The sequence below is a fragment of the Oerskovia rustica genome (assembly GCF_014836555.1).
Classification (GTDB): Bacteria; Actinomycetota; Actinomycetes; order Actinomycetales; family Cellulomonadaceae; genus Oerskovia; species Oerskovia rustica.
In genome coordinates, this window is sequence record NZ_JACSQQ010000002.1 from 63476 (window position 1) to 116977 (window position 53502).

Genomic DNA, 53502 nt, shown 5'->3' on the forward strand with positions numbered 1-53502 from the left:
CGGGGGGGGGGGGCGGGGGCGGGCCCCCCCCCGCGCCCCGGGCCCGGGCCCCGCCCACCGGGTTCAGCGCGAGTCCGCGTCCCGGGTGGTAGAACAGTCAGGTGACGGACACCGCCGACTTCCCGCCCGACGACTTCTCCCGCGAGATCCCCCAGCCCGCCGGGTGGCTGAGCGCGGAGGACCTCGCGGCCGCACGCTCCCACCTCCCCCTCGTCTACGTCGACGCGATCCCGGTCCGGGTCGACGACTCGGGCGACGTGGTCGCCGTCGGGCTGCTGCTGCGCGTGACGCCCGAGGGGCAGATGACCCGGGCGCTCGTGTCGGGGCGCGTGATGTACCACGAGCGGATCCGCGACGCGCTGCTGCGGCACATCGAGAAGGACCTGGGTCCCGTGGCCCTGCCCCACGTCCCGGCGTCCCCGCAGCCCTTCACGGTCGCCGAGTACCTGCCCACGCCCGGCATCACCGGGTACCACGACCCTCGCCAGCACGCGGTCTCGCTCGCGTACGTCGTCCCCGTCTCGGGCGACTGCCAGCCGCAGCAGCAGGCGCTCGAGCTCGCGTGGCTCACGCCCGAGCAGGCGTGCAGCGACCAGGTGCAGCTCGAGATGCACGGCGGGCAGGGCACGCTCCTGCGGCAGGCCATGGCATACGTCGGCCGCCTCTCGTGACCTCGGCTCCCGTGACGGCGTCGTCGGGCCGAGGCGTGGGCGACCGCCTGCGCGGACCGGCCGCGGCCCGCTGGTGGCACGGCGTCGTCGCAGCCATGGCGCTCGTCGGCGTCGTCTGGGAGCTCTTCGGCACGCTCGGGCGCGGACCGCTCCCGGGCGACACGTCGACGGATCTCGTCGTCCACTTCTTCAGCTACTTCACGATCCTGTCGAACCTCCTGGTCGGGGTCACGTGCGCGCTGCTGCTCGTGGACCCGCTGCGGGACGGACGCGTGTTCCGCGTTGCGCGGCTCGACGCGCTGCTGTGCATCGCCGTGACCGGCATCGTCTACAACACCGTCCTCGCCGGCCTCCAGGAGCTGAGCGTCGCCGGGATGTTCACGAACCTGCTGATGCACCAGGCCGGACCGCTGCTCGCGGTCGTGGGGTGGCTCGTCGTGGGGCCGCGGCCACGCATCGACACCGCGACGATCTGGTGGTCGGTCCTCGCGCCGCTCGCGTGGATCGTCTACGTCTTCGTGCAGGGCGCGTTCTCGCAGTGGTACCCGTACCCGTTCATGGACGTCACCGAGATCGGGTACCCGCAGGCGCTGCTCAACACGGGCGTCGTGGCCGTGGTGTTCCTGCTGCTCGCGGCAGGGCTCGGCTGGGTCGACCGGCGCTTGAGGCCTGCGCCCGCCGCCGTGGGGCGCTGACCGAGGGGCCGGCCAGCCCTGGCCGTTGCCGCCCACGGGCGTCTCGCGCGTCCTGCCCGCGTCGTCCTGCCGCAGCGGTAGCGTGACGCCATGTCGAAGACGTCCAAGAAGTCGAGCACGACGAAGAAGTCGAAGAAGTCGAGGAAGCAGGAGCGCCGCTCGCTGTCCCGCGAGGTCTACGAGGCCGAGCTGTTCCGGCTGCAGGCCGAGCTCGTCAGGCTCCAGCAGTGGACCCAGGCCACCGGGGCGCGCGTCGTCGTGATCTTCGAGGGGCGCGACGCGGCCGGCAAGGGCGGCGTGATCAAGCGCATCACGCAGTACCTGAGCCCCCGCGTCGTGCGCATCGCCGCCCTGCCGACGCCGACCGAGCGCGAACGCTCGGAGTGGTACTACCAGCGCTACATCGCCCACCTGCCCGCGGCAGGCGAGATCGTGCTGTTCGACCGGTCCTGGTACAACCGCGCGGGCGTCGAGAAGGTCATGGGCTTCTGCACCCCCGCGGAGTACGACCGCTTCATGCAGCAGACCCCCGTCTTCGAGCAGATGCTCATCGACGACGGGATCATCCTGCGCAAGTACTGGTTCTCGGTCTCGGACGGCGAACAGCTCAAGCGCTTCCGGTCACGGCTCTCGGACCCGGTGCGCCAGTGGAAGCTGAGCCCCATGGACCTCGAGTCGATCCACCGCTGGGAGGACTACTCGCGTGCCAAGGACGAGATGATGGCGCACACCGACGTGCCCGAGAGCCCGTGGTTCGTGGTCGAGTCGGACTCCAAGAAGAACGCCCGGCTCAACATGATCTCGCACCTGCTCTCGACGATCCCCTACGTCGACGTGCCGCACGACAAGGTCGTCCTGCCCGAGCGCCCGCCGGCGTCGGGCGACTACGTGCGTCCCCCGCGCGAGCTCGCGAACTACGTCCCGGACCACGTCGCCCAGCTCCTGGGCGACCCCGAGAACGGGTTCTGAGGCCGCCGCCGGCTAGAGCTCGAGCGTCGGCCAGTCGGCGAAGTCCTCGCGCATCCTGCGGTCGTGCGTCGCGACGACCACGGCCGCAGGCGTGACGCGCAGCGCCTGGGTCAGCTCGTCGACCAGGTCGATCGAGAGGTGGTTCGTCGGCTCGTCGAGCAGCAGGACGTGCGGCACCGCGAGCAGCGCGCGGGCCAGGTCGAACCGGCGACGCTGCCCCGCGGACAGCTCGCGCAGCGGCCGGTCGAGGTCCTCCTCCGTCAGGAGCCCGAGGAACGCGACCGGCACCAGGTAGTCCGGGTCGAGCGTGCCCGCCGAGAGCAGGTCGAGCGCCTCCTGCGCGTACTCCTCGAAGCCCGTGCGCTCCTCGGCGCCCGGCGGCAGCGCGGGGCCCTCCTGCGCGACGATCCCGACCCGCACACCGTCGGCGACCGTCCTGGTTCCCCGGTCCAGGCCGACCGTGCCCGCGAGCGCCGCGAGCAGGGTCGACTTGCCCGAGCCGTTCGGTCCGGTGATCAGCAGCCGACCCGACGGCGGGATCGCGATGCGCGTCCCGGGCAGGTCGAGCCGGGCGCCCGTGGGCACGGTGGCGGGTGCCGCGGGGGTGCCGCCGTCGGGCAGGCCTGCGGGGGTGGCGCCCTCCTCGTGCGGCGTGGCGTCCACGCGCGGGCTGCGCACCTCGAGCAGCGGGGTGTCGGGCGACCAGCCTGGCGACATGGCCAGCAGGTCCGGGAAGCGCAGCTCGAGCGGCGGGACCGGGACCTCGACGGCCTCGGCCTCGAGCTTCTGCACGAGGCGGTCCGCCGCCTTGACGTGGATGCGCGCGTGCGTCGCGCGCCGGTGCTTCTGGCTGCCCTTGGCGGGACGCCACTCGTCGGACAGCCCCTCGTAGGAGGCGTCGAGCCGCTCGGCGAGCTTCTCGGCGCGCTTGCGCTCGGCGCGGTAGCGCTGGCGCCACCGGTGCAGGGCCTGGTTCTTGGCGAAGCGGTACGCGAGGTAGCCCGGCTGCCCGTACAGCACGGGCCTGCCGTCCATCGCGGGGTCGAGGTCGAGGATCTCGGTCGCGACGTCGTCGAGCAGCTGGCGGTCGTGCGTGACCATGACGATCCCGCCTCCCCAGGCCACGATCTCGCCCGTGAGGAAGTCGATGCCGCTCGTGTCGAGGTGGTTGGTCGGCTCGTCGAGCAGGAGCAGGTCGCTGCGCTCGGCCAGGCGGCACGCGAGGCGCACGCGGTAGCGCTCGCCCACGGAGAGCGTCGAGAGCTCACGCCGTGGGTCGCGGCAGGCCCCCAGCCGGGACAGCGCGACCTCGACGCGACGGTCCGCGTCCCACACGGCCAGGTGCTCGGCGCGGGCCAGGACGTCGGACAGCTCGGCGAGGTTGCCGTGCTCGTGGTCGAAGTCGCGTGTCACGGCGTCGAGCTCGGCCCCCACCGCGCGCACGGTCGCGAGGCTGTCGCGGACCAGGTCCCCGACCGTCTGGCCGGGCTGCGGGACGAGCTCCTGCTCGACGACCGCGAGCGAGCCCTGACGGCGCACCTCGCCCCCGCTCGGGGCCAGCGTCCCGGCGAGGACCCCCAGGAGCGTCGACTTGCCCGTACCGTTCTCCCCCACGACGCCGAGCCGCGTACCGGCGCCGACGCGTAGCGAGACGCCCGAGAGGACGGGGCGTCCGGGGTAGGAGAAGGAGAGGTCGTCGACAGCCAGGTGCACGGGTCAACCCTAGAGGGAGCAGGAGGGCGGGCGCTCCCTTCCCTCCTGCCTGCCCACGTCCCGCCCCGTGGACGCGGACCGTGCACCACCCGGCGGGCAGCCGTGCTCGGGCCACCCTCGGGTAGCGTCGTGGCCATGACCTCGACGCCCACCGCCTCCACCACGCCCCGCTCGACCGTCCGGACGGGCGTCGTCGCCCTGGCCGTCGTGCTCGACGTCGTCGCGGTCCTCGCGTTCGCGGCCGGCGGTCGGGCGACGCACTCCGCGGACAGCCCGCTGGCCGCGGTCCTGACGATCGCGTGGCCGTTCCTCGTGGGGCTGGCCGCCGGATGGGTCCTGCTGCGCGCCTGGCGCCGCCCCCTCGCGGCCTGGTCGACCGGGCTGGTGCTGTGGGTCACGACGTGGGTCGTGGGCATGGCGCTGCGCTGGGCCACGGGCGAGGGGCTCGCGACCGCGTTCCTCGTGGTGTCGGCGGCGTTCCTGCTCGCGACGCTCGTGGGCTGGCGGCTCGTCGCGAGCCTGGTGCTCAGGGTCCGCGGGCGCCGGTAGGCGACCACTTCGCGGACGTGCCGGAGCGGGCGTGACCGTGCGGTCACGTCCGCTCCGACATGTCGGTCAGCGGGACGGTTGGACCTGCGGCTCGTCGACGCTCGTCCCGGTCAGCACCGCGACGACCAGCGGCGCGAGCGCACGGAAGGCCTGGCCACGGTGGCTGATCGCGTTCTTCTCCTCGGCCGAGAGCTCGGCGGCGGACCGGGTCTCGCCGTCGGGCAGGAGGATCGGGTCGTAGCCGAACCCGCCCTCGCCACGCGGGGCGGTCAGGAGCGTGCCGCGCATCTCGCCCGTGCGCACCCACTCTCCCCCGTCCGGGGTCACGAGCGCGGCCGCGCACACGAAGCCCGCCGCGCGGTGCTCCGCCGGGACGTCGCCGAGCTGCGCGAGCAGCAGGTCGAGGTTCGCCCGGTCGTCACCGTGCCGGCCGGACCAGCGCGCGGAGAAGATCCCCGGCGCACCGCCCAGGACGTCGACCGCGAGACCCGAGTCGTCGGCCACGGCCGGCAGGCCGGTCGCCGCAGCGAGCGCGCGGGCCTTGATGAGCGCGTTCTCGGCGAACGTCACGCCGTCCTCGACGGGCTCCGGGGCCCCGACCTCGCGCGCCGAGACCACGGCCTGCGCAGGCAGGTCCAGGCCGGGCTGCGCGGCCAGGATCGCCCGGAGCTCGCCCAGCTTGCCCACGTTGTGGGTCGCCAGGACGAGCCGGGCCCCCGCGGGGACGCTCACGCCGGATGCGGCGCTCACCGCGACGCCTCGTCGAGCGCGAGCTGCTGGATGATCGCGAGCTCGGACGTGCCGCGCAGGGCGAGGTCCAGGAGCACGTCGAGCTCGGTGCGGTTGAACGGCGCATGCTCGGCCGTGCCCTGCACCTCGACGAAGTCGCCCGATCCCGTGACCACGACGTTCATGTCCGTGTCCGCGCGCACGTCCTCGACGTAGGGCAGGTCGAGCATGGGGGTGCCGTCGATGATGCCGACGCTCACCGCGGAGACCGAGTCCGTGAGGACCTTCTTGCCGCCCTTGATCGCCCCGTGCTTCTTGCCCCAGGTCACCGCGTCCGCGAGCGCGACGTACGCGCCCGTGATCGCCGCGGTGCGCGTGCCCCCGTCGGCCTGCAGGACGTCGCAGTCGAGCACGATCGTGTTCTCACCGAGCGCCGAGACGTCGATGACCGCGCGCAGCGAGCGCCCGATGAGGCGCGAGATCTCGTGCGTGCGCCCGCCGATGCGCCCCTTGACGGACTCGCGGTCGCTGCGGGTGCTGGTCGCACGCGGCAGCATCGAGTACTCGGCCGTGACCCAGCCCTGCCCCGAGCCCTTGCGCCAGCGCGGCACGCCCTCGGTGAACGAGGCCGCGCACAGCACGCGCGTGCGCCCGAACTCGACGAGCACGCTGCCCTCGGCGGCGTCGAGCCAGTTCCGGGTGATCGTGACGGGGCGGAGCTCGTCGGGCGTGCGACCGTCCGCGCGGACGGTCTGGGAGGTGGAGGCTGAAGTCATGGAGCCAGCCTATCCGGGCCTCAGAGCGTGAAGACCCGACCCGTCGCCGCGAGGTCGACCGGCCCGGCGTAGACCGCCGTGGCCTCGTCGCGCGCGGCCTGCTTGTCGTTCCAGGCCGGCAGGTGCGTGAGGACCAGCCGCTGGGCGCCGGCCGCCGTCGCGACCTCGCCCGCACGCCTGCCCGTCAGGTGGATGCCGCGGTCGACCGCGTCGTCCCGCCCCTCCTGGAACGCGGCCTCGGCCAGCAGGAGATCGGCGCCACGTGCGAGCTCGACGACGGCGTCGCACGCGTCGGTGTCCCCCGTGTAGGCGAGCGTGACCCGCTCGCCCGGGACCAGGCTCGAGGGCCCCGTGACCCGCACGCCGTAGGCCTCGACGGGGTGGTAGACCCGGAACGGCTCGATCTCCAGCGGCCCCACCGTGACGACCTGCCCCGGCTCCCAGGCCCGGAACGCGAACTGCGACTCCATCGACTCCCCCGCCTCGAGGCCGTAGGCCGCCCCGATGCGCTCGGCCGTGTTCGACGGCCCCCAGACGGGCAGCGCCCCCTCGCCGTCCGCGTCACCGGGGGGCGCGGGAGACGCCGTGGCCGCAGCGGCCGCACGGTCCGGGTGGTACTTGAGGTAGACGTACAGCCCGCACACGTCGACGAAGTGGTCGGGGTGCAGGTGGGACAGCCCGATCGCGTCGAGCCGGCGCGGGTCGACGAACCGCTGCAGGGCGCCCAGCGCGCCGTTGCCCATGTCGAGCAGAAGGTTCCACTCGCGCCCGTCCGGTGAGACGTCGTCGGGCACCTGGACGAGGTACGAGGAGGCCGGGGACTCAGGACCCGCGAACGAACCCGAGGAGCCGATGACGACCAGGCGCATCAGACGGCCTCCACGAGCGAGACCTCGGGCCCGAGGAAGCGGCGCGCGAGCTGGTCGAACGGCTCGGCGCTGCCCGTCGCCCGGAACCGGTGCTGCGGGGCGCCCGCCTCGCGCGAGCGCTCCAGCCCGTGCGCGACGAGCGTGCGGTACACGTCCTTCGCGGTCTCCTCGGCGCTCGAGACGAGCGTGACCTCCTCGCCCATGACGTAGGAGATCGCGCCGGTCAGGAGCGGGTAGTGCGTGCACCCCAGGACCAGGGTGTCGACACCTGCCGCACGGATCGGGGCCAGGTACTCGTGCGCGATCTCGAGGACCTCGGGCCCGGACGTCACGCCCGCCTCGACGAGGCGGACGAACTCCGGGCACGCCTGCGACGTGAGCCGCAGCCCAGGGGCCACCGCGAACGCGTCGTCGTACGCACGGGACTCGACGGTCGCGCGCGTCCCGATCACCCCGATGTTGCCCGTGCGCGTCGCGGCGACCGCGCGGCGGGCCGCGGGCAGGATCACCTCGATGACCGGGAGCCCGTAGCGCGCCGTGTACCGCTCCCGGGCGTCGCGCAGGACCGCGGAGGACGCCGTGTTGCACGCGATGACGAGCATCTTCACGCCCTCGTCGACCAGCTGGTCCATGATCGAGAGCGCCATGGCCCGGACCGCGGCGAGCGGCTTGGGCCCGTAGGGGCTGTTCGCCGTGTCACCGATGTACAGCAGCGACTCGTTCGGCAGCTGGTCGAGGATCGAGCGGGCGACCGTGAGGCCCCCGACTCCCGAGTCGAAGATGCCGATGGGTGCGTCGTTCACGGTGACGAGCCTAGTGCCGGGTCGCAGGAAAGGGCGTTCGCGCTGCCCGCACAGGCCTGTGGGACCGACCACAAGCATGCGTCACGGCACGACGAAGGGCGCCGCACGAGTGTGCGACGCCCTCGGTCCCGGCCCCGGGTCGCTGCCGTCAGGCAGCGGCCCGGGTCGCCTAGACCTTCGCCTTGCCCCGTCCGATCAGCCCCACCACGAGGCTGACGACGAGCACGATGATGCCGAGCCAGATCAGGAACTTCGCCGCTTCGACCGCCACACCGAACACGAGCAGCACGACTCCGACGAGCAGGATGATGAGCCACGTAGGCATGTTGTCCCTCTATTCTCTCGGCCGGGACGCGGACGCCCCGGTTCAACCAGGACAATCGTGGCACCACTTCACCCCCCTCGCATCTTGACACAAATCTCGCGAGCGGCTTATAAGCGTGATAGACGGCCGTGCCCGCGGGCAGGAGTCAGCGGGGCGCGCGACGCACCTCGGCGAGCATCAGCTCGACCAACGACTCCTGCAACCATCCCGAGAGCAGGAACACGCTCGCCAGGAAGCGCCGCGCGGCGTCCGGGGCCTCCTCCGGAGGCTCGATCCCCGACTCCTCACGCGCCAGCAGCTCGTCGTGCAGGTCCTCGACCTGGTCGTCGGTGCGCAGGTCCAGGCGCTCCGCGAGGACGACCCGGATGTCGGTGAGTGCTCCCGCGACGCGACGGGCGTCGTCGGGCCGGACGATCAGCGGCGTCAACGCCTCGGCGTCCTGCGGGACGCCCGCGAGCAGCAGGTCCGCGAGGAGCAGGAGCCGCTGGGCCTTCTCCGCCACGAGGTCGCCCTGGGTGAAGCGGCGGAACTCCGCCGACACCTCACCGTCCTCGCGCGACGCGTCCGGCAGCAGGCGACGCACCGCCGGGTCCGTAGGGGCCCGCACCTCCTCGGGAGGCGCCGCCAACGGCGCGACCCCCTCGATCCGGGACGCCTCAGGATCCTCCGGGGGAACCGTGCCGGTCTGCTCCTGCAGGAGCTCCACGACGTCGCCCACGACGTGGGCGAGCACGAGGCGCTCCGAGGCGCTCAGCTCCGCGACGTACCCACGCCGCGCCCGCCGGAAGGGCCGCACTACTCCCCGCTCCGCTGCATCGTGGCCCAGAGCCCGAACTCGTGCATCGCCTGCACGTCCACCTCGATCTTCTCCCTGCCGCCCGACGAGACGACCGCACGCCCCTCCTGGTGCACCTGGAGCATGAGCGTCCTCGCCTTCTGCTGCGTGTACCCGAAGTAGCTCTCGAAGACGTACGTCACATAGCTCATGAGGTTCACCGGGTCGTTCCAGACGAGCGTCACCCAGGTGTCGGCGAGGGACAGCCCCTCCCGCGTGTCGATCTCCTCGTCGAGGCGGGGCCCCGCGGTCGCCGTTCCAGTCACTCCCCCACTCTATGTGGTGGGTGAAGTCCGGCGGCGCCATGTCCACGACCAGGTGGGAGGGTCCACGGCCTGGTGGGAGGCCCGCGCCGCCCGGCAGGGCGCCGCGCCTGTCCATCGGCGCCCGACGCGCGCCACGGCGCCGCCGTCTGCCCTAGGTTGGGCACATGAGTCCCGCAGACCACCCGGGCACGGACGCCCCGGCCGCCCGCACCTCCCCGTTCGCACCGTCCGCGCAGACGTCGCTGCTCACGGACCGCTACGAGCTCACCATGCTGCAGGCAGCGCTGGCGGACGGCACCGCCGACCGGCACTGCCTGTTCGAGGTCTTCACGCGCCGGCTGCCCGCCGGCCGGCGCTACGGCGTCCTCGCGGGCACCGGCCGCGTCCTGGAGTCGCTCGCGACGTTCCGCTTCACGGACCTCGAGCTCGCCTGGCTCCAGGAGGCGCGCGTCGTCGACGACCGCACGCTCGACTACCTCGCCGGCTACCGCTTCACCGGCTCGATCACCGGGTACGCGGAGGGCGACGTGTTCTTCCCCCAGTCCCCCGTGATGGTCGTCGAGGGCACGTTCGCCGAGGCCGTCCTGCTCGAGACACTCGTCCTGTCGATCCTCAACTACGACTCCGCGGTCGCGTCCGCGGCGTCGCGCATGACGAGCGCCGCCGTCGACCGCCCCTGCCTCGAGATGGGCTCGCGCCGGGCGAGCGAGCTGGCCGCGGTCGCCGCGGCCCGCGCGGCCGCGGTCGCGGGCTTCGCCGGGACGTCGAACCTCGAGGCCGGGCGCCGGTACGGGATCGAGACGATCGGCACCGCCGCGCACGCGTTCACGCTCCTGCACGACGACGAACGCTCCGCCTTCGCGGCACAGGTCGCCTCTCTCGGGGTCGGCACGACGCTCCTCGTCGACACCTACGACGTCCGCCAGGGCGTCAAGAACGCCATCGCCGCGGCAGGCACGGGGCTCGGCGCGGTCCGCCTCGACTCGGGCGACCTCGGCATCCAGGCGGTCGAGGTGCGCAAGCAGCTCGACGGGCTCGGCGCGACCGGCACCCGCATCACCGTCACGTCCGACCTCGACGAGTACGCGATCGCCGCCCTGGCCGCGGCCCCCGTCGACGCCTACGGCGTGGGCACCTCGCTCGTGACCGGCTCGGGAGCCCCGACGTGCGGCATGGTCTACAAGCTCGTCGCCCGCTCCGACGCCGACGGCGTCCTGCAGCCGGTCGCCAAGGCCTCGACGCTCAAGACGAGCACGGGAGGACGAAAGGCGGCGGCACGCCAGTACGGCGAGGACGGCAGGGCCGTCGCGGAGGTCCTCGTCACGGGGCCCGACGACGTCGTCGCCGCCTGGGAGCCCGGTGACGACGAGAACCTGCGCCCGCTGCATGTGCCCCTCGTGGGCGACGGCGCCGTCGACTCGCGCTGGATCGGTGCCTACGGGGTCCACAACGCCGCGCGACGGCACGCCGAGGCCCGGGCCGAGCTGCCCCGCGGTGCGCGACGCCTCTCCGCGGGCGACCCTGCGCTGCCGAGCGTGACCCGCCGGCTGGGATGACCCCCCAGGGCACCGCGGTGCCCGCGAGGACGACAGAGGACCTGCACGCTCGACGCGCGTGCAGGCCCTCTCGTACGGGAACGGACCCCGCGTGCCGAGGTCCCCCTACTTCTTGCCGACGAACCAGCCTCGGAGCACCGCGACCCGCGCATCGAGCTGGTCGACGGTCGCGAGCGGCACCTCGGGCCCACCGCAACGGCGACGCAGCTCGGTGTGCACCGTGCCGTGCGGCTGCCCGCTGCGACGCGCCCACGCGCCGACGAGCTGCGAGAGCTCCTTGCGCAGCTCAGCGGCGCGACGGTGGTCGAGCTCGCTGCGCTCGACCTCGGCCGCCCGGGACTTCTTGGACCGGGCGGACATCTGGTCGGCCTGACGCTGGCGCAGCAGGCTCGTCACCTGGTCCGCGTCGAGCAGGCCGGGCAGCCCGAGGAAGTCCTGCTCCTCGTCCGAGCCGACGTCCGCCTCCGTCCCGAACTCGCCACCGTCGAAGAGCACGCGGTCGAACGACGCCTGTGCCTCGAGCGCCTGGAAGGACCCCTGCATGCCGTCCGCGAGATCGTCGGACGCCTTGTCCTCCCGGTTGGCAGCGGCCATGAGCGCGTCCTCGGGGTTGTACATGTCCCCCTGCTCCTCGGCCGTGAGCGGCCGGTCGAGCGCGTGGTCACGCTCGAGCTCCAGGCCGTTCGCCAATGCGAGCAGGTGCGGCACGCTCGGCAGGAACACCGACGCCGTCTCGCCGCGCCTGCGAGCACGCACGAAGCGGCCCACGGCCTGGGCGAAGAAGAGCGGGGTCGCGGTCGACGTCGCGTAGACGCCCACGGCGAGCCGCGGCACGTCGACGCCCTCGGAGACCATCCGGACGGCGACCATCCACCGACCGTCACCGTCCGAGAACTCGTCGATGCGTCCGCTCGCGCCGTCGTCGTCGGACAGGACGACCGTCGGCGACCTGCCCGTGATGCGGGCCAGGTGACCCGCATAGGCACGAGCGTCGGTCTGGTCGGTCGCGATGACCAGGCCTCCCGCGTCGGGGATCGCCCGGCGGACCTCGGTCAGACGCTTGTCGGCCGCCGCGAGCACCGACGGGATCCACTCGCCGTCCGGATCGAGAGCGGTGCGCCAGGCCTGGCCCGTCATGTCCTTGGTGAGCGCCTCGCCGAGCCGGGCGCTGACCTCGTCGCCCGACTTGGTGCGCCAGCGCATCTGCCCCGAGTACGACAGGAAGATCACGGGGCGCACGACGTGGTCGCGCAGCGCGTCGCCGTAGCCGTAGGTGTAGTCCGCGGCCGACCGGCGGATGCCGTCGGCGCCGCGCTCGTACGTCACGAACGGGATCGCCGCCGTGTCCGAGCGGAACGGCGTACCGGTCAGGGCGAGGCGACGGGTCGCGGGCTCGAACGCGTCCCGGACGGCCTCTCCCCACGACAGGGCATCGCCACCGTGATGGACCTCGTCGAGGATGACCAGGGTCCGCTCGGCCTCGGTCCGCGCGGTGTGCAGCGCAGGCTTGGCGGCCACCTGGGCGTACGTGAGCGCGACCCCGTCATAGCTGGACCCGTGGCGGCCCTGGCTGTTGCGGAAGTTCGGGTCGATGCGCACACCCACGCGAGCGGCGGCATCTGCCCACTGGTGCTTGAGGTGCTCGGTCGGCGCGACGACCGTCACACGACGGACGACCCCCTGCTCGAGGAGCTCGGTCGCGACGCGGAGCGCGAACGTCGTCTTGCCCGCGCCAGGGGTCGCGACCGCGAGGAAGTCACGCGGCGAGCGGGTGCGATAGAGCTCGAGCGCCTCGGCCTGCCACGCACGCAGCTTGGACGCCGTGCCCCACGGGGCACGACGAGGAAAGGCCGGCGACAGGTGCGACGCCGCGGCCGAGGACGCCCCCAGCGGAGCCGACGGGGGAAGGTTGGAGGACGGGCGAGCGGACGAGTTCGAGAGAGGCTGCCCGCTCACTTGCCGGAATCACCCTCGCCGTCCTGCGGGGCGCGAAGGCCGTCGTAGATCTCCTTGCACGTGGGGCACACGGGGAACTTGTTGGGGTCCCGTCCGGGAACCCAGACCTTGCCGCAGAGCGCGATCACGGGCTTGCCGGACAACGCCGACTGCATGATCTTCTCCTTGCGCACGTAGTGCGCGAAACGCTCGTGATCCCCGGGCTCGACCTCCGCCGTGGTCTCCGTGCGCTCGAGGACGCTCGTCGACGTCCCGCTGCTCGGGTCGCTGTCCGGGACGATCGGTTCCGGTCCGGACGGGCTGCCTGCCGCAGGTCCGTTGGTGGGGAGGGTCAGGGGTTCGATCATGATCTCGAGTCTACGTCGGGGAAGGAGAAACCCGTCGGCTCCGACCAGGGGCGTGATCGGAACCGACGGGCGACTGTGGGTCAGGCCTGCGCGGCCTGCCGAGGTGGGGTCGGTCAGAGACCCTGCCACTCCGGCTTCGAGAGGAACGTCTGGCGGTAGTAGTCGCCGAGCTGCAGACGCGATGCCGCGGCGTCGTCCACCAGGACGGTCGCGTGCGGGTGCATCTGCATGACCGTCGCGGGCCACATCGCGGACACAGGGCCCTCGACGAGCTGGTGGACGGCTTCCGCCTTTCCCTTGCCCGAGGCGAGGAGCACGAGGTGCTTGGCCGACATGATGGTCGCCAGGCCCTGCGTGAGGCAGTGCTGCGGCACCTGCGCGAGGTCGTCGCCGAAGAAGCGAGCGTTGTCCTCACGGGTCTGCGCGGTCAGCGTCTTGATGCGCGTCCGTGAGGCGAGGGACGACCCCGGCTCGTTGAACGCGATGTGCCCGTCCGTGCCGATCCCCAGGATCTGCAGGTCGACACCGCCTGCGTCGACGATCTTGCGCTCGTAGTCGGCGCACGCCGCGACCAGGTCCTCGGCGTTCCCGTCAGGACCCTGCACGGCGTCCGGCGCGAAGTCGACGCGCGAGACGATCTCCTTCTCGATGACGTTGCGGTAGCGCTCCGGGTGGTCCTCCGCGATCCCGACGTACTCGTCGAGCATGAAGGCCTTCGCCTGGGCGAAGGAGAGCCCCTCCTCCGTGTGGCGACGGACGAGCTCGTCGTACACCTTGAGCGGGCTCGACCCGGTCGCAAGACCGATCACCGAGGTCGGCTTGGCACGAAGCAGCCTGTCGATCGCCTCGGCGGCAAGCACCGCGAGCTGATCGGCGGGCGCAATCACAACTTCCATCAGGACACCTTCCTACGGCCGGCGATGGCTGCTCCCACCGCGGCAACGGGCACATCACTGGGGGCCAAGGAGACACGCTTCTCCAGCTCCAGCGAGGACAAGAACGGCGACGTGCTCGCCTGGGCGACCAGGGCCTCCTGCACGGCGTCGAGAAGGGGCTGACCGAGACCGGTCACGCCACCTCCGAGGACGACGTGCCGGACGTCGACCGTCAGCTCGAGGATACGGACAGCGCTCGCCACGGCAGCAGCGAACTCGCCCTTGATCCTGAGAGCCTCGGGGTTCCCGGCCGCAGCCGCCTCGAAGAGCTCGAGCGGTGCCGGGCGGCCGAACTGCGAAGGCCAGCGAGCGCTGAGCGCGGTGCCCGAGGCGTAGGTCTCGACACATCCGCGCTGTCCGCACGCGCACAACGGCCCGTCGGGATTGATCGGGATGTGTCCGATCTCGCCCGCTGCCCCGCTCACGCCACGGCGGAGCCGCCCTCCCAGCACGATGCCGGCCGCGAGCCCCGTTCCCAGAGCGAGGAACGCCAGGTCCTGGCCGTCGGCACCCATCGCGTGCGAAGCACCGAGCGCCGCGACGTTCAGGTCGTTGTCGACGTCCACGGGGATTCCCCCGAAGATCGACGACAGCTCGTGGGCGAGCGCGAACGGCTCGCCCTCGATCCCCAGGTTCACCGCGTGCATCACGGACCCGCTCTGCGGGTCGACGAGCCCGGGGACCCCGAGGCCGAGCCCCGCGAGCGCGGCAGGCTCGAGGCCTGCCGCGTCCGTCAGCGACCGGACTGCTCGGGCGGCACTGGAGACCACACCCTGCGGGCCTCGAACGGTCGGCAGCTTGACCGACCCCTCGATCGAGCCGTCCGGTCCGAGCAGGACGCCGAGGACCTTGGTCCCTCCGACGTCCAGGCCGACCGAGTGGCCGCCGGGCAGGGCGGCTGCCTCGCCGAGCGACGAGGCAGCCGTTCTCACCTCGCTCACGTCAGCCCTTCACCGCACCCGAGACGAGGCCACCGGTCATACGTCCCTGGACGATCAGGAAGAAGATGACGACGGGGATCGCGATGAGCACCGATCCGGCCATCAGCCCGCCCCAGTTCGTCGCCTGGGTCGCCTGCTGGAACGTCCGCAGCCACAGTGGGAGCGTCATCGACTCGGGACGCGTCATGATGATCAGCGCCATCACGAACTCGTTCCACGCCTGGATGAACGCGAAGACTCCGGTCGCCACGAGGCCAGGGGCAAGGAGCGGGAAGGTGATCCTCCAGAAGGCCTTCGAGCGCGAGCAGCCGTCGATCATGGCTGCCTCCTCGAGCTCGGCCGGCACACCTGCGACGAACCCTCGCAACGTCCAGATCGTGAACGGCAGCACACCCGACAGGTAGACGATGCCCAGACCGATGATCGTGTTGAGGAGCTGCCACCCGTCGACGATCCGGAAGATCGAGATCATCATGGCCTCGCCCGGGATCATCTGCACCGCGAGGATCGCGACGATGAACGCCTTGCGGCCCTTGAAGTTGAACCGGGTCACGGCAAGGGATGCCATGAAGGCCAGGACCATGGAGATCACCAGCACGAAGAAGGTGACCATGACCGAGTTGCCCAGTGCGGGCAGGAAGGGCGCGCGCTCCTGGTTGAAGATCGCGTCCTCGTAGTTCTGCCAGGTGAACGCCGAACCCGGGAAGTAGGTCAGGTCCTTGTTGCGGATGAGGTTCGTCGGCAGGAACGACGAGTTGATCATCCAGTAGACGGGGAAGGCCGAGCACAGGAAGACGATGACGGCGATCACGCTGTACATCGCGTTCGAGACCTTCTTGCGCTGCCCCTCGCGGGTCCGGCGCGGGCCGCTCCCGGAGGACCGGGGCGCTGCGGTGGCCGTGCCCGTGACAGTGGGGTTGAGGGTGCTCACAGCTCCTCCTCCTTGATGGTCTGCCGCACGTAGTAGTACGAGATCCCCATCATGATGAACACCAGGATGACGGCGATCGCGCTGGCGGAGCCGTAGTGCCCTTGCGCCATGCCCATCTGGTAGATGTACACACCGATCGTGTTGGTCTTGTCGGCGATGCCACCGATACCCTGCAGTGCGAAGATCTGCGTGAAGACGCGCAGGTCCCAGATGATCGACAGGATGATGAGCACGACCATGATGCTGCGCACGTAGGGGACCATGATCAGCCGGAAGCGCTGTGCCGGCGTCGCGCCGTCGAGGGATGCGGCCTCGAGGACCTCGCCGGGCACCTGCGTCAGGCCTGCGTACATCGTGAACGCGACGAACGGGACGCTCTGCCAGACGATGATGAGCGTGGCGACGAGGAAGAACATCCACGGGTTGATGAGCCAGGAATGGCCCATCCAGTTGTCGCCGGTGATCTTCGTGAGGATGTTGTTGACGACGCCGTACTGGGTGTCGAAGATCCAGCCCCAGACGATGACCGCTGCGAGGGCCGGCATGGCCCAGGCGAGCAGCAGCCCGACCGACACGAGCAGCCGGAAGAACTTGTTGAGGCGCATCATGAGCAGGGCGAGCAGGATTCCGATCGCCATGGTCAGGAAGACACAGACCACCATGAAGGCGAAGCTGCGGGCCAGGACCGTCCAGAACACCGGGTCGGCCAGCGTGTCGGTGTAGTTCTTGAAGCCGACCCACTCAGCAGGCACGCCCATGAGCTGGGCGCGCTCGTACTTCTGGAACGACATGATGAAGAGGTTGACGAGCGGGTAGCCGACCATGACGGCCAGGACCAGGAGGCTGGGGGCCAGCAACAGCCACGGCAGCTTGGCCGACGGCTTCTTCGGGGGCTTGAGAGTGTCCTTCAGCTCGACCGCTGGGGACGACTCGAGGGTGGATGAGCTCATTTTCTCACTCCGTCGAGGGGTTGCACGGTTCGAGCAGGACCGTGCAGGTACAGGTGGTGCGCGCAGGGCCAGTCATGCCGAGGGGTGGGAGCTCCGCGGAACTCCCACCCCTGCGGCATCTGACAGGGGCCCCTCCTCACGGAGGGGCCCCGTGGGATCAGCTGTTGAGGGTTTCCTCGATCTGCTGGTCGAGCTTCTCGGCGATCGCCTTCACGTCGCCACCCTGGGCGATCTGGACGAACGCGTCCTGCAGGTAGCGCTTGGCCTCGACGTCAGCCCACTTCGGCGACGCGGGGACGCCCTTCGCGGTCGCGGCGGCAGCCGCGCCGGCCTCGATGATCTCCCCTGCGGGGAGGAACTCGGCCTGCGAGATCTTCGCCGGGATCAGGCCCTCAGCCGCCATGAGCTTCTGGTAGCCGTCGCTGAGCATGATCTCGTACGCCTTGAGCGCGAGGTCAGGGTTCTTCGACTTCGACGCGATGGCAATGTTCGAACCACCGGAGAGGACGACCGCGGGCTTGCCGGCCTCCTTGCCCGGGAGAGCGAACGCGTGCAGGTCGGCGCCGTAGGTGTCGGGGCAGCCGGGGGCCTTGGCGTCAGCCGGAGCCTTGATCGACCACTGGACCCAGATCGGGGCCGAGAGGAAGCCGATGTTGCCCTCGCAGAAGGGAACCTGCTGGTCGGTCTCCTGACCGTCCTTCGGCGCGCGCGAGGCGGTGTTCATGATGTCCTGGACCTGCTCGAGACCCTGGATGCCGCCCTCGGACGAGAAGCCGGCCTCCCACTTGCCGTCCTTCTCCTCGGCGATGAAGCCGCCGTTCTCCCAGACGAAGGGCAGAGCGTTGTACCAGTCCTGGCCGGGCCAGTAGATGCCCGAGCGCGTCTCGGTCGTGAGGGCCTTGCCCTGCGTGACGTACTCGTCGAGCGTCGTGGGAACCTTGAAGCCGTCGCCGACGACCTGCTGCGAGTAGAAGACCGCACGCGAACCGGCGTAGTACGGAGCGGCGTAGAACTTGCCGTCGTAGGTGCCTGCGTCGACGAACGCGGGGAGGAGGTCTTCGCCGCCCAGGGTGTCGAACTCACCGGTCAGGTCCTTGAAGAACCCGGCCGACGTGAACGCCGGGGCCTGGGTGTTGCCGACCTCGACGATGTCGGGGCTGTCCGAGCTGGCGAGCGAGGTCGTGAGCTTGTCGACCAGGCCGGTCCAGGACTGCTCCTCGATCGTGAGGGTCGAGCCCTCGTTCTCCTTCTCGAACGTCGTCTTGAGGTAGTCGCGGGCTTCCTGCGGCGTGTCGGTGCCGACGAGCCAGACGCGGATGTCACCGGACTTGGCTTCGCCGGAGGCGCCGTCGCCGGAGCCGGAGTCGCCGGAGCCACAGGCGGTCAGGGCGAGCGCCAGGGTGATCGTCGAAGCCACCGTGGTGGCGACGAGGCGGTTCCTCTTCACTGGGGTACTTCCTCTCGGTAATTCGAAGTGGCGGCGTCGATGACACCACCTGAGGTGATACGGGAGGTACTGCGGTACTGCTACTGGGATTACTGCAGGACCGGTTCAGCCCGTCGGGGACTCAGGAGCAGAGCTCATGAGACGCCCAGCTGGCCGGACAGGATCAGGACTGCCGCCCCGGCGAGGACGACGTCCTCGTCGAGAGAAGCCATCCGGAGCTCGAGGCCGGTGTTGATGGCCGGCATGGTTCGAGCGTTGATGGTGTCGATCGCTGCGTCGCGCAGAGGACCGTCGAGCAGGTCCGCCGGACCGCTGATCAGGATCTCGCCGAGGTTGAGCGCTGACACAACAGGCGCGAGGGCGATGCCCAGGAGCCTGCCGACCGAGGCCAGGACGGCATCGGAAGATTCCTTGTCGAGGCCGTCGACGGCACGGCGCAGAGCCGGCACCGAGAGAACGGTCTCGAGACAGCCCGACCGGCCGCAGGCGCAGGGCAGACCGTCGTCGACGACGGTCACGTGGCCCAGCTCGCCGGCCGCGTCGGCAGCCCCACGCACGCGGGACCCGTCGAGCATGATGCCCGCGCCAACCCCCTCGCCGACGGTGAGGACCATGAGGCCGGTGCCGTCCGCGCCGCCGAACGTGAACTCACCGAGGGCGGCGATGTTCGCGTCGTTGGCGACGTGCACGGGCAGCGCCAGGCTCTCGCTGAGCTGCTCCGCGAGCGCGACGTCGTACCAGCGGCGGTTCGGCGCCTCGACGATCCGTCCCTCGCTGTCGACGACCCCCGGAGAGCCGATGCCCACACCGAGCACCGGACGCGTCGCGACGGCGATGAGCCCTCGGCAGAAGCGCGTCAGGAGGTCCACGAGCTCGGTGCCCGCACGTCCTTCGATCGGCAGGCTCTGCCGCACCACGAAGTCACCCGTCAGGGACATCACGGCACCACGCATGAGAGCGTCGTCCGTGAGGTCGACCGAGACGATCTGATAGGCGCTCGTGCGCATCCCGATGAGGATGGCAGGCTTGCCGACGCGCTGGCCGGGACGGATTCCCAGCTCCTCGACGAGTCCCTCGGCGATGAGCACCGAGACCAGGTCGGAGATGGTGACCCTCGTCAGCGAGGTGGCTCGGGCAAGGTCCGCACGGGACGTCGGCCCCTCGTGGAAGAGGTGCTGCAGGACGAGCGAACGGTTGTGCGCGCGTGCGTGCTCGGGAAGCACCTTGGAGGTGGGCCTGAGACCTGTGCTCAGACCTCTCCGTGTGACTGCACTTCGCGTGACTGCCGTTGTCATGTTTGTTAGTAGACCTCCTTTACTAAGCGCATGTCAACCTGTCCGAGGCGTCGAGACCAAACCGTTGTACTTCGTTCGGGCCGCTGCGGTTTCCCCCCGGGGCCCGTGGAGGTCAGACCACACGGGAGCCGCGAGATGCCGTTGTTCCGAAGGGACCGGTCGTCCTCGCGGGCCTCAGCGTCCGATCCAGCCGCGGGCGCCCTCGTACGTCACGGAACGGCTCGCGACGGCCACGGCCTCCCGTAGCGCGCTGACCCACGACCGCCCTCGGGACACCTCCGCGGCGAACGCACCGTGCAGCACGTCCCCCGCCCCCAGGGTGTCGACCACGGCACCCGTCGGCGGCACAGGGAGGTAGGAGCGGACTACGCCGTCGAGCACCTCGACAGGAGCGCCCCCACGGGAGCGCGCGACGAAGCCCGGGCCCAGGGCCGCGACGTCCTCGAGCACCCGGCCGACGTCCCCGCCGGGCATCCTGAAGTCCTGCGAGAGCACCACCGCATCGCACAGCGCGATCAGCTCTGCGGTGCCGTCCTTCCACGAGCCGCCGTCGAGCGCCACGAGGACCCCCAGCTCGCGCGCTCGTACCGCGAGAGCGTGCGCGAGGCGAGGGTGATGCCCGTCGAGGAGCAGCACGTCGCGCTCTCGTCCTCCGACGCCCCCCGGCCGCACCAGGTCGAAGACTCCGCTCACCGCGCGCTCGTCCCCCGCGGCGACCGGACGGCCCGTGGCGTTCGTGCTGACGACGGCACGCTCGCCCGTCCCGGCCGTCACCAGGACCGTCGACACCGCGGGCCCTCTCGCCTCACCGTCGGGGACGGCGGGCCCGCCCGTCGTCACGTCGATCAGCTCGACCCCGGTCGCGACCACGTCGGCGCGCACCACCTCGGCGAGCATCCCCGCGCCGATGGCGGTGACGAGGCGCACGGGCACCCCGAGCGCCGCCGCCGTCGCGGCGGCGTTCGCCGCAGGTCCGCCGAACGTCGCGCGTTGTGAAGTCGCGACGACCTTCTCGTCGGGACCGGGTAGCGCGTGCACCACCTGGGTGATGTCCAACGTCGTGAGCCCGCAGCAGATCAGCACGCCTCATCCTCGCTCATGCGGCAGGGAATATCCCCCTGCTCCATACGTTTGCATCTACATGCGACTTGGCTTCTACACCTTCGGCGACAACGCCCCCGACCCCACGACCGGCGAGCAGATGCCGGTGTCCCAGCGACTGCGCGACGTGCTGGAGCGGATCCGCCTCGCGGACGAGGTCGGGCTCGACTACGCCGGCATCGGCGAGCACCACCGGCCCGACTACGCGATCTCCTCCCCCTCCACGATGATCGCCGCGGCGCTCGCCCAGACCGAGCGGATCACGGTCGGGAGCGCCGTCACGATCCTCTCGACCGAGGACCCCGTGCGCGTCTACCAGCAGTTCGCGACGATGGACCAGTACTCGGGCGGGCGCGTGGAGCTGCTCGCCGGCCGCGGCTCCTTCATCGAGTCCTACCCGCTCTTCGGGGCGGACCTCGACGACTACGACGCGCTCTACGACGAGAAGATCGTCCTTCTGCGCCTGCTCGACGAGGGCGGTCCCGTGACGTGGTCGGGCAAGTTCCGCCCGCCGCTCGAGGACGCGACGATCCTGCCCCGTCCGTTCGACAAGCCGGGGCGCGGCGAGCACCTCGACATCGCGATCGCCACCGGCGGCAACCCGCAGTCCTCGGTACGTGCGGGCGTCCTCGGCCTCCCCGTCAACTACGCCATCATCGGTGGCAAGCCCGCGCAGTTCGCCCCGCTGGTCGACCTGTACCGCCGCGCCGCGACGCAGTCCGGGCACGACGCCGCCGCGCTCGAGGTCTCGGTGTCGACCATGGGATTCCTCGCGGACGACGGCAAGCAGGCGCGGGACTTCTTCTACCCGTACTACCTGCAGAACATGAAGAAGATCTCGGCGGAGCGCGGCTTCCCCATGCCGAACCGCATCTCCTACGAGGCGACGGCCGCGCGCGGCGGGGCGTACTTCATCGGTGCTCCCGAGGAGATCGCGGAGCGCATCGTCGAGCTGCACGGCGCACTCGGCCACGACCGCCAGATCTTCCAGATGGACCTGTCCGGAGTCCCCCAGAAGGAGTCGTTGCGCGCGATCGAGCTGCTGGGCACCGAGGTCGCGCCGCGCGTCCGGGAGGCGCTCGGCTAGGCCGCGACGACCCGCCCTGCACCCGGCCGAGGCGCACGGCGGGTCTCCGGGGATGGAAGCGTTCCCGCGGATCGGGGCACGAGATCGCGGACCCACGCGCGGCACGCGCCCCGCACGATGCCGTGTATCGGTGCGATGTCGGGGAGTTCACAACACGGTCACGATCCGCCCGAACCACCGCCCTCCGGGCGAACCCCCACCTAGTGTCGTCGCATGCGCACCTCGCCCCGCACTCCGTCGATCATCACGGTCACCCTCCTCGGCAGCCTCCTGCTCGCGGGGTGCTCCGCCACGGACCGCGGCACCGGGGCGTCGGACGCCGCCGGAGCGATCAGCCAGGACAGCGTCGCGCAGGACGCCGCCGACGGCGGGCCCGGGCTGGTCGGCGCGTCGGTCCCCGACGAGGACCGTGAGGTCATCACCACGGGCGACCTCACCGTCGTGGCCCCCGACCCGCGAGCAGCGGTCCAGGCCATCAGCGAGCTCGTCGAGACCGCCGGGGGCCGCGTCGAGAGTCGTGCCGAGCATGCGGGCGAGGACGGCCAGGCCTTCGGCAGCCTCACGGTCCGAGTCCCGGCCGTCAAGGTCACGGCGACCGTCGACGCCCTGGACGGGATCGGTGAGGTCCAGGACGTGACCCTCGACGCCCAGGACGTCACCGCGACGGCGATCGACCTCGACGCACGCATCCAGGCGCTCGGCACCTCTGTCGCCCGCCTCCAGACGCTCATGGGCGAGGCCGCCACGACCGCCGACCTGTTGGCGGCCGAGAAGGAGCTCACGGCACGGCAGGCGGAGCTCGAGAGCCTCCAGTCGCAACGTTCGTCGCTCACCGACCGGGTCGACATGTCCACCCTGACGATCCAGGTCCTCTCGCAGGATCCCGAGGTGACGATCCGGCCGGCCGGCTTCCTCGGAGGCCTCGCGGCCGGCTGGGCCGCCCTGCTGGTCGCGCTCAACGCGCTCGTCGTCGCCGTCGGCGCACTCCTTCCCTGGCTCGTGTCCGCCATGCTCGTGCTGCTCGTCGTGCGAGCCGCTCTGAAGGCCCTGCGGGCCAGGCGCCCGGGTGCCGCCCCGCTCGCCGGACCCGAGGGCGGCGCCTCGTCCCCGGGCGACGGCGGGGACGGCGGAGGGGGCGACAGCGACGAGAGCGCCCACCTCGCCGGGTCGGGTGGTCGCCGTGGTTGAACCGTCGGCAGTCGAGCAGCACGATCGGCGCCTGGAGACCTACCGGCGACGGGTCGGTCGCCTGTACGACGGCGCAGCCCCGGTCGGGCACCTCGTGACCCGGGTCTGCACGCACTGGGAGACCGTGGGGCCACACTCCTTCCCGACCTACGTGAACCCCGAGGAGCGTCTGCAGTGGCGCGTCCACTTCGACGACCCCGACCGCACGGACGCCTTCAGCGACGACCAGGACCGGCACGTCGCGGATCTCCGCGGTCGGGAGATCGACGCCTGGGAGGCCGGTCGCCTCGAGCTCGCCGACCACACCCTGCGCATCGAGTGGCTCGACGGCGACGACGCGGCGGCGGCCTGGCGGGCGAACGGCTGGTCGTGACCGGTCGACGGCCGGTACGACGACGAAGGGCCGCCCCGTGGGGCGGCCCTTCGTCGTGACAACTGGGGTGATGCGCCGCCCGAGGGCGACGTGGTGGAGGTGCGGGGAATCGAACCCCGGTCCGGTGGCGCAAATCCAGGACTTCTCCGGGCGCAGTCTGCTGTTGATTTTCTCGGCCCCAGCACTCACACAGACAAGGTGCTGACGGGCTCAGTCATCTAAGAGTCCCTACGCCGCCGATGACGAACGTCGTAAGCAGTGGCTCTCTAGCTGACGCCAGGAACCGGGGCGAGAGCAACCCCGGGCTGACGGACTTCGAAGACTCGCTCAGGCGGCGAGTGCGAAGTCGGTGCGCTTGGAATCGGCACCTATTGGTTTGCAGACGTCGTTTACGAGATAAGTCTGCATCCTCGGCCCGCTTCTCCTCGAAGCACGACCACCGTCGAAACCGATCACCCCCTGTGCAGTTGTCAATCACCGGCCGAGCACCACCCCGTCCGTCCGCCTGTGGCGTCCGTCCGGTTCGACACCGGGTCAGTGGTACCAGCCTACGGGATCAACACCACCGTGGGCGACCGTATTTCCGGTGCTACTTCTTGCGGCTCAGCGCGTCGACGAGCAACCCACCGGCGATACCCAGCAGGAAGACGTCCTTGGCGAGACCGATCCCCTGCGGGGTGGGTCGGATCCCGTCCTGCTCGGTCATCCCCGGCGTCTTGAGGTACATCGAGACGAGCCCGGCGGAGAAGGCGCCCAGCCCGAGCGCGACCACACCGGTCGGCACGAACGGCACGAGCAGGGCCGTGCCCAGCGCGATCTCGGTCGTGGACAGCGCCTTGGTGAACTGCACGGGGTCCTGGTCCTCGAGGAACGGGAACGTCCCGGCGGCCATCCCGTGGATGCCTTGCGCGGTGGCCTCGTCGGCGCCACGCTTGGTGAGCCCTGAGTTGAGGATGAATGCGCCTGCTGCGACGCGCGGGATGTACTGACGGAGCTTGACCACGGGGCCTCCTCGGCAAGGTGACGACGACTACCCTGCGACGCTACGTCGTCGGGCAGCCGGATGCACGTCCACCCGCCGAGCGCCGTCACCTCCCGGCCCACGGCGCCCGACGACGTCGCTCACCCTCGCGCGCACGTCACCGGTTCTGCCGGTGGCGCATCGCGCGATGCGCCTCGCGGTTGTCCTGCTGCTCGCGCAGCGCCTGACGCTTGTCGTACTCCCGCTTGCCCTGCGCGAGCGCGATCTCGACCTTCGCGCGGCCGTCGAGGAAGTACAGCGAGAGCGGCACGATCGTGTAGCCCTTCTCGCGGGACTTCGCCTCCAGCCGCAGGATCTCGTCCTTGTGCAGCAGCAGCTTGCGCTTGCGGCGGGGGGCGTGGTTGTTCCACGTCCCCTGCGAGTACTCCTGGATGTGCACGTTCTCGAGCCAGGCCTCGCCGCCGTCGACGGCCACGTAGCCGTCGAGCAGCGAGGCCCGGCCCTGGCGCAGGGCCTTGACCTCGGTGCCGCTCAGGACGAGCCCGGCCTCGAACACGTCGACGATCAGATAGTCATGGCGGGCCTTGCGGTTGCTGGCGATGATCTTGCGGCCAGTCTCCTTCGCCATGAGGGCATCTTCCGATCTGCTCGAGCTCCGTGGTGCGCCCAGGACGGGCCCACCCGCGCCGTGCGGCGCGACGTCCCAGGTTACGCGAGTTCGGCCCGCGACCCGTAGGTCTTTACGTCAGAGCATGCTCTCCGGGTCGACCGTCCCGCCGTTGACGTACACCTCGAAGTGCAGGTGGCAGGCCTGGCTGGTGCCCGTCGTGCCCGAGTACCCGACGAGGGTGCCCTTCGAGACGCTCTGGCCCGCGCGGACGGCGAACCTCGACAGGTGGTTGTAGCTCGTCATGAGGTTGGACCCGTTGACGGTGCCGTGGTTGATCATCACCTGGTTGCCGAGGCCGCCGTAAGGCCGGGCGAACAGGACCGTGCCTCCCGCGGCGGCATAGATCGGGGTGCCGCAGTAGGCGCGGAAGTCCGTGCCCGCGTGCAGCCGGTACGTGTTCGGCAGCACCGGGTGCTGGCGCATCCCGTAGCGAGAGGTGATGTGCGGGACGGCGGTCGGGTAGGACAGGAACTTGCCGGTCGAGGCACCCCCGCCACCGCCACCGCCGCCGCCCCCACCGGAGCCACCGCCGGAGCCGCCCCCACCACCGGACCCGCCGCCCGTGGCGGGCGGCGGCTGCTTGGCCGCCTCCTCGGCGGCCTTCCGGTCACGCTCGGTCTGGGCCGCGATGATGCCCTGGAGCTCGGTGGTCAGAGCCGCCTGCGCCTGCTCGTTGGCCGCCATCTGGGCGATCGCGGCGTCCTTGCGCGACTCGATCGTCGCCTGCTTCGCCTGCTGCTCGACGATCAGTCCCTCGATCTCGGCCTTGCGGTCGGCCGCCGCCGTCCGCGCGGCATCGGCCGCGACGACGTTCTCGTCGGCCTGGACCTTCAGGTCCGCGATCGTCTCGCGGATCGCGGTCAGCCGAGCCTCCCGGTTGCGTGCGATCGACTCGGCCTCCTGGAGGTCCGTGAGGGTCCGGGCCTGCGTGCGGGCCGCGGTCGTCGACATCGCGTACTGCTCGATGAAGTCCTCGGTGCTCTGTGCCCCGGTCACGATGCCGAGCCCGCTGACCTCCCCCTGCCCCCGGTAGGCCTGGCGCGCCATCTCGGCGATGCTGGACTTCGCCGAGCTCGCCTTGCCCGCGGACTCCTGGATGTCGAGGCTGATGGCCTCTTCCTCGGCCTGAGCGTCCTGGAGACGCACCTCGAGCTGCGCGGCCTCGCGCTGGGTGCGCTCCAGCTCGGCCGTCGCCGTGTCGAGCTCTGCCTGTGCCACCGGGAGACGGCCCTCGATGGTCTGCAGGTCGAGGATCGCCTGGGCAAGTTCTGCGTCGGTACCTTCGAGCTGCGACTCGAGACCTTCGCGGTCCTTGAGCGCCTGGCTCTGTCGGCGTTCCGCGGCCGCGCGCTGGTCGTCCAGGTCGTCGGCCGTCGCGGCGACAGCGGTTCCCAGGAGAAGGAGCAGGGCGGTTCCGCCCGCGGCGAGGCGTCGGGTCAGCTGGGACATGTCACACCCTCGTGTATCGGCTGAGCGTGACGACCGAGGAGATGGCCGCCAGGACGAATGCGATGAGGAGGAGCAGCGGCGCGATGCGCAGCACGTCCGCCTCGGAGATGTAGGCGATCCAGCTCACCGAGCTCTGGAGCCAGTCCGTCACGAGGTACTTGACCCCGAGCCAGAGGCCCCCGACCGCGAGGAACGCACCGACGACCGCGGCGATCGCCCCCTCGAGGATGAACGGCAGCTGGATGAACAGCTTGGACGCCCCGACGAGCTTCATGATCTCGGTCTCGCGCTGACGGCTCATGGCGGACAGACGGATCGTCGTGGTGATGAGGAGCACCGCGGCGAGCATCATCACGACGGCGAGGCCCCCGGCCATGAGCGAGGCGCGGTTGAGCGCCAGGAAGAGCGAGTCGAAGATCCGACGCTGGTCCTCGACCCCTTCGACGCCCGGACGGCCGGTGACGACGTCGTTGACGACCTCGTAGTTCTCCGGGTTGGAGAGCTTGAGGCGGAACGAGGCCTGCATGTCGTCGACCGTCAGCTGCGTCCCGTTGTACCCGTCGGGGAAGCGCTCCTGAAACGCCGCGAACGCGTCCTCCTTCGACTCGAAGAAGACGGTCTGGACCTCGTCGCCGAGCTCGCTGCCGAACAGCACCTCGAGCGAGTCGATCTGCTCGGGCGACGCCTCGCCGCCGGCGCACGTCGGGTTCGGGGAGTCGATGGGACACAGGAAGACGGAGACCTCGACCCGGTCGTACCAGTCGTCCTTGAGCTTGTCGATCTGCAGCTGGAGGAGCGCGGACGCACCGACGAAGGTCAAGGACACGAAGGTCACGAGGACGACCGAGATGGTCATCGCGAGGTTACGACGAAGGCCTGCGCCGATCTCGGCGAGGATGAACTGGGCACGCACCTGCTACCACTCCCCCCGGCCGGACTGCTGCATCTGCGTCGAGCTCGCGGCCGACCCCTGGGTCGTGCTCGCCGGGGCCGCCTCGACCTGCGCGGGGCGCTCGATCGCGGGCACAGGGCGCACCTCGACGGGGGGCGACCACGGTCGCGCCGCGAGATGACCGGTGGGCGCACGGAGCGCGTCGTCGTCGGGCATGGGGACCCCCGCGCCGTAGACACCGTCCTTCTGGTCGCGCAGCACGACCCCGTTCGAGAGCTCGATGACCCGCTGACGCATCTGGTTCACGAAACCGGAGTCGTGCGTGGCCATGACGACCGTGGTGCCCGTGGCGTTGATGCGCGACAGGAGGTTCATGATCCCCAGCGAGGTGTTGGGGTCGAGGTTCCCGGTGGGCTCGTCCGCGAGCAGGATCGAGGGCCGGTTGACGAAGGCGCGCGCGATCGCGACGCGCTGCTGCTCACCACCCGAGAGCTCGTGCGGGCGGCGCTTCTCCTTGCCCTGCAGACCGACCGTCTCGAGGACCTCGGGAACCGTCACGGCGATCATGTGGCGCGGCTTGCCCGTCACCTGGAGCGCGAACGCCACGTTCTCGAAGACCGTCTTGTTCTGCAGCAGCCGGAAGTCCTGGAACACGACGCCGATCTGCCGGCGCAGCGACGGGACCTTCCAGCTCGACAGGGTCGACAGGTCGCGCCCGGCGACGAAGACCTTGCCCTGGGTGGGCCGCTCCTCACGCAGAGCGAGCCGCAGGCACGTCGACTTCCCGGAGCCGGACGCACCGACCAGGAAGACGAACTCTCCGCGCTCGATCTCGGCGGACATACCGTTCAGGGCAGGTCTGGCGCCACGGGCGTAGACCTTCGAGACGTTCTCAAAACGGATCACAGGGGTTGACCAGTCTCTCGTTGGGGGAAGCGAAAAGTGTTCGCTGGTCGCCCACGAGAGTAGGCACGCCCGAAAGGCCTGACACCGCTGACACGCCGGGTACGTCCGTATCCGGCGCCCTGGCGGGACGTTTCACCCCGGGTGACGGAAGAGGCCGGGACACGAGGTCCCGGCCACGTCGTCAGGCCTGGTCAGCGCTGCGGCGCCACCGGATCCCGGCCTCGATGAAGCCGTCGATGTCGCCGTCGAACACCCCCGAGGTGTTGCCGACCTCGTACTCGGTCCGCAGGTCCTTGACCATCTGGTACGGGTGCAGGACGTAGGAGCGCATCTGGTCGCCCCAGCTCGCCTTGATGTCGCCCGCCATGGCCTTCTTGGCCGCGCTCTCCTCGGCCTGGCGCTGCAGGAGCAGTCGCGACTGGAGCACGCGCAGGGCCGCGGCGCGGTTCTGGATCTGCGACTTCTCGTTCTGCATCGAGACGACGATCCCCGTGGGGATGTGGGTCATGCGCACGGCCGAGTCCGTCGTGTTGACGGACTGCCCGCCGGGGCCCGACGAGCGGAACACGTCGACCTTGATCTCGGACTCGGGGATCTCGACCGAGTCCGTCTGCTCGATGAGCGGGATGACCTCGACCGCGGCGAAGGACGTCTGACGGCGACCCTGGTTGTCGAACGGCGAGATGCGCACCAGGCGGTGCGTGCCGGCCTCGACCGACAGGTGCCCGAACGCGTAGGGCGCCTTGACCTCGAACGTCGCGGACTTGAGCCCCGCCTCCTCGGCGTACGACGTGTCGAGGACCTGGGTCGGGTAGCCGTGACGCTCGGCCCAGCGCAGGTACATGCGCATGAGCATCTCGGCGAAGTCGGCGGCGTCGACGCCGCCCGCACCGGAGCGGATCGTCACGACGGCCTCACGCGCGTCGTACTCGCCCGAGAGCAGCGTCTTGACCTCGAGCACGCCCAGGTCCTTGCGGATCAGCTCGAGCTCGGAGGCCGCCTCGGCAAGGGTCTCGGCGTCGCCGTTGTCCTCCGTGGCCATCTCGACGAGCGTCTCGAGGTCGTCGATCCGGTCGCTCATGTTCGTGATGCGGTCGAGCTCGGACTGCGTCTGCGACAGGGCCGTCGTGACCTTCTGGGCGGCGTCCGGGTCGTCCCACAGGTCCGGCGCCGACGCCTTGTCCGACAGCTCGGCGATCTGGACGCGCAGGGCGTCGGGGTCGCTCACGGCGCTGATGGTGTCGAGCGTCGATCGGAGGGCGCGGATCTCGTGCGGGAAGTCGATGGTGGCCACGGTCCTCAAGGTTACGCGACGACGGCGACCCGCACGGCCCGGTCCCGCGGGTGCGCGCCCGCGGTACCTCTGTCAGCCGCCCGACGACGGCGCTCGGGTCCCCTGGGCAGGCTCGGCCAGGGCGTCGGGTGCGGTGGGCGCAGGTTCGCCGGGCGCGGAGACGGCGTCGGCGCCGGGCTCGGTGGCGGGCTCGGCGGCCGCGGCGGCCCGGCCCTCGGCCCGTGCCCTCGCCAGGAGGGCCTCCAGTCGCTGCGTCCGCCGACGACGGTTGTCCCGCACCCCGATCACGACGAGCGCGACCACCGCGAGGAGGAGCAGGTGGACCCAGGGGATCGCCCAGGTCGTCACGGTGACCGTGACAGGTCGTAGGTCCGCCGCGGGGACGTCGATCGCCCCGCCGGCCTCACCCTCGGTCGCGACGAGCGCGGGCGTCACGACGACCTCTGTCGTCACGGGCCCGACGGGCCAGATCCCACCGATCGTCGCCGCCGTCGAGCGCGAGGTGCCAGGGATGAGCTCCTTGATCCCTTCGACACCGCGATCCAGGGACGAGGCACCGATGCCGAACGGTCCAGACGTATTGATCGTCTGGTCACCGGCGACCCGCAGGTTCCCGTCGTTGGTCACCTCGTAGGACACCCTGACGTCGCCCGGGGCGAACGGGTTCCACGACGGCGTGTAGGTCGCGGTGACGCCGTCGAGCGCTATCGAGGGCACGACCTCCCCCGGGACCCGCAGGTTGACGCGCACGCCGACCCTGCTCTCGACACCGACCCCCGGACCCGAGGCGGAGGCCGCTGTCGTGACCGTCGCGACGATGCCGGCGGGGTGGTCGCCGGGCGTCACGTTCTCGGGCACCGTGATGGTGAAGGGCACGATCACGGTCTCGCCCGCGGGGACCTCCACGCTCTGCTGGACCTCGAACCAGCCGCCGGAGTCCTGGGGCTCCTGGTCGGAGGTGCGGATGTCGAAGCTCCCCGTGGGGGTGAAGATGCCGTCGTTCGTGACCATGGCGAAGGTCACCGGGGCCGGACCGTGGTTGGAGACGGCGACCTGGTCCTGGATCTGGGCGCCGGGTTCCGCGACGAAGTCGAAGATCCGGCGGTCGTCGGGGCCTTCGGCCGACGCCGTGGTGACCGAGAACCGGAAGCTGTCGGGGTCGGGGGCGCTCGCGTGGGCCGCCCCGACGACGCCGACCAGGGTGAGCGCCAGCGCACCGAGGGCCGCGAGCCCCGTACGGAGCCCGGCAACGGTCCGCCTCGTCGGCCGAGGTCCTGCCTCACGTGCCTTCTTCATGTCCTTGCTCACCACGACTTCCGGTCTTCCTCGAACGGGTTGCTGCACCGGAGACGGTACAGGGCCGACGGAGATCCGCCGGCCCTGCGTTCGTCACCGTCCGTGACTCGGATCGAGCTGTCAGCTCTCCATGAGCGTGAGCGTCAGCGTCGACGCGTACGCACCGGAGGGCGTGCCCTTCGGGACCGTGAGGTTCAGGCCGGCCTTGACGCCGAACGACTGCCCCTTGGCCTCGAGCGACGAACCGCTCGACACCAGGAGGTCACCGACCTGGACGCCGCCCGTGAGCCAGTCGCCACCGGGGCCCTCGCCCGCGGGGACCTCCTGGAGCTCGCCGGCGATCGGCTGGCCCGGCGTGACGTTGAAGTCACCGGGGATCGGGTTCGCCAGCTCGGGGACCCACCCGAGGTTCGAGGAGTCGATCTCCGGCAGTCCTGCGGCGGTGAAGCTGCTGACCTGGCCCGTGACGGTCCAGCTCGCGTCCGCACCCACGTCGTTGCGGTCGTCGGTGACGCTGATGCCGTCGAGGAGACCCGTGAACTCACGGTTCCCGGCGGCCCAGACGTCGTCGTCGGTCGTCTCGCCGAGAGTGACGGACGGGTTGGCGACGTTGAGCGCGAGCGCTCCGACCGGCGTGACGGCGACCTGGATCTGGACGTCCTCCTCACCGTGGGTCACCTCGTCGGCGGCGGCCCCGGAGGCCATCGCGACGGTTCCGAGAAGCATCGCACCGAGTGCTCCGCCGGCAATCCACTGCTTCCTTGCACGTGCGTTCATGTAAGTCTCCGTCGTTGGAGGGTGTCGGACCGGATCACCATAGCGGCGAACCCTTGTTTTGTCAGTCATCAGACAAAAGTTGCATGGTTCGTTAAGAAAGTGAACGTACTTGGTCACCTTGCGCCGCCCGTGTTCACCGGATGGTCATGAGTACCACCGACCCTCGGGACTCACCAAGCCCGTGCGCTGGACCCGGCACGTACGAGGATCCCGTCCGACCACAGCTGGGTCACCCAGGTGACGAGGACCGGGCGGGACAACCCGACGAGCTGGACCTCCGCGGTCCGTCCGTCGGGCGTCGACGCCTCGACGATGGTGACAGCATGCAGGTCGTCCAGCATCTCGGGATGCGCCCCCAAGAACTCCTCGACCGAGGCACGTACCTCCGCGTCGCTGAGCCGGAGCACCGCCTGCTCCTGGGGGGCCGGCACCTGCCCCTCGTAGAAGGTGTCCTCGCTCATCGAGTCGGCTGCGTCGATCGCGGCGGCGTCCGCCACGTCGAGAAGCCGCTTCCGGTCGAGGTGGACCCCCGTCGCCGAGACCACCACGGTGACGAGCAGGAGCGCGAACGCGACGAAGGCGCTCGTGAGGAGCAGGATCTGGCCGCTGTCCCCACGTCCCCGGACGGCAGGAACGCAGCGCCCACGCGCCGTCGGCAGCAGCGGACGACGGCGGCCCCTCACTGCCGCGCCCCCGCGTACCTGTCCACGGACGAGACGTGGGCGGCCTCGACCGGGACGGACAACGGCACCCACGACCGCACTCCCGGCGGCACGAACGGGAGAGGGACGTCGTAGCGCACGATCGTGCCGACCTCGCTGCCGGGATCGAGGCAGCGGGAGCCAGAGCACGAGATCGACAGCACGTCGGCTGGTCGGACGTCCGTGAATCCCTGGTCCGCGAGCGCCAAGGAGACCGCAACACCCGCACGCGCCTCGCCCTGCGCGACCGAGTCGGCCGTGACGAAGGCGCGAGCCGACTCCTTCGCAGCGCCCTCGACCGCGAAGGTCGCCGCCTGGATCCGTCCGAGCGTCAGGGCGAGGTACATCACGGGCAGCAGGAGGAGCAGCGCGGCCCCGAGGAACTCGACGATGGCGTTGCCCTCCTCACCGACCGTGCGAGAGCTCTTGCGACGTCCCACGAGAGCACCGTCCGCGACACGAGACCGCACCCTCTGCAGAGACCCACCGGTCGGACCCGTCCTGTCGTGCTGCCGAGCCACGGCGCCCCCGCGCCTGCTCACTGCTCCTCCTTCAGAGCGTGCCCGTCCACCGTGACGACGCCCGACGGGCCGAGCAGCCCGACGACGGGCAGCGGAAAGGTCACCGTCACCTCCACGACACGCAACCCGCCGTGGTCGACCTCTCGCGCCGAGACGTCCTGCGCGAACCGCTCGGAGAGCGCCGCGTCGATCAGGGTGCGCGTGCGCGCGGCACCGTCCGCCGTGGTCCGGTCGGCCCGGCCTGCGAGCCGTGCCCCCTCGGCCGCGCTGTCGATCACGATCGCCCGCACGTGCAATGCGAAAACCACCTGGAGAACCCCCAGGAACAGGGCGAGCAGGATCACGGAGACCAGGACGAAGTCCACGACGGCCGAGCCGCCGTCCCGCACGGGAACGGCCCGACCAGTGGCCTGGACGTGCCGTCCGCGCACGTGGCTCACGGACCGCCGACGCTGTTGATCGCCCTCGTGAAGGTCTCGGTGAGCGCCGGGCCGGCGACGGCCCACAGGGCGATCACCAGGCCTGCGGTCATCAAGGTCACCAGGACCCAGCCGGGGACGTCGCCCCGCTCCGGCGCCCCCAGGCGCTGCCGGACCCGTCCGGTCAAGGTCGTCGTTCGTCTCGTCATCATGCTCCCTCGGTCGGTCGGCCGCGTCGTTCGTGCGTGGCCGTGGTCCAGGTCGTCTTCGCAGGTCGTGGGCAGGGTCGGTCGGTCGTCTGTCCGGTGCACGGGTGTCGGTCGTCCGCTCAGAGGCCGATCCGCAGGGTCGCGATCGACGGATAGATCGCGAAGCAGACGGTCACGGGAAGGATCAGGAAGACCACGGGGACCATCATGAGGACCTCCTTGCGGCCGCCCGACTCCATGAGCGCCCGACGGCCCGCCTCCCGCACGTCCTGCGCCTGGGCACGCAGGACGTCCGCGAGCGGGGTCCCCCGCTCGACCGCCACGGCGACGCCTTCGGCGAAGCGGGTCAGGCTCGTCAACGCGGTCCGGTCTGCCAGCGCTTCGAGCGCACGTGCCAACGGCACGCCTGAGCGGACCATCGAGAGCGTCAGCGCGAGCTCTGCCGACAGCTCACCGCGGGCCATGGTCGCGACGCGCTCCATCGCCGCGACGGGTCCCTCTCCTGCCCCGACGGACAGCGCGAGCAGCTCGGCGATGGTCGGGAACTCCATGAGCATGCGTTCCTCGCGCCGCGCAACCTGGCGCGCCAGCCTGTGGTCGCAGCCGAGGAGGCCGCCGAGTCCGCAGAAGGCGACGAGAGCGGCGAGAACCACGGGCGACGATCCCCGGGTCGCGGCCAGGAGCAGGGCGAGCAGCAACCCACCGACCAGGCCGAGCACGGCCCACACGACCTGTTGCGCGCGGAACTGGTCGACGCTCTCGGGACGCCCCGCCTGATCGAGGCGTCGGCGGAGCACCGCGCGGGTCGACCCGAATCTCTCGAGGCCCTTCCCGACCTCGGTCAGCCACGGGCCGACGAGGCGGTCGAGGGACGGGAAGGGCGACCGCGCCGGCGACTCCTGCAGCAGCGACGACGACGTCCCGAGCACCCGCAGGTAGGGGCCGACGCGTTCGTCCAGCCGGAACCGCCGCGCGCGCAGGCGCGAGAGGACGACGAGGAGCCCGCAACCGAGCATCGCTCCTGCGCCGGCGCCGAGCCACGACACCTCGGTACCGCTCATCGCAGGACCCGCACTTCCTCGGGCAGCCGCCCGATACGTCGCATGATCAGGTAGGCGACCACCGAGGTGAGCACCCCACCGCCGAGCACCACGGCCCCCTGGAGAGAGCTGTAGGCCTGGGCCGTCTCCGGTCGCGTGGCCAGGAGCGCAAGGACGACCCACGGTCCGGCCACTGCGAGTCGGGCGCCGTTCACCGTCCACGACTGCCGCGCCTCGAGCTCTCCTCGGGTCCTGGCGTCCTCACGCAGGAACATCGCCAGCGTGCGCAGGAGCTTGCCGAGATCCGTGCCGCCCACCTCTCTCGTCATGCGCAGCGCCTCGACGATGCGGTCCGCGACGGGATCTGCAAGCCGCGCCTTGAGCGCGTCGAGGCAGTCGGCGAACCGCCCGGTCGCCCGGAAGTCCTGGGCGAAGCGCGCGAACGGCTCGCGCAGCTCGACCGGGCCCCTCTCCCCGAGCTGCCCCACCGCCTCCGGCAGCGAGAGCCCTGCACGCACCCCCGAGGCAAGGTGGTCCACGACCTCCGGCCACACGTCCCGCAGGCTCGAGCGCCGCCGTCGGGCACGCGAACGCACGAGCGCAAGAGGTGCGGCGGCCGCCATCGACGCGAAGCACGCGGCGACGGGCAGCGCCCGGGTGAGCGTGACCACCACCAGCAGAACGAAGACCCCGAGCGCCGCACTTGCACCGACCAGCGCACGCGGAGTGACCGTCGGTGCACCGGCGAGCACCAGGAGGTCCTGCGTCCTCGCCGACCAGCCGTCGGTCCGACGGGGCGGGCGAGAGGTCGGCTCCCACCAGGCCCACCACACGCAGAACACCCCGACCCCGAGCAGCAGACCCACCATGACGCCCATGTCAGCGTCCCTCGCCCGCTCGCGGGCCGACCATGAGCGCCGCGAGGTCGATCCCGGCCCGTGCGAACCGGTCCTCCGCCGGCGGGAACCCGTCGCCGCGCACGAGATTCCCCCCGAGCCGGTGGAAGAGGTCCGAGGTCTCGACCACCCCCTGCTCCACGCGGCCCGGGACCCCGACGATCTCCCGGACCTGGCGCCGCCCGTCCGCAGTCACGTCCAGGTGGACCACGACGTCGACCGCGCCTGCCACGGTCGGGACGACGAAGCGGTCCGAGACGTTCTCCCCGGCCAGCAGCGGCAGGGTGCACATCTTGGAGATCGCCTCACGGGCCGAGTTCGCGTGGATCGTGCACATCCCGGGGACGCCAGCGTTCAGCGCGACGAGCAGGTCGAAGCTCTCCGCCTCACGCACCTCGCCGATGACGATCCGGTCGGGCCGCATGCGCAGCGCCTCCTTGACCAGCCGCCGCAGCGGGATCTCCCCCGTGCCCTCGAGGCTGGGCTGACGGCACTGCATCGAGACGATGTCGCGCACGGCGAAGCGCAGCTCGAACACCTCCTCGCACGTGATGACCCTCTCGTGGGAGGGGATCGACCCGGCGAGCGCGTTGAGCATGGTGGTCTTTCCCGCCTGTGTGGCGCCCGCCACGAGGACGTTGAGACCGGCCCTGACCGAGGCGTGCAGGAACGCCGCTGCGTGCGGCGTCAGCGAACCGAGACGCACCAGGTGCTCCAGGTGCGAGGCCCGCACCACGTGCTTGCGGATGTTCACCGCGAAGTGCTCGCGCGTCACGTCCGGGATCACCACGTGCAGGCGTTCGCCCCCGGGCAGCGCGGCGTCGACGAAGGGGCTCGAGAGGTCCAGGCGCCGACCGGAGGACTTGAGCATCTGCTCGACGAGGTCGCGGACCTGGGCGCTCGTGAGGATGGTCGAGGTGAGCTCGGCGTTCCCGCCGCGTGCGACGAAGACCTGCGCGGGCGAGTTGATCCAGACCTCTTCGATCTCCGGGTCGTCGAGGTACTTCTGGAGGGGGCCGAGGCCCGCGACGGCGTCGAGCACGGCCCGTACGGCGCCGGGGACGTCGGCGAGCGGGGGCACGACGCCCAGCGCAGTCCGGGTGTCGTAGTCGGCCAGCGCGTCGGCGACGAGCTGGTCGATGCCCGCCTTGTCGCGCAGCGGGTCGACGCCACGGCGGCGGATCAGCTCGCGGACCTCACGCTCGAGGATCGCCACGCCTGCGGTGCTCATCGTCGTGCCACGCTCCCCTGCGTCCCTGCGCGCCCCCCGCGCAGTCGACCACCCGTCGGGGTGGTTGCGCGCCGAGACTAGGGCACGACCGGCCGGGTCCGCACCCACCCCTGTGGACAACCGCTCAGAATCCGCGGCATCTCGCGGATCCCGCCGCGGCGGATGTCCGAATTATGGTCATGGCCCCGCGAGCTCCGGGCAGGGCAGCAGCGCGGGGCGCCACGGCGAGCACCGCCCCGGCATAGGGTCGGCGCATGTCTGCGAGCATCCCCGCCGTGCCCCCCGCCCCCCCCACCCCCAGGCCCCCGGCCGCGGGCGCGCCGCGGCCGCCGCGACGGGCCTGCTGCGCCCCGACGGCTCGGTCGCGTCGACGATCTTCGCCGAGATGACGAACCTCGCGCTGCGCACGGGGGCGATCAACCTGGGCCAGGGTTTCCCGGACGTGGACGGCCCGCACGCGATCAAGGAGGCCGCGATCCGCGCGATCGAGAACGGTCACAACCAGTACCCGCCGGGCACGGGCATCCCCGTGCTGCGCGAGGCGGTCGCGGACCACCAGCGCCGCCACTACGGTCTCGACCTGGACCCGGACACCGAGGTCCTGGTCACCACGGGGGCCACCGAGGCGCTGGCCGCGACGATCCTGGCCCTCGCGGGTCCGGGCGACGAGGTCGTGACCCTGGAGCCCTTCTACGACTCGCACGCGGCGTGCATCGCGCTCGCCGGTGCGACGCACGTGCGCGTCCCGCTCCACCCGACCCCGGACGGCTTCCGCCTCGATCCCGTGCAGGTGCGCGCCGCCGTCGGGCCGCGGACGCGGTTGATCCTGGTCAACACGCCGCACAACCCGACCGGGACCGTCCTGACGCGCGCCGAGCTCGAGGTGGTCGCGGACGCGGCGCGGTCCGTGGACGCGGTCGTCGTGACGGACGAGGTCTACGAGCACCTCGTGTACGACGACGCGGTGCACGTGCCCGTCGCGACCCTGCCGGGCATGGCCGAGCGCACGATCACGATCTCCTCGGCCGGCAAGACGTTCTCCTTCACGGGCTGGAAGATCGGCTGGCTGCACGGCCCGGCGCACCTCGTGGAGGCGGTGCGGACGGTCAAGCAGTTCCTGACGTACACGTCCGGCTCGCCGTTCCAGCCGGCGATCGCGCAGGCCCTGGCCGACGACGAGGCACCGCGCGCCCTGGCCGCGTCCCTCGCGGCCCGACGCGACCTGCTGTGCGAGGGCCTGGTGGCTGCGGGCTTCGAGGTCGTCGTGCCGCGGGGCACGTACTTCGTGGTCGCCGACGGCGCGCCCCTGGGCTTCGAGGACGGCACCGAGCTGTGCCGCCGCCTGCCCGCCCTGGCGGGCGTCGTGGGCGTGCCCGTGAGCGCGTTCTGCGCCGCGTCACCTGGCGACGAGGACCTCTCGGGCCCGACGACGGCGCAGGCCCTGGCCTCGCGGGTCCGGTTCACGTTCGTCAAGCGCGAGGACGTGCTCCGCGAGGCGGTCACCCGCCTCGCGGCGCTGCGCTGACGTCCCTCAGGAGGCGCAGACCCCTTCGAGGAGCGGAGGCGGGGTGGTCGTGCCGGCGTCGGCAGGCGGTGCCACCTCACCGGTCGTGCCGGCGTCGGGGACCGTGGCGCCGGTGTCGGGAGCCGTGGCCCCCGTGTCGGGCGCCACCGCACCGCCGTCCGCCGGTGGCGCGGGCGTCTCGTGCCCGGGCGGCGGCTCGTCCGCCGCCATGCGGTCCCAGATCGCCTGGGCGTCCTTGGTCCACACGACGCGGTTCTTGTCCTTCGGAGCCTCGACCACGGGCAGCGGCGTGAAGACGATCTCGCTCGGTTCGATGTCCTTGAGGGAGAAGGCCAGCCCGGCCAGGGAGTCGAGGCCAGCGAGGTTGGGGCTGGCGCTGATCGAGGAGAGCACGGCCTTGATGAGGCCGTAGAGCTGCGGGGTGTCGGTGATGATGTTCTTCGACAGGAGCTCGCGCATCATCGAGTCCAGGAACGCCTGCTGGCGGGCGATCCGGGCCAGGTCGCTGCCCATCTCCAGCCCCATGCCGCTGCCCTTGCGCGCTCGCAGGAAGCTGATCGAGGTACGGCCGTCGAGAACCTGCTCGCCCGCAGCGATGTTGAGGTCGCGCGAGTGAGAGCCACCCACGACCGGCTCCGGGAAGCACATCCGGACGCCACCGAGCGCGTCGACGACCCCGATGACTCCTGTCATCTTGACCACGACGTGGTCGGTGATGGTCAACCCGGTCAGGTCCTGGACGGTCGTGATGGTGCACGCCGCGGCGCCCACCATGTCGTCCACCCCCCCGGACCCGATCTCGAACGCGGAGTTGAACATCGCGCCCGTCTGCTTGCGGGTCGTCCCGCCGTCGGACAGGTTGCACGCGGGGATGTCGACGAGCGAGTCGCGCGGGATCGACACGACCTCGATCCGGCTGCGATCACCCGAGATGTGGACGACGAACGTCGTGTCGGAGCGCATGCCCTCCTCGGCTCCGGCGAGCTCGGCGTTCTCCTCGTCGCGGTAGTCGGTCCCCATCACGAGGATGTTGAGCGACTTCCCCGCGTACGGGTCGTCCGGGTCGCGCGGCGGCTCGGGCGTCGCCGGCGGGTCGACCAGTGCCGAGACGTCGCTGACAGTCACTGCCGACTGCCAGTCCATGTAGGCGGCGGCCCCGCCCACGACGCCGAAGGCGAGGCCTGCGGTGGTGACGAGTCCGATGGCACGAAGGACCTTGTGCGTGCGCTGGGAGCGCGCGTGATGAGGGCCGCTCTTCGAGGCGGTCTTCGGGCTGGGCATGGGACGAGCCTAGTTCCACCGCACGGCCAAGGCCTTCGTGTCGTGCAAAGGAAATGTGAAGTGTCGTGCCGGATCTGCCGCCCGCGCGACCTTTCGCTGCCCGGCACCAGCCCCTCGACGCGCAGCGGCCGAGCAGCGCAAGAGCCACCGACAAGCCGCTCCTGGGCGCCCCGCGCAGGTTCAGGCGGGCAGGTGCCAGCCGCCCTTGCGGAACGCGGGCGTCGCGAGCCCGAGGACGAGGAGGGAGGCCACGACGGCCCCCAGCATGACCGTGCTCATGGCGACCGCGTCGCCGCCGAGCACGCCGACCAGGGGGCTCACGAGGCCCGCGACCCCGGCCTGGAAGGCCCCGATGACCGCGGCCGCCGTGCCGGCCCGCTCGCCGTGCCGGGTCAGTGCCAGCGCGGAGGCGTTGGCCGGGATGAGCCCCTGGAGCGCGAGCGTGAGCCACAGCGCGGCCAGGAGCCCGATCAGCCCGCCGGCTCCCGTGAGCGCCACGACGAACAGGCCCACCGCGAACACGCCCTGGAGGACCAGGGCGGCGCGCAGGATCCGCACGGGGGCGACGCGCCGCACGAGCGAGGCGTTGACCTGGGCCGAGATCACGAGGCCGATCCCGTTGACCGCGAACAGGGCGGCGAACTGCTGGTGGGTGAGGCCGTAGCCCTCCTGCAGGACGAACGGCGACCCGACGACGTAGCTCATCAGGACGGCCATGCCGAGCCCGGGGAGCACGGCGAGGGCGACGAAGTGGCGGTCCTTGAGGAGTGCCCCGTAGCCGCGGAAGACGCTGCCGACCCCGCCCGCCTGACGGCGTTCGGTCTCGAGGGTCTCGGGCATGAAGCGCAGCACGATCAGCCCCAGGACGAGGCCGAGGACCGCGAGGACCCAGAACACCCAGCGCCAGTCGCCGTGCCCGGCGACGAACGAGCCGATGGTCGGCGCCAGGAGCGGCGCGAGGCCGATGACGAGCATGAGACGCGACAGGATCCTGGCGGCGTCCGAGCCGGTGAACCGGTCGCGGATCACGGCGATCGAGACGACCTGGGCCGAGGCGTTGAAGAAGCCCTGGAGGACGCGCAGGACGATGAGCCAGCCGATCGTCGGCACGACCGCGCACAGGACCGAGGTGACGACGTGCAGCGCGAGACCGATGATCACTGGCGCCCGGCGCCCGTACCGGTCGGACAGGGGGCCGATCACGAGCTGCCCGAACGCACCGCCGACGAGCATCCCCGCCAGGGTGAGCTGCGCGAGGGCAGGGCTCGCGTCGAGGTCCGCTGCGACGTCGGGCAGGGACGGCAGGTACATGTCGACCGTGAACGCCGGGAGCGTGGCGAGGGCTCCGAGCAGGAGGACCCACTTGACGGTCGAGCGGCCGGGGCGCCGGGCCGGGGCGCCGGGTTCCGAGGCGGAGCGGGTTGCCGGCGGGGTGGGTGCAGTTCCTGCCGGGGGTGTCTCCATGGGTTCGATCATAACGATTCGACAGCCCGCCCACCCCCGGATCCGGGTCCTGGTTTCGTGACGTGCCCGACGCCGGGGCCGCCCCGGCCGCCCGGCCTCACCGCACGCTCAGCGCCCCAGCAGGAGCCACGTGAGAGCGAGGGAGGCGAGCGCGAACGCCGGGACCACCCACGTGACCGTGGCCGACAGGAGACGCGACCCCCGGGCCGGAGCTTCCTGCGGTTCGCCGGGCAGCGGCGAGACGATCGGGTCGTCGAGCGTGCCCCTCCTGGCCTGGACCGCGCCCCACACCGTGCCCACGGTCAGCGCGAGACCACCGGCCACCGCCACGGGCCAGGCCGGGAGCGTGACGAGGACGCCGTCCAGCAGGACGGGGACGGCGACGAGCACCGCCATGCACCCCGCCAGGGCGAAGAACGACGCCACCGGACGATCCAGGACCCGTCGCAGCACCGTGGAGCTGAACCGGTAGAAGAGCAGGATCGCCGCCCCGAACACCGCGATCGTCGCGAGCATCCCGGCCGTCACGTCGACGCTCGGCACCTCGCCGGCTCGTCGGGCCAGGACCACCGCCGAGCCGCCCCATCCGAGGAGCAGCAGCCCCAGGAACTGGGCGGAGGTCGGCCCGAGCACCTTCACGACCTCCCACCGCCCGTCGGGCTCGACCGGCAGGTCGAGGCTCCGCGCGTACGCCACGGGGTCCCCGAACGCCTCCGCGGCCGGCTCGCCGCTCTCCGCGCAGTGGGACTCGACCTCCGCGAGCGCCGCTCCCAGGGCAGCCCCTGGTACGTCGAGCAGCCTCAGCTCGATCACGAAGGCCTCGGCCCACTCCTCCTCGACGTGCGGCGCGAGACGCCTCTCGGTCGCGTAGCGCGCGGCGGTCCGCTTCTCGCTTGTGCGGGTCATCGGTTCTCCTCGGTCGGGGTGGGTCGACGGACGGGCTGGTCGGCGAGGCCGGGGGGCTCGGCCCCGGCGTCTGTGCCGGTGACGAGGCCGCCGGTCGTGCGGGTGAAGGCCTCCCACAGCGCGGCGCGCTGCGCGAGCTCGTCGCGGCCCGCGTCGGTGAGGTCGTAGTACTTGCGCCCGGGGCCGCCGTCGCCGGCTCGCCACTCGACCGTGACGAGACCGCCGGCCTCGAGGCGCCCGAGCAGGGGGTAGAGCGTCCCGCCCTTGATGACGCCGAGTCCGCCGTCGGCGAGGCGTGCGGCGATCGCGTACCCGTAGGTGGGGCCGTCCGCGAGGATGCGCAGCACGCAGACGTCGAGGACGCCGCGGAGCCACTCGCTGGGCCAGGTGTGCTCGGACATGGCTAGATCGTGTCGCTAACTAGTCAGTCTGTCAATCTAGCCACGACCGAGGCCCGACGGCGCCGCCCGCCGGCGCGATCGCCGAGCGGCAGGGCGCGGCGTGGGTGGCACGAGGCATCCTGGGAGACATGTGCGGACGCTATGCCTCCTTCCGGGACGCCCAGGACCTCGCCGACGAGTTCGCGATCGCCGACCTCGCGGACGACGCGCGGCTCCTGCCGCCGTCCTGGAACGTCGCCCCGACCGACCCCGTACGGATCGTCGTCGAGCGCGCGGCCAAGGACACGGGCGAGGTCCGGCGCTCGCTGCGCGTGGCTCGCTGGGGCCTGGTTCCGAGCTGGGCCAAGGACCCGGGGGTCGGTGCACGCATGATCAACGCACGGGCGGAGTCGCTGCTCGACAAGCCCGCGTTCGCCAAGCCGTTCGCGGCCCGGCGCTGCCTGGTCCCGGCCGACGGGTACTACGAGTGGCGGAAGATCGAGACGCCTCCGGCTCCCGGATCCACCGCCCGCAGGCCCAAGGTGACCAAGCAGCCGTTCTTCATCCACCCGGACGGACCCGCGGTCGCAGCGTTCGCTGGCCTCTACGAGTTCTGGCGGGACCCTGCCAAGGCCGACGACGATCCCGCCCGCTGGCTGGTGTCGACCACGATCATCACGACCGACGCGGCCCCGGCGCTCGCCTCGATCCACGACCGCATGCCGCTCACGCTCGCCCCGGACCGGTGGGACGCTTGGCTCGATCCTGCGGTCGGCAAGGACGAGGCTGCCGGACTGCTCATCGCGCCCGAGGTCCGCATGATGGCCCAGGAGGTCGCGCCGCTCGTCAACAGCGTCGCGAACGACGGCCCGGAGCTCGTCCAGGCCGTCTGAGGTCCGACCTCAGCCCTTGTACGCCCACTGCAGGCGCACGGGCTCGATCACCCCGAGCCCCGGCACCTCCCGCTCGGGCTGCGCGGTCAGGGCGAAGCGCGAGTCTCGCGACAGCAGGGCCGCGGTCTCGCGGTCCAGGAGCACGGTCGTCGGCTCGGCGATCTCGGTGAGCCGCGAGGCCAGGTTCACCGACGGTCCGAACACGTCGCCGAACCGCGAGAGCACCCGGCCCCAGACCAGGCTGACCCGGACCGGCGGCACCTCCATGCCCTCCCCGGCCCGCTCGCCCTCCTCGGCGAGACCGAGCGCGACCCTGGCGCCCGTCGCGACGTCGTCGGCGACGTAGAGGACCGCGTCGCCGATCGTCTTGACGACCCGCCCGCCCGCCGCGGTGATGATGTCGCGCGCACGGGTCTCGAAGAGCTGGACGAACTCCGCGAGCTCGCTCGACCCGAGGCCCGCGGTGCGCTTGGTGAACGACACGATGTCCGCGAAGCCCACGGCCCGCGGCAGCGGCAGCGCCTGGGAGTCCGTGACGTCCCCGGCCCGTGCCTCGGAGAACTCGACCGTGAACCGCGCCGCGACCGCCGCGAGCTGACGGCGCCACGCGTGGCGCAGCTGGGTCTCCAGGACGGGCGCGAGGTCCGGCAGCCGGTCCAGGACGAGCAGGCGGGCGCTCGTGTCGTCGAGGTCGAAACGCTTGGTCATGTGCTCGACGAGCGCCTCGACCTGCCACAGCACGAGCCGCTCGGTCGTGTGCCCCATCGACCGGATCAGGGTCGTGAGCGACCGGTCGTCGAACTTCTCGCGCTCCGCGACCGAGTAGATCTCCTCGAGGGCGACCGCGTCGTCCTCGGTGAACATCTGCTCCTGCTGCTCGGTGATGGGCAGACCGAGCGCCTGCCAGTAGGAGCGCACCTGACGCTCGGTCAGCCCGGCGCGCTCGGCGAGCCCCTCGACCGTGAGCGCTCGAGGACCGCCCAGGAGCGCCTCGTCGAGGTCCGCCTCGACCGGCGACGGCGCCGAGGGCGGGCTGCCGGGCCTGGCGGCCCCCGCGAGCGCGGACAGCGCCGCCGCGTCCGCTCGGCGCTCCGGCCGACTCTCCCCCGCCGCCTCGGTCGTCTCGATGGTCTCGTCGGCTGCCTCAGGGATGTCGTGCGTCACAGACCGATCCTAGTTCAGGGGACCCGGCATCCCGCCGCGCTCCCCCGCCGCGACCTCGTCGGACGGCCCGCCCGGCGCGCCCGCACGTGCACCGTCCCGGAGCCGCAGATGGTGCACGTCGCCGCTGTGCAGCACGCGCTCCGTCCCGTCCGCCTCGCGCACGAGCAGCGAACCGTCCGGACCGAACCCGCACGCCTCACCGACCACCTGACCGCCGCCCGTGAGGTCGACCCGCACCTGCGCCCCGAGGGTCGCGCTGACCTCGGCGCACTCCTCGGCGAGCCCGGCCTCGACGGCATCTCCCGCCGCCGCCTGCCACCGCCCCAGGGTCTGCGCGAACGACTCCTCGAGCGCGGTCAGCAGCACCTCGCGGTCCGTCGTCGCGGCGCCGACCAGGGCGAGAGACGTCGCCGACGGGACGGGAAGCTCGCGCTCGCTCTGCAGGACGTTGAGCCCGACGCCCACGATCGCGCCGCCGTCGGGCAGGAGCTCGCACAGGATGCCCGCGACCTTGCGGTACGTGCCCCACCCGGCCTCCTCCCGTGCCGACCCGTCGGCCGCGCCGGGCGCCGCGACCAGGACGTCGTTGGGCCACTTGACCACGGCCTCGACCCCCGCCGTCGCTCGCAGGCACCGGACCGTCGCGAGGCCGGCGAGCAGCGGCAACCAGCTCAGGCGCTCGCGCGGCACGTCGGGGCGCACCAGGAGCGAGCCCGTCAACGCGGTCCGTGCGGGCGTGTCCCACTCGCGGCCCGAGCGACCACGCCCGGCGACCTGGTGCTCGGCCACGAGCAGGGCGGGCGCCGGCCAGGCCTGCGGGTCGGCAGCCACGGCCGCCGCGAGCTCGGTGTTCGTCGAGGCCGACTCCTCCACGACCTCGAGCCGGGCGAGCGGGCCGTGCGGGGCCACGAGAAGGTCCGCCAGAAAGCCGGGACGCAGCGCGGGGTGGTCGACAGTCGTCATGTGCCCATCATGCACGCGTGCACCCCAGGTGCGGCAGAGGCGACGGCCGCGCGCTCACCCCGGAGGCGACACGTTGTGGGAACCCTCCAACGGCCGCGCCCACGCCGGTGCGATCCCTCGCACCCCCTTGGTCCCACCCACCAACTAGGCTCGGCTGCGTGAACGAACCTGTCGCCGGCACCACCCCGGCCCCCACCGGTCAGCTCATCGGCACCGCAGCGAAGCTGGCCGACCTCGACCGTCGGCGTGCCGAGGCATCGGTCGCGCCCGAGGAGGCAGCGCGCACCAAGCAGCACGCCCGGAACAAGAAGACGGCCCGCGAACGGATCGAGGCCCTGCTCGACGAGGGCAGCTTCGTCGAGCTCGACGCGTTCGCCAAGCACCGCTCGGTGAACTTCGGGCTCGAGAAGAAGCGGCTCGCGGGCGACGGCGTGGTCGTGGGGCACGGCACGGTCGACGGCCGCCAGGTCTGCATCTACTCGCAGGACTTCACGGTCTTCGGCGGCAGCCTCGGCGAGGTGCACGGCCAGAAGATCACCAAGGTCCAGGACCTGGCGCTGCGCACGGGCGTCCCGCTCATCGGGATCTCCGACGGCGGCGGCGCGCGCATCCAGGAGGGCGTCGCGGCCCTGACCCAGTTCGCGGAGATCTTCCGTCGCAACGTCGCGGCCTCCGGCGTGATCCCGCAGATCTCTCTCATCCTGGGCCCGAGCGCGGGCGGCGCGGTGTACTCCCCCGCGCTCACGGACTTCATCGTCATGGCCGACCAGACGTCGAACATGTTCATCACGGGCCCCGACGTCATCCGCGCCGTCACGGGCGAGGACGTGGGCTTCGAGGAGCTGGGCGGCGCCCGCACCCACAACGAGCGCTCGGGCGTCGCGCACTACATGGGCACCGACGAGGACGACGCGATCGACTACGTGCGCCACCTCATCGGCTACCTGCCGCAGAACAACCTCTCCGACGCGCCGAGCTTCGCCCCCGAGGACACGGAGCTCGAGGTGTCCGAGGACGACCTCGAGCTCGACACGCTGATCCCCGACTCCGACACGCAGCCGTACGACATGCGGACCGTGCTCGAGCACGTCCTGGACGACGGGGACTTCCTGGAGGTCCAGCCGCTGTTCGCGAAGAACGTGATCGTCGGGTTCGGGCACGTCGAGGGCCAGTCGATCGGTGTGGTGGCGAACCAGCCCCTCGCGATGGCGGGGACGCTCGACATCGACGCGGCCGAGAAGGCCGCGCGGTTCGTGCGCACGTGCGACGCCTTCAACATCCCGGTCCTGACGCTCGTCGACGTCCCGGGCTTCCTCCCGGGCGTCGACCAGGAGCACCAGGGCATCATCCGCCGCGGCGCCAAGCTCATCTACGCGTACGCCGAGGCCACGGTCCCGCTCGTCACGCTCATCACGCGCAAGGCGTACGGTGGCGCGTACATCGTCATGGGTTCCAAGCAGCTCGGCGCGGACGTGAACCTGGCCTGGCCCACGGCACAGATCGCGGTCATGGGGGCCGGTGGTGCGGTCAACATCCTCCAGCGCGGAGCCCTGCGATCAGCGGCAGAGGCAGGGCTGGACGTGGACGCCGAGCGCGCCCGCCGGGTCGCCGAGTACGAGGAGGCCATCGTGAACCCGTGGGACGCGGCCGAGCGCGGCTACGTCGACGCGGTCATCCGTCCGTCGGAGACCCGCGTGCAGGTCGTGCGGGCGCTGCGCGCCCTGCGCACCAAGCGGGCGAGCCTGCCTCCCAAGAAGCACGGGAACATCCCGCTGTGATCCTGGAGACGCGATGACACCCGGGTCGCCACCGGCCCTGCCCCCGATACCGCCACCGAACGACGACACCAACCGCGAGGACGACATGCCCGACGAGCAGCACGACGACCACGCAGGACACGGCCACGAGCACCCGGCCGACGGCCACGACGGCGCGTCGCACGGCACCGAGCCCCTCGGCCCGGTCGACGACGCCCCGATCCATGCGGCCGTGGACGCCCTGGCCGCAGCCCTGCACGAGTACGTCGGCACGGCGGTCGGGGTACGCACCGAGTTCGGCGCGTCCGAGGCCGACGAGGACCCGCGGGTCCTCGCGCTCGAGGCCGCGATCGGCGCGCTCAACGCCCAGCTCTACGACGCGCTGCACGACTCGCTGGGCATGCACCCGGACCTGAGCTCGCTCGTGTGGGGCGCGGAGGAGGACCTCGGGACCGGGGCGGACGCCGACGCGCCGCCCGCCCCCGAGGTCGCCGAGCCGTTCTACCTGGGCTTCGTCGTGGGGCCGGGCCAGACTCCCGACACGTCCCTCGACGCCGTGATCGACTTCCTCGACAACGCGGGCGAGCAGGTCGTGGCCGCGCTCGTCGAGTCGGGCTTCGACGTCCCCGAGTGGGCCGCGTCGCGCGGTGAGGCCGCGGACTTCGACGGGTACGGCGACGCGGACGACGAGGCGCCGGAGGGCGAGCGGTGAGCGAGACGGGTGCTGCGTCGTCGGGCCGGGAGCTGCGCGTGGTGCGCGGCGCCCCCGACGACCTCGAGGTCGCGGCGCTCGTCGCCGGGCTCGCCGCCGCGGCGGCAGCGTCACACGTGCCCGACGACGAGGCCCCCCTGCCCGAGTGGACCAACCGGTCGCGCAGCCTGCGGGGCACCGGCGCGGGCGCGACGGCCAAGAGCTTCGGCGGACGCTCGGGCCGGCACAACGCCGACGCCTGGCGGTGGAGCCTGCAGTCATGAGCCAGACCACGACCGTCCTGGTCGAGCTCGCGGACGACCCCGGGGCCGTCGAACGTCCGCTCGCGGCGGACGGCACCGGGTCGGTCCTGCCCCCGCTCCCGGCCCGCACCGGCTGGCGCCGGTGGGCGTGGACCGTGCCGACCGTCCCCGCGGTCGTGCTCGTCATCTACCGCCAGCTCGCGCCCTCCCAGGGCTGGCCGCTGCCCGCGGCCGTCCTGGGCGTCCTGGCCGTGCTGCTCCTGCTCGTCGCGGTCCTCGCGCTCGCGCGCTACCTCGACGACCGCGACGCGCAGCGCGAGTCGCGCGCACGCGACGCCCTGCTCGCCGACGCCGAACGCACGACGGGCTCGGTGCTCGTCGACAGCACCGCGGGGTCCGGCGAGGCCGCTGCCCTGCGCGTCCTGCCCGACGGCGCCGCTCGCGTGAGCGGTCGGCTCACGTTCTCGGTCGACCATCTCCCCGTCCGGACGTCGTTCACCGTGCCCGTCCCGGCGGGGACGGACGGTCCGCGCTCGGGCGACCCCGTCGCGGTCTGGTACCCCCGCGGCACGGACGGGCGACCGCGCGTCGTGCTCGTGCGCTACCAGCGCGCGTGGGCCGACGACCTCCTGGGCGCGATGCACCCGGAACATGCGGCCGGTGCTGCCCCTTCGGGGGCCCCGGCCACCGCCGCGTCGCCCGACGGCGCTCAGCCCCCTGCCGCGGAGTCCGCGCACCAGGACTTCCTCGTGGCCCTGGGCCGGGAGGGTGCCGAGCACCCGCACCTGGACGTCGAGCAGGTCCCGCCCACCGGGGCGTGGCGGACCGTTCGCGTCGACGTCTCGCTCCCGGGGAGCACCCGGTCCGTCCTCGTCTACGAGGACGACGACGAGCTCGTGTACATCGGACCGGACGGGGGCGCCCCGCAGCCGCTCGACCCCACGGACCCGTCGGCCGCGCTCGACCTGGCAGAGCGGCTCCTGCGAGGGAGCTGATCATCCTCGCGGACGACGCCGCCGCCGGTACCACGCAGTAACCTCTACCGGGTGACCTCACCCACGTCGCCGGCCGAGCCCGGCACCCCCACCGCCCGGACCCCCCGCACGCCCACGGCGATCGACGCCATCGCCGACGCCTACGTGCGCACCGTCGCCGACCTGAACCCGCTCGCCGCCACGGCCATGGGGCTCAGCGGCTACGACCACCTCATGACCGACCTGTCGCCCGCCGGGTACGAGGCCCTCGCGGCCGCGGACCGGGCCGTGCTGGCCGAGCTCGCGGACGCCCAGCCCGTCGACGACGTCGACCGGGTCACGCTCGCCGCGATGCGCGAGCGCATCGGGCTCTCGCTCGAGCTGCACGAGGCGGGCGAGGACCTCGCGATGCTCAACAACATCGCCTCGCCGCTCCAGGAGCTGCGCGACATCTTCGACATGATGCCCACGGGCACGCTCGAGGCGTGGGAGAACGTCGCGGCCCGTCTCGTGGCCCTGCCCGGCGCCATGGACGGGTACATCGCCTCGCTGACCAGCGCCGCCGAGCGCGGCAAGGTCGCCGCGATCCGTCAGGTCCGCGAGGGCGTCAAGCAGGCCCGCGAGCTCGCCGACCCCGAGTCCTCGTTCTTCCTGGACCTCGTCCGGGGCGAGGCCGCCGCAGCCGTGCTCGACGAGTCGTCCGCATGCGCCCTGGTGCGCAAGGAGCTCGAGCTCGGCGCCGCGGGCGCCCTGGCCGCCTACGCGAGGCTCGCCGACTTCCTGGAGAACGAGCTCGCACCGCAGGCCCCCGTGGCCGACGGGGTCGGGCGCGAGCGATACGCACTGGCATCGCGGGCCTTCCTCGGCGCCGAGGTCGACCTCGAGGAGACCTACCGCTGGGGACTCGAAGAGCTCGCACGCGTCATCGCCGAGCAGGAGGCCGTCGCGGCACAGATCGCCGGTCCCGGTGCCACGGTCGAGGAGGCCGTCGCGGCCCTCGACGCCGACCCGAGCCGCAAGCTCGACGGCACCGAGGCGCTGCGCGCCTGGATGCAGGAGACCTCGGACGCCGCGATCGCCGCGCTGAACGGCGTGCACTTCGACATCCCGACCCCGGTCCTGGACCTCGAGTGCATGATCGCCCCGACCCAGACCGGCGGGATCTACTACACGCCGCCGAGCGACGACTTCTCGCGCCCCGGGCGCATGTGGTGGTCCGTCCCGCCGGGCGTGACCGAGTTCAACACCTGGCGCGAGAAGACGACCGTCTACCACGAGGGCGTCCCCGGCCACCACCTCCAGTGCGGCCAGGCCGTCGCCGCGCGCGACACCCTCAACTCGTGGCGCCGTCTCGCCTGCTGGGTCTCGGGCCACGGCGAGGGCTGGGCCCTGTACGCCGAGCGCCTCATGGCCGACCTCGGCTACCTCGACGACCCGGGCGACCGCCTCGGGATGCTCGACGGCCAGCGCATGCGCGCGGCCCGCGTCGTGCTCGACATCGGCGTGCACCTCGGGCTCGACGCACCCGAGGAGTGGCGCGGCGACTCCGAGGACCCGCGCTGGGACGCCGACAAGGCCTGGGAGTTCCTCAAGGCCAACGTGAACATGGACGAGTCGTTCGTGCGCTTCGAGCTCAACCGCTACCTCGGGTGGCCGGGCCAGGCCCCGTCCTACAAGGTCGGCCAGCGGCTGTGGGAGCAGACTCGCGACGCCGCCCGCGCGGCCGCCGAGGCACGCGGCGAGGAGTTCGACGTCAAGGCGTTCCACGAGCGCGCCCTGAACCTCGGGTCCGTGGGGCTCGACGTCCTGCGCGAGGCGCTCAGGTGACGGCTGCGACGCCGGCCCCGGGCGTCCGGCTCCTCCTGGCCTCGCAGTCCCCCGCCCGCCTCGCGACCCTGCGCTCCGCGGGGGTCTCGCCCGAGGTCCGCGTCTCGGGCCTCGACGAGGACGCGGTCCTCGAGGCGGCCGCGGCCCGGTTCGGCGCGCTCGACCCCGCCGACGCGGTGCTCGTCCTCGCCCAGGCCAAGGCCGAGGAGGTCGCCCAGGTCCTCTCGCGCGAGGCGCACGAGCGCGACGACGTGAGCGACGTCGTCGGGCCCGACGAGGTCGCGCCCGTCGTGGTCGGCTGCGACTCCATGCTCGAGTTCGCCGGGGCCGTCCACGGCAAGCCCCGGGACGCCGCGGAGGCGACCGAGCGCTGGCGCGCGATGCGCGGCAGGACGGGCGTGCTCCACACCGGGCACTGGATCGTCGACCTGCGCGACCCGCAGGACGGCGGCAGCGGCGCCACGCTCGGGGCCACGAGCTCCACGACGATCCACTTCGCCGACGTCTCCGACGCCGAGATCGCGGCGTACGTCGCGACGGGCGAACCCCTCGCGGTCGCCGGTGCGTTCACCGTCGACGGCCTGGGCGGTGCGTTCGTCGAGAGCATCGAGGGCGACCACCACGGCGTGGTCGGGATCAGCCTGCCGCTCGTGCGCGAGCTGCTCGGCGAGATCGGGGTGACCTGGACCGACCTCTGGTCCTGAGGTCCGTCCGGCCCCGCGGGGCCACGGCCCGCCAGCCGGCCCGCCCGTTCCCCCCGCCCGCGCCTGCGGGACGGGGAGCGGGCGGGCCGTCTGCTTGTCGAGGGCGCACAACCACGACGCACAACCGGCCGGTCGACCCCGCCGACCATGGAGGGTTCCTACAAACGACCCCGGTGAGCCTTGGCCCGATCTCCAATCTTGTCCAGTACCGCCGGTCGCAGCGTGAACCCAGGGCGCCCGACGCGCTACCGTGAGCCGTGCCCGAGAACTCCACGAACCCCGCGACCAGCCCGACCCGACGCCTGTCGAAGGTTCTCATCGCCAACCGCGGCGAGATCGCCGTGCGCATCGCGCGCGCCTGCGCCGACGCCTCGATCGCGTCGGTGGCCGTGTACGCGGACTCCGACCGCGAGGCCCTGCACGTGCGTCTCGCCGACGAGGCCTTCGCGCTCGACGGCGCGCGCGCTGCGGACACGTACCTCGACATCGCCAAGCTGCTCGACGTCGCCCGCCGCTCGGGCGCCGACGCCGTGCACCCCGGCTACGGGTTCCTCGCCGAGAACGCCGGGTTCGCCCAGGCGGTCATCGACGCGGGCCTCGTCTGGATCGGCCCACCGCCCGCGGCGATCGACGCGCTGGGCGACAAGGTCAGCGCACGGCACATCGCGCACCGCGCGGGCGCTCCCCTGGTGCCCGGGACGCCCGACCCGGTCGCTGACGCGACCGAGGTCCACGCGTTCGCCGCGGAGCACGGGCTGCCCATCGCGATCAAGGCGGCGTTCGGCGGCGGCGGTCGCGGCCTCAAGGTCGCGCGCACCATCGACGAGATCGACGAGATGTTCGACTCGGCCGTCCGTGAGGCCACGGCCGCGTTCGGTCGCGGCGAGTGCTTCGTCGAGCGTTACCTGGACACCCCGCGCCACGTCGAGACGCAGTGCCTCGCCGACGAGCACGGCACGGTCGTCGTCGTCTCCACGCGCGACTGCTCGCTCCAGCGCCGCCACCAGAAGCTCGTCGAGGAGGCCCCCGCGCCGTTCCTGACGGACGAGCAGCGCGCAGAGCTCTACAAGGCCTCCGAAGCCATCCTGCGCGAGGCCGGCTACGTCGGTGCGGGGACCTGCGAGTTCCTCGTCGGCGCCGACGGCACGATCTCCTTCCTCGAGGTCAACACGCGGCTCCAGGTCGAGCACCCCGTCACCGAGGAGGTCTCGGGCATCGACCTCGTGCGCGAGCAGCTCCGCATCGCCGCGGGCGAGCCCCTCGGCTACTCCTCGGTCGCCACCCGGGGTCATTCGCTCGAGTTCCGCATCAACGGCGAGGACCCCGCCGCGAACTTCCTGCCGGCCCCCGGCCGCATCTCGCGCCTGCACTTCCCCAGCGGCCCGGGCGTCCGCGTCGACAGCGGCGTGACGCAGGGCGACGTCATCTCGGGGGCGTTCGACTCGATGATCGCCAAGATCATCGTCACGGGCGCCACCCGCCGCGAGGCCGTCGAGCGCGCACGCCGCGCGCTGCGCGAGACGGTCGTCGAGGGCATCCCCACGGTCCTGCCGTTCCACCGGGCCGTCCTCGACGCCGAGGACTTCGTCCCGGCCGACGACTCGGTGTTCCGCGTGCACACGCGCTGGATCGAGACGTCGTTCGCGGACGAGCTCAAGCGGCTCGCCCCGGCTGCCCCGGCCCAGGCGCCCGAGGAGGACGAGGCACCTGCGACCGAGCGTGTCGTGGTCGAGGTCGGCGGCAAGCGCCTCGAGGTCGTGCTGCCCGCCGGGCTCGGCATGGCCGCCGGTCGCGCGCGAACCGCCAACGCCGCGCGCCGTCCGGCGCGTCGTGCCGTCGCCAAGACCAACGGGGGCAACGGCACGACGCTCGCGTCGCCCATGCAGGGCACGATCGTCAAGGTCGCGGTCGCCGACGGCGCCGTGGTGGCCGAGGGCGACCTCATCGTTGTCCTCGAGGCCATGAAGATGGAGCAGCCTCTCGTCGCGCACCGCGCGGGTCGCGTCACGGGCCTCTCGGCCGGCGTCGGCGCGAGCGTGAGCTCGGGCACCGCGATCTGCGAGATCACCGACGTCACCGCCTGACCTCGGTACGTCGAACCCGAGGTTCGTCGGGCAGCT

At 71.8% G+C, this 53502-nt stretch carries 54 protein-coding genes, 1 other RNA gene and 1 pseudogene; 17 read left to right on the forward strand and 39 right to left on the reverse strand.

Features of this window, described 5'->3' with window-relative positions:
* The first annotated feature begins 101 nt into the window (after positions 1 to 101).
* From H9652_RS01455 to ppk2, 3 genes are all read left to right on the forward strand, one after another.
* On the forward strand, positions 102 to 671 hold the full coding sequence (locus H9652_RS01455) for an NUDIX hydrolase family protein (RefSeq protein WP_030151560.1): 570 nt from the start codon (positions 102 to 104) through the stop codon (positions 669 to 671).
* Positions 668 to 1366, forward strand: a complete 699-nt coding sequence (locus H9652_RS01460; RefSeq protein WP_318243933.1) for a Pr6Pr family membrane protein — start codon at positions 668 to 670, stop codon at positions 1364 to 1366. Before H9652_RS01455 ends, H9652_RS01460 begins: the two co-directional genes overlap by 4 nt.
* Positions 1367 to 1456: 90 nt before the next feature.
* Entirely contained in the window at positions 1457 to 2335 is an 879-nt protein-coding gene (gene ppk2 / locus H9652_RS01465; RefSeq protein ID WP_191794332.1) for a polyphosphate kinase 2, read from the forward strand.
* A gap of 12 nt (positions 2336 to 2347) precedes the next feature.
* Here the strand turns inward: ppk2 and H9652_RS01470 are convergent, their stop codons facing one another.
* Entirely contained in the window at positions 2348 to 4048 is a 1701-nt protein-coding gene (locus tag H9652_RS01470; protein WP_191794333.1) for an ABC-F family ATP-binding cassette domain-containing protein, read from the reverse strand.
* A 135-nt stretch (positions 4049 to 4183) separates the two neighbouring features.
* Here H9652_RS01470 and H9652_RS01475 point away from each other — a divergent pair, with 135 nt between their 5' ends.
* On the forward strand, positions 4184 to 4597 hold the full coding sequence (locus H9652_RS01475; protein ID WP_191794334.1) for a DUF3054 domain-containing protein: 414 nt from the start codon (positions 4184 to 4186) through the stop codon (positions 4595 to 4597).
* A gap of 66 nt (positions 4598 to 4663) precedes the next feature.
* On the opposite strand, the gene rdgB is transcribed toward H9652_RS01475, so the two are convergent.
* The 7 genes from rdgB to clpS all read right to left on the reverse strand — a co-directional run bounded on the left by rdgB (position 4664) and on the right by clpS (position 9158).
* Positions 4664 to 5329, reverse strand: coding sequence for an RdgB/HAM1 family non-canonical purine NTP pyrophosphatase (gene rdgB, locus H9652_RS01480; RefSeq protein WP_191794437.1), 666 nt, complete (start codon positions 5327 to 5329; stop codon positions 4664 to 4666).
* Positions 5330 to 5343: 14 nt separating this feature from the next.
* On the reverse strand, positions 5344 to 6102 hold the full coding sequence (gene rph, locus H9652_RS01485; protein WP_191788891.1) for a ribonuclease PH: 759 nt from the start codon (positions 6100 to 6102) through the stop codon (positions 5344 to 5346).
* Between the two features lie 20 nt (positions 6103 to 6122).
* Positions 6123 to 6971 carry an MBL fold metallo-hydrolase gene (locus H9652_RS01490; RefSeq protein WP_191794335.1) on the reverse strand — a complete coding sequence of 283 codons (849 nt, stop codon included), beginning with the start codon at positions 6969 to 6971 and terminating at the stop codon, positions 6123 to 6125.
* On the reverse strand, positions 6971 to 7774 hold the full coding sequence (murI, locus tag H9652_RS01495) for a glutamate racemase (protein ID WP_030151552.1): 804 nt from the start codon (positions 7772 to 7774) through the stop codon (positions 6971 to 6973). Before murI ends, H9652_RS01490 begins: the two co-directional genes overlap by 1 nt.
* A 169-nt stretch (positions 7775 to 7943) precedes the next feature.
* Positions 7944 to 8099: a hypothetical protein gene (locus tag H9652_RS01500; RefSeq protein WP_168210118.1), complete on the reverse strand. Its 156-nt coding sequence runs from the start codon at positions 8097 to 8099 to the stop codon at positions 7944 to 7946.
* A gap of 145 nt (positions 8100 to 8244) precedes the next feature.
* Positions 8245 to 8895 (reverse strand): DUF2017 family protein, encoded by a 651-nt coding sequence (locus tag H9652_RS01505; protein WP_191794336.1) that lies wholly within the window; start codon positions 8893 to 8895, stop codon positions 8245 to 8247.
* Positions 8895 to 9158 carry an ATP-dependent Clp protease adapter ClpS gene (clpS, locus tag H9652_RS01510; protein WP_246857946.1) on the reverse strand — a complete coding sequence of 88 codons (264 nt, stop codon included), beginning with the start codon at positions 9156 to 9158 and terminating at the stop codon, positions 8895 to 8897. Before clpS ends, H9652_RS01505 begins: the two co-directional genes overlap by 1 nt.
* Before the next feature lie 206 nt (positions 9159 to 9364).
* Between clpS and H9652_RS01515 the strand changes: the two genes are divergently transcribed.
* Positions 9365 to 10756, forward strand: coding sequence for a nicotinate phosphoribosyltransferase (locus H9652_RS01515; protein WP_191794337.1), 1392 nt, complete (start codon positions 9365 to 9367; stop codon positions 10754 to 10756).
* A gap of 105 nt (positions 10757 to 10861) precedes the next feature.
* On the opposite strand, the gene H9652_RS01520 is transcribed toward H9652_RS01515, so the two are convergent.
* The 9 genes from H9652_RS01520 to H9652_RS01560 all read right to left on the reverse strand — a co-directional run bounded on the left by H9652_RS01520 (position 10862) and on the right by H9652_RS01560 (position 20641).
* Positions 10862 to 12646: a DEAD/DEAH box helicase gene (locus tag H9652_RS01520; protein WP_225227594.1), complete on the reverse strand. Its 1785-nt coding sequence runs from the start codon at positions 12644 to 12646 to the stop codon at positions 10862 to 10864.
* 62 nt (positions 12647 to 12708) lie between these two features.
* Positions 12709 to 13059 (reverse strand): DUF3039 domain-containing protein, encoded by a 351-nt coding sequence (locus H9652_RS01525; protein WP_138823974.1) that lies wholly within the window; start codon positions 13057 to 13059, stop codon positions 12709 to 12711.
* Positions 13060 to 13172: 113 nt separating this feature from the next.
* Positions 13173 to 13955, reverse strand: a complete 783-nt coding sequence (gene nagB / locus H9652_RS01530; RefSeq protein ID WP_191794339.1) for a glucosamine-6-phosphate deaminase — start codon at positions 13953 to 13955, stop codon at positions 13173 to 13175.
* Positions 13955 to 14935 (reverse strand): ROK family protein, encoded by a 981-nt coding sequence (locus H9652_RS01535; protein WP_318243935.1) that lies wholly within the window; start codon positions 14933 to 14935, stop codon positions 13955 to 13957. Before H9652_RS01535 ends, nagB begins: the two co-directional genes overlap by 1 nt.
* Before the next feature lies 1 nt (position 14936).
* On the reverse strand, positions 14937 to 15866 hold the full coding sequence (locus H9652_RS01540) for a carbohydrate ABC transporter permease (protein WP_404821983.1): 930 nt from the start codon (positions 15864 to 15866) through the stop codon (positions 14937 to 14939).
* Positions 15863 to 16816 (reverse strand): carbohydrate ABC transporter permease, encoded by a 954-nt coding sequence (locus H9652_RS01545; protein ID WP_191794340.1) that lies wholly within the window; start codon positions 16814 to 16816, stop codon positions 15863 to 15865. The genes H9652_RS01540 and H9652_RS01545 overlap by 4 nt, the downstream gene beginning before the upstream one ends.
* Before the next feature lie 157 nt (positions 16817 to 16973).
* Entirely contained in the window at positions 16974 to 18263 is a 1290-nt protein-coding gene (locus tag H9652_RS01550; RefSeq protein ID WP_191794341.1) for an extracellular solute-binding protein, read from the reverse strand.
* A 134-nt stretch (positions 18264 to 18397) separates the two neighbouring features.
* Complete coding sequence (locus H9652_RS01555; RefSeq protein WP_191794342.1) at positions 18398 to 19558, reverse strand: ROK family transcriptional regulator; 1161 nt, start codon at positions 19556 to 19558, stop codon at positions 18398 to 18400.
* Between the two features lie 174 nt (positions 19559 to 19732).
* Positions 19733 to 20641 carry a PfkB family carbohydrate kinase gene (locus H9652_RS01560; protein WP_191794343.1) on the reverse strand — a complete coding sequence of 303 codons (909 nt, stop codon included), beginning with the start codon at positions 20639 to 20641 and terminating at the stop codon, positions 19733 to 19735.
* Positions 20642 to 20699: 58 nt separating this feature from the next.
* Between H9652_RS01560 and H9652_RS01565 the strand changes: the two genes are divergently transcribed.
* The 3 genes from H9652_RS01565 (at position 20700) to H9652_RS01575 (ending at position 23307) form a co-directional block, all read left to right on the forward strand.
* Entirely contained in the window at positions 20700 to 21746 is a 1047-nt protein-coding gene (locus tag H9652_RS01565; RefSeq protein WP_191794344.1) for an LLM class flavin-dependent oxidoreductase, read from the forward strand.
* Positions 21747 to 21959: 213 nt separating this feature from the next.
* Positions 21960 to 22934, forward strand: a complete 975-nt coding sequence (locus H9652_RS01570) for a DUF4349 domain-containing protein (protein ID WP_191794345.1) — start codon at positions 21960 to 21962, stop codon at positions 22932 to 22934.
* Positions 22927 to 23307: a hypothetical protein gene (locus H9652_RS01575; protein WP_191794346.1), complete on the forward strand. Its 381-nt coding sequence runs from the start codon at positions 22927 to 22929 to the stop codon at positions 23305 to 23307. Before H9652_RS01570 ends, H9652_RS01575 begins: the two co-directional genes overlap by 8 nt.
* 91 nt (positions 23308 to 23398) lie before the next feature.
* Here H9652_RS01575 and ssrA read toward each other — a convergent pair.
* The 16 genes and pseudogenes from ssrA to H9652_RS01655 all read right to left on the reverse strand — a co-directional run bounded on the left by ssrA (position 23399) and on the right by H9652_RS01655 (position 36590).
* Positions 23399 to 23767, reverse strand: a transfer-messenger RNA (tmRNA) gene (gene ssrA, locus H9652_RS01580).
* 129 nt (positions 23768 to 23896) lie between these two features.
* Positions 23897 to 24310 (reverse strand): hypothetical protein, encoded by a 414-nt coding sequence (locus tag H9652_RS01585; RefSeq protein WP_191788878.1) that lies wholly within the window; start codon positions 24308 to 24310, stop codon positions 23897 to 23899.
* A gap of 136 nt (positions 24311 to 24446) precedes the next feature.
* Positions 24447 to 24917: an SsrA-binding protein SmpB gene (gene smpB, locus H9652_RS01590; RefSeq protein ID WP_191794347.1), complete on the reverse strand. Its 471-nt coding sequence runs from the start codon at positions 24915 to 24917 to the stop codon at positions 24447 to 24449.
* A gap of 117 nt (positions 24918 to 25034) precedes the next feature.
* Positions 25035 to 26408 (reverse strand): peptidoglycan DD-metalloendopeptidase family protein, encoded by a 1374-nt coding sequence (locus H9652_RS01595; RefSeq protein ID WP_191794348.1) that lies wholly within the window; start codon positions 26406 to 26408, stop codon positions 25035 to 25037.
* A 1-nt stretch (position 26409) separates the two neighbouring features.
* Positions 26410 to 27321, reverse strand: a complete 912-nt coding sequence (ftsX, locus tag H9652_RS01600; RefSeq protein WP_191794349.1) for a permease-like cell division protein FtsX — start codon at positions 27319 to 27321, stop codon at positions 26410 to 26412.
* 204 nt (positions 27322 to 27525) lie between these two features.
* A pseudogene (gene ftsE / locus H9652_RS01605) lies at positions 27526 to 28206 on the reverse strand (cell division ATP-binding protein FtsE); the annotation flags it as partial.
* Between the two features lie 181 nt (positions 28207 to 28387).
* Positions 28388 to 29500, reverse strand: a complete 1113-nt coding sequence (gene prfB / locus H9652_RS01610; RefSeq protein WP_191794350.1) for a peptide chain release factor 2 — start codon at positions 29498 to 29500, stop codon at positions 28388 to 28390.
* Positions 29501 to 29572: 72 nt separating this feature from the next.
* The gene (locus tag H9652_RS01615; protein ID WP_191794351.1) at positions 29573 to 30811 is read right to left on the reverse strand and encodes a WxL protein peptidoglycan domain-containing protein; all 1239 of its coding nucleotides are present in this window, start codon (positions 30809 to 30811) and stop codon (positions 29573 to 29575) included.
* A 105-nt stretch (positions 30812 to 30916) separates the two neighbouring features.
* Entirely contained in the window at positions 30917 to 31522 is a 606-nt protein-coding gene (locus H9652_RS01620) for a hypothetical protein (RefSeq protein WP_191794352.1), read from the reverse strand.
* A 221-nt stretch (positions 31523 to 31743) separates the two neighbouring features.
* Entirely contained in the window at positions 31744 to 32256 is a 513-nt protein-coding gene (locus H9652_RS01625; protein WP_318243936.1) for a pilus assembly protein TadG-related protein, read from the reverse strand.
* Positions 32253 to 32714, reverse strand: a complete 462-nt coding sequence (locus tag H9652_RS01630; RefSeq protein WP_191794353.1) for a pilus assembly protein — start codon at positions 32712 to 32714, stop codon at positions 32253 to 32255. Before H9652_RS01630 ends, H9652_RS01625 begins: the two co-directional genes overlap by 4 nt.
* A 98-nt stretch (positions 32715 to 32812) precedes the next feature.
* The gene (locus H9652_RS01635) at positions 32813 to 33235 is read right to left on the reverse strand and encodes a TadE/TadG family type IV pilus assembly protein (protein ID WP_318243937.1); all 423 of its coding nucleotides are present in this window, start codon (positions 33233 to 33235) and stop codon (positions 32813 to 32815) included.
* The gene (locus H9652_RS01640; RefSeq protein WP_191794442.1) at positions 33232 to 33423 is read right to left on the reverse strand and encodes a hypothetical protein; all 192 of its coding nucleotides are present in this window, start codon (positions 33421 to 33423) and stop codon (positions 33232 to 33234) included. The genes H9652_RS01635 and H9652_RS01640 overlap by 4 nt, the downstream gene beginning before the upstream one ends.
* A gap of 119 nt (positions 33424 to 33542) precedes the next feature.
* Positions 33543 to 34484, reverse strand: coding sequence for a type II secretion system F family protein (locus H9652_RS01645; RefSeq protein WP_191794354.1), 942 nt, complete (start codon positions 34482 to 34484; stop codon positions 33543 to 33545).
* Positions 34481 to 35341: a type II secretion system F family protein gene (locus H9652_RS01650; RefSeq protein WP_191794355.1), complete on the reverse strand. Its 861-nt coding sequence runs from the start codon at positions 35339 to 35341 to the stop codon at positions 34481 to 34483. The genes H9652_RS01645 and H9652_RS01650 overlap by 4 nt, the downstream gene beginning before the upstream one ends.
* A 1-nt stretch (position 35342) precedes the next feature.
* Positions 35343 to 36590: a CpaF family protein gene (locus H9652_RS01655; protein WP_191794356.1), complete on the reverse strand. Its 1248-nt coding sequence runs from the start codon at positions 36588 to 36590 to the stop codon at positions 35343 to 35345.
* Positions 36591 to 36930: 340 nt separating this feature from the next.
* Here H9652_RS01655 and H9652_RS01660 point away from each other — a divergent pair, with 340 nt between their 5' ends.
* Positions 36931 to 38115 (forward strand): pyridoxal phosphate-dependent aminotransferase, encoded by a 1185-nt coding sequence (locus H9652_RS01660; RefSeq protein ID WP_225227603.1) that lies wholly within the window; start codon positions 36931 to 36933, stop codon positions 38113 to 38115.
* 6 nt (positions 38116 to 38121) lie between these two features.
* Here H9652_RS01660 and H9652_RS01665 read toward each other — a convergent pair whose 3' ends face one another.
* The 4 genes from H9652_RS01665 to H9652_RS01680 form a co-directional block, all read right to left on the reverse strand.
* On the reverse strand, positions 38122 to 39396 hold the full coding sequence (locus H9652_RS01665) for an LCP family protein (protein WP_191794357.1): 1275 nt from the start codon (positions 39394 to 39396) through the stop codon (positions 38122 to 38124).
* 180 nt (positions 39397 to 39576) lie between these two features.
* The gene (locus H9652_RS01670; protein ID WP_191794358.1) at positions 39577 to 40860 is read right to left on the reverse strand and encodes a multidrug effflux MFS transporter; all 1284 of its coding nucleotides are present in this window, start codon (positions 40858 to 40860) and stop codon (positions 39577 to 39579) included.
* Positions 40861 to 40968: 108 nt separating this feature from the next.
* Positions 40969 to 41766 carry a hypothetical protein gene (locus H9652_RS01675; RefSeq protein ID WP_191794359.1) on the reverse strand — a complete coding sequence of 266 codons (798 nt, stop codon included), beginning with the start codon at positions 41764 to 41766 and terminating at the stop codon, positions 40969 to 40971.
* Positions 41763 to 42167 (reverse strand): PadR family transcriptional regulator, encoded by a 405-nt coding sequence (locus H9652_RS01680; protein WP_191794360.1) that lies wholly within the window; start codon positions 42165 to 42167, stop codon positions 41763 to 41765. Before H9652_RS01680 ends, H9652_RS01675 begins: the two co-directional genes overlap by 4 nt.
* Before the next feature lie 128 nt (positions 42168 to 42295).
* On the opposite strand from H9652_RS01680, the gene H9652_RS01685 reads away from it, so the two are divergent.
* Positions 42296 to 43039 carry an SOS response-associated peptidase gene (locus H9652_RS01685; RefSeq protein WP_191794361.1) on the forward strand — a complete coding sequence of 248 codons (744 nt, stop codon included), beginning with the start codon at positions 42296 to 42298 and terminating at the stop codon, positions 43037 to 43039.
* 9 nt (positions 43040 to 43048) lie between these two features.
* Here H9652_RS01685 and H9652_RS01690 read toward each other — a convergent pair whose 3' ends face one another.
* Both H9652_RS01690 and H9652_RS01695 read right to left on the reverse strand, forming a co-directional pair.
* Positions 43049 to 44203, reverse strand: a complete 1155-nt coding sequence (locus H9652_RS01690; RefSeq protein ID WP_318243938.1) for an adenylate/guanylate cyclase domain-containing protein — start codon at positions 44201 to 44203, stop codon at positions 43049 to 43051.
* 9 nt (positions 44204 to 44212) lie between these two features.
* Positions 44213 to 45166 carry a biotin--[acetyl-CoA-carboxylase] ligase gene (locus H9652_RS01695; RefSeq protein ID WP_191794362.1) on the reverse strand — a complete coding sequence of 318 codons (954 nt, stop codon included), beginning with the start codon at positions 45164 to 45166 and terminating at the stop codon, positions 44213 to 44215.
* Positions 45167 to 45324: 158 nt separating this feature from the next.
* Between H9652_RS01695 and H9652_RS01700 the strand changes: the two genes are divergently transcribed.
* The 7 genes from H9652_RS01700 (at position 45325) to H9652_RS01730 (ending at position 53466) form a co-directional block, all read left to right on the forward strand.
* Positions 45325 to 46944, forward strand: coding sequence for an acyl-CoA carboxylase subunit beta (locus H9652_RS01700; RefSeq protein ID WP_191794363.1), 1620 nt, complete (start codon positions 45325 to 45327; stop codon positions 46942 to 46944).
* 85 nt (positions 46945 to 47029) lie between these two features.
* The gene (locus tag H9652_RS01705) at positions 47030 to 47635 is read left to right on the forward strand and encodes a hypothetical protein (RefSeq protein ID WP_191794364.1); all 606 of its coding nucleotides are present in this window, start codon (positions 47030 to 47032) and stop codon (positions 47633 to 47635) included.
* Positions 47632 to 47898 carry an acyl-CoA carboxylase epsilon subunit gene (locus tag H9652_RS01710; RefSeq protein ID WP_191794365.1) on the forward strand — a complete coding sequence of 89 codons (267 nt, stop codon included), beginning with the start codon at positions 47632 to 47634 and terminating at the stop codon, positions 47896 to 47898. The genes H9652_RS01705 and H9652_RS01710 overlap by 4 nt, the downstream gene beginning before the upstream one ends.
* Complete coding sequence (locus tag H9652_RS01715; RefSeq protein ID WP_191794366.1) at positions 47895 to 48872, forward strand: hypothetical protein; 978 nt, start codon at positions 47895 to 47897, stop codon at positions 48870 to 48872. Before H9652_RS01710 ends, H9652_RS01715 begins: the two co-directional genes overlap by 4 nt.
* 51 nt (positions 48873 to 48923) lie before the next feature.
* Complete coding sequence (locus H9652_RS01720; protein WP_191794367.1) at positions 48924 to 50678, forward strand: DUF885 domain-containing protein; 1755 nt, start codon at positions 48924 to 48926, stop codon at positions 50676 to 50678.
* A complete protein-coding gene (locus tag H9652_RS01725) occupies positions 50675 to 51382 on the forward strand; it encodes a Maf family protein (RefSeq protein WP_191794368.1) in 708 nt (235 codons plus the stop codon). The genes H9652_RS01720 and H9652_RS01725 overlap by 4 nt, the downstream gene beginning before the upstream one ends.
* Positions 51383 to 51639: 257 nt before the next feature.
* A complete protein-coding gene (locus H9652_RS01730) occupies positions 51640 to 53466 on the forward strand; it encodes an ATP-binding protein (protein ID WP_318243939.1) in 1827 nt (608 codons plus the stop codon).
* Positions 53467 to 53502: the final 36 nt, after the last annotated feature.

Bases quoted from the DNA above. Each gene is read 5' to 3' on its own strand.
- ppk2 (WP_191794332.1), top strand. From the start codon at position 1,457: ATGTCGAAGACGTCCAAGAAGTCGAGCACGACGAAGAAGTCGAAGAAG.
- H9652_RS01475 (WP_191794334.1), top strand. From the start codon at position 4,184: ATGACCTCGACGCCCACCGCCTCCACCACGCCCCGCTCGACCGTCCGG.
- rph (WP_191788891.1), bottom strand. From the start codon at position 6,102: ATGACTTCAGCCTCCACCTCCCAGACCGTCCGCGCGGACGGTCGCACG.
- H9652_RS01490 (WP_191794335.1), bottom strand. From the start codon at position 6,971: ATGCGCCTGGTCGTCATCGGCTCCTCGGGTTCGTTCGCGGGTCCTGAG.
- H9652_RS01500 (WP_168210118.1), bottom strand. From the start codon at position 8,099: ATGCCTACGTGGCTCATCATCCTGCTCGTCGGAGTCGTGCTGCTCGTG.
- H9652_RS01515 (WP_191794337.1), top strand. From the start codon at position 9,365: ATGAGTCCCGCAGACCACCCGGGCACGGACGCCCCGGCCGCCCGCACC.
- H9652_RS01525 (WP_138823974.1), bottom strand. From the start codon at position 13,059: ATGATCGAACCCCTGACCCTCCCCACCAACGGACCTGCGGCAGGCAGC.
- nagB (WP_191794339.1), bottom strand. From the start codon at position 13,955: ATGGAAGTTGTGATTGCGCCCGCCGATCAGCTCGCGGTGCTTGCCGCC.
- H9652_RS01545 (WP_191794340.1), bottom strand. From the start codon at position 16,816: ATGAGCTCATCCACCCTCGAGTCGTCCCCAGCGGTCGAGCTGAAGGAC.
- H9652_RS01555 (WP_191794342.1), bottom strand. From the start codon at position 19,558: ATGACAACGGCAGTCACGCGAAGTGCAGTCACACGGAGAGGTCTGAGC.
- H9652_RS01565 (WP_191794344.1), top strand. From the start codon at position 20,700: ATGCGACTTGGCTTCTACACCTTCGGCGACAACGCCCCCGACCCCACG.
- H9652_RS01570 (WP_191794345.1), top strand. From the start codon at position 21,960: ATGCGCACCTCGCCCCGCACTCCGTCGATCATCACGGTCACCCTCCTC.
- smpB (WP_191794347.1), bottom strand. From the start codon at position 24,917: ATGGCGAAGGAGACTGGCCGCAAGATCATCGCCAGCAACCGCAAGGCC.
- H9652_RS01595 (WP_191794348.1), bottom strand. From the start codon at position 26,408: ATGTCCCAGCTGACCCGACGCCTCGCCGCGGGCGGAACCGCCCTGCTC.
- H9652_RS01620 (WP_191794352.1), bottom strand. From the start codon at position 31,522: ATGCTTCTCGGAACCGTCGCGATGGCCTCCGGGGCCGCCGCCGACGAG.
- H9652_RS01640 (WP_191794442.1), bottom strand. From the start codon at position 33,423: ATGACGAGACGAACGACGACCTTGACCGGACGGGTCCGGCAGCGCCTG.
- H9652_RS01645 (WP_191794354.1), bottom strand. From the start codon at position 34,484: ATGAGCGGTACCGAGGTGTCGTGGCTCGGCGCCGGCGCAGGAGCGATG.
- H9652_RS01650 (WP_191794355.1), bottom strand. From the start codon at position 35,341: ATGGGCGTCATGGTGGGTCTGCTGCTCGGGGTCGGGGTGTTCTGCGTG.
- H9652_RS01655 (WP_191794356.1), bottom strand. From the start codon at position 36,590: ATGAGCACCGCAGGCGTGGCGATCCTCGAGCGTGAGGTCCGCGAGCTG.
- H9652_RS01665 (WP_191794357.1), bottom strand. From the start codon at position 39,396: ATGCCCAGCCCGAAGACCGCCTCGAAGAGCGGCCCTCATCACGCGCGC.
- H9652_RS01670 (WP_191794358.1), bottom strand. From the start codon at position 40,860: ATGGAGACACCCCCGGCAGGAACTGCACCCACCCCGCCGGCAACCCGC.
- H9652_RS01675 (WP_191794359.1), bottom strand. From the start codon at position 41,766: ATGACCCGCACAAGCGAGAAGCGGACCGCCGCGCGCTACGCGACCGAG.
- H9652_RS01680 (WP_191794360.1), bottom strand. From the start codon at position 42,167: ATGTCCGAGCACACCTGGCCCAGCGAGTGGCTCCGCGGCGTCCTCGAC.
- H9652_RS01685 (WP_191794361.1), top strand. From the start codon at position 42,296: ATGTGCGGACGCTATGCCTCCTTCCGGGACGCCCAGGACCTCGCCGAC.
- H9652_RS01695 (WP_191794362.1), bottom strand. From the start codon at position 45,166: ATGACGACTGTCGACCACCCCGCGCTGCGTCCCGGCTTTCTGGCGGAC.
- H9652_RS01705 (WP_191794364.1), top strand. From the start codon at position 47,030: ATGCCCGACGAGCAGCACGACGACCACGCAGGACACGGCCACGAGCAC.
- H9652_RS01715 (WP_191794366.1), top strand. From the start codon at position 47,895: ATGAGCCAGACCACGACCGTCCTGGTCGAGCTCGCGGACGACCCCGGG.